Source organism: Jiella sonneratiae (assembly GCF_017353515.1).
Lineage (GTDB): Bacteria > Pseudomonadota > Alphaproteobacteria > Rhizobiales > Rhizobiaceae > Jiella > Jiella sonneratiae.
Genome location: NZ_JAFMPY010000001.1, coordinates 1 through 55,763 on the forward strand (window position 1 = coordinate 1; position 55,763 = coordinate 55,763).

Here is a 55,763-nt window from a genome sequence, read left to right on the forward strand (position 1 = left end):
CCGCACGCAACGGCCTCGTCATCGCTCGCCTACGGCTACGCGATAACGAGGCCGTTGCGCATTCGGCACCCGAAGAGGGGGCCCGTTTGAACGCCGATGAGGGGTCCCGTTCCGAAGCCGTTTGACAAACACCACCACGTCCATGGGGCGCCTGACGCTCAATATCCTGCTCAGCTTCGCGCAGTTCGAGCGCGAGGTCACGGCTGAGCGCATCCGCGACAAGGTCCGCGCCTCCCGCATGAAGGGGATGTGGATGGGCGGCTATGTCCCGCTCGGGTACGATGTGAAGGACCGCAAACTCGTGGTGAACGAGGAAGAGGCCGCCACCGTGCGGGGCATCTTCGAACGGTTCGTCGAGGTCGGCTCAGCGACCGTGCTGGCGCGCGAAATGCGCCGCAAAGGGCTCCGCAACAAGCAGGGCACATTGGTCGACAAGGGATATCTCTACAGGGTGCTGGTGAACCGCGTCTATCGCGGCGACGCCGTCCACAAGGGAAAGGCCTACCCAGGCGAGCATCAGGCCATCATCGACGAGCAGCTGTGGGATCAGGTCCATGCCATCTTGCGGCAGAACCCGCGAAAGCGCGCCAACAACACCCGCGCGCAAGCGCCTGCCTTGCTCAAGGGGCTGATCTTCACGGCCACCGGCGCCGCCATGACCCCGAGCAGCACGAAGAAGGGCGCGCGGCGATACCGGTATTACGTCTCGATGGACGTCATCAAGAATCGCGAACCCAGCGATGAGGGCATCCCGCGCCGTCTTCCTGCCGACCTCGTGGAAGCGGCCGTGGTGACCGAGTTGCGGCGGGTGATGCGCACACCCTCGATCACGGCGCAGGTCGTCGCCCACTTGGCGCGCGAGGGTCACGCCTTCGCCAAGGCCGACGTGATCTCCGCGCTGCAGACGTTCGATGACGTCTGGGGCCAGCTTTTCCCTGCGGAGCAGACGCGGATCGTGCAGTTGCTGGTGCGCCGGGTCACCGTGACGTCCGAGGGGCTGGTGATCGATGTCCGGACCGACGGTGTCTCGGGCGCCATGCGCGACATGATGGCGCCACGAAAGAAGGTGGCGGCGGAATGATGAAACCCGACGAGTCCATCCAGATCTTCGTGCCGCTCAAGGTCCGCAAGCAGAACGGGCGGCCGAAGATCATGCCGCCCGCAACCTATCTGCCGAGCGAAGACCGGACGCAGGATCCGCATATCCTGCGCGCCATTGGCCGGGCGTGGGGCTGGCGGCGGCGCATGGAGGCTGGCGAATTCAACACGGTGACCGATCTGGCGAAAGCCGTGGGGCTCGCCGAACGCCATGTCAGCCGACAGCTGCGGCTAGCCTATCTCGCGCCGGGTGTCCTCAAGCGACTGGTCTACAAGCGCGAGGTGCCCGCCGTGACCCTGTTGAAACTGACCGACGTCGCGGCCCTGCCATGGCACGAACAGCCCGAGAGGGTGTTCGACTGAGGCTCAGTGAAAGCTCGCCTGAAACGTCGTCGCGGTCAGCGAGACATGCGCGTCCAGTGGCGGGTGCAGTTCGAACGCCTTCGGCTCGCGTGAGAAATTCCACAGCCGGAACAGACGCCATTCCGACCGACGCTCCTCGGCCACGGCCAGTTCGTTGCGGGTGATGTGGAAGGGCGTGCGCTCCCATCCGTTCGTCGTCTTGACCTCGATCAGCCGTGCCCGGCCGTCCAGCCCGAAACTCGCGATGTCGTAGCCCGCGCCGTCGCCATCCTCCTCCGACACCCAGCGCACCTTGCGCGCCAGATCGTCTCGTCCCGCAGTCCGCAAGGCCGCGCGCTCATGCGCCAGCACGCACTCCTCGCCCGCGCGGCCGAGGGCCCGGTTGCGGTCGTCCCGGCCCGCCACGTCGAACTTGCGGGCGATGTGCAGCATCTGCTCCAATTCCTGCGGAGGCGGCTGGTTTGACAGCGTGGGCGGTGGCCCGATCCAGATCTGCGCTGCCTCGCGCAAACCGCCTGCGGATTGCAGGCCAGGTTGGCGCCCGAGCCAGGCCGGGTTCAGCGCCAACCACCGTACCACGGCATCCACCAGGGTCATCTGGAAGTTGAACGCGGGCTTGTAACCGGGGATCCAGTCCTCGCCGAGCCCCTTCAGCACCGCGCTGATGTTCTGGTGCTTGAACTCGACGGACCCTTCGGACCGGTCGTTCAGCAGCGGGAGGAGTGCGCGGCGATGCTCGGCCTTGCTGTAGCGGCGCCCGGAAATGTCGTCGGCCAGCATCGCGAAGTAATCCGCGACGATCAGGTCGTTCTCTTCATCCGTCCAGGGCCCGTTCGACATTCCGCCAGGCTACGGGCGCGAAGTCTGTTTGTCATCAGAGACTTCCGGCAGGCTCCAGGCTAGCTTCGAACGCTGCCGGCGGACTTGGGGATCGGCCTCCACGGAGCCGTCCTTCTGACCGTCCTGCGCCTTCGTGTCGGTCTCCGTCACCGGATTATTTCGCGAACGGGGCGAACCCATGAACGCGGCAACCCATTGGAAATACAAGACTGTTTTACGCCGTCCCGTGGCCGTCGAGGGGCGCTCGAAGAGAGACACGGGCCATTCGGAGACCCATTCTGCGTCAACCGCTGGGTCTCCGAAGGGCGGATGGCCCTGCCAACGCCCTTTAAAACAAAAAGAAAAAAGGCCCCAATTGGGGCCCTTGGACGGATTCAGTATCTGAATGTGGCGGATGGGGTGGGATTCGAACCCACGAGACGGTCTCCCGCCTGCCGGTTTTCAAGACCGGTGCCTTCAACCGCTCGGCCACCCATCCTTGCCGTGAGATCGTCAGCTTTTTCGGATCTCGGCAAAGGCCGGAAACGGCTCTTGCCACCGAATTGCTGCCGAACGGCGACGCGGCAGGCTTTAGCGCCCGCCGGATCGCGGCGTCAACTCTCGGGCGTCAGCGCCGGCGGGCGAGGCGTTTCATGACGGTCCTGACCCGTTCGGACGCGCGCGCGCGAATGCCGCTCAAGGCCGGGCGCGGGGCGGCTCGAGGCTCCCCCTCGTCGCTGTGCAGGAGGGAGAGGAGCGCCACGAGCTCCGCCTTGATTTCCCGATGCTGGCGTTCGTCGACCAGCGCCGGGCCCTTGCTCTCCAGCGTCTTGCGGAAGGCCCGCATCTGCCCAAGCACCCGGATCGCGCCGAGGAGTTCCGTCTCATTGCTCTTCAGCGTGTCGATCAGCGCGATCACGTGGCGGGCGACGTCCTTCGCATTCGCCGGATCGGCCAGGATCGGCCGCAGGCGGCCTGCGATTTCCTTCGAGACGGGTTCGTTGTTCCCGGGCGACTGCGGATCCGCGACGCCCCGGTCGGCGGCGAAGCTGCGCAGGACCCAGCTGCTGGTCGCATGCGGCTTGGGCGCAGTGAAGGGATAATAGTGGTCGACCGGCCGATCCAGCGCCTCGCGCGTCGCAAGCATGGCAAAGCCCGCGAGCGTCCACAGATCCCGCAGATGCGCGACCTGCAGCACCTGCAGCTCGGCGTGAAAGTTCAGGAAATATTCTTCAAGCTCGACGACGCGAGAAAATTCCCCGGGGGCGCCGAGATAGGCGAGATAGGATTCCGCCAGGGCCAGTTCCGCCAGTTCGGTGTCGATCTCGCCGGCATCCTTCAGCCGGTAGGCGTCGACGATGAGGTCGCGCGGCAGGTCGGCGGCGTGCTCGCGCAGCTTCAGGCGACGGTTGATCCAGCTGTAGCCGAGCTTCAGATCCGGCGCCATCTGCAGATTGGCTTCGATGAACTCGATGGTCTCATGCGAGAAGCTGTCGGGCATGACGGCGCAGGCGACCGTCTTGAAGCCGGCATATTTCTCCGGGTCGCGCGCCAGAAGTTCGCGCATGCTGGCAAGCCGCCGGTTGCCGTTCACCACCAGTCCCCGGCGGGTGACCAGGAGCGGCTCCGTCTGCAAAGCATGCTGTTCCAGCTCGGCGAAGATCGGAGAGTTCTCGTCCATCGCCTTTTCGAGCAGCAGGCGGTGGAGGATGGACTGGACGCGGCGGTCGCCTTCGACGATACGTCCCTCTGCGTCCGTCGCGCCTTCTGCCCGGCACGCGAGCCGCACTTCCGAGAGGATGCGGCCGTTGTCTGCCCTGTAGATCAGTCGCGCGGCGTCGACCGCGACGATCGGCAGTTTCACATATCCATCCTGCGTGCGCACATACTGGGTGGCCTGGGGATTGCCGGTGTCCAGCCCGTCGGCCAGATCTTCCGCGGACGCTGCGGCCCGTACGACGCCGTCGGGGGAGGTCAACATGGCGATGTCCTTTCACTGCAGTCGGTTCGGCCAGCCCTCGGGGCGGCCGGCATCGAGGGGCAAACGGCCGAGGCGGCGAGGCGATCCCGCAAAGGTTCGCCAGGCGAACAGGCGACGGGTGCTTTGTAACAATTCGTGATGACAGCTTCGGTCAAGTTCGGGGCGCGCCTGATTGAGGCAAAAACATGGCAATCGCCTCTTTCACGCCATTTTTTGCGGGGGCCCGGGGACGGCCGGGAATGATCCGCTGCGGCGTCCCGCCGGCGCCGGTGTTCCGAAAATCAATATGTTGTGCGTGAACGATCAAGCCGCCCCGCCGGGCCCGGGGAATCTTAGGCCAGAACCGTCACTGTCACCGGCACGCCACAGTCAATATGGGACGCCCATGCGGCGCATCAAAGGGTTAACGGCGCCGAGATTGCCTGCGGCGAGGTTCTGTTACATCTTCGTTTCGCAATGGTGACGGGGCCGGGACGATGGCGTGGGGACGCCACGATCCGGCCGCGAAGAAAACAAAACAAAGAACGAAAAATGGCGGGGGTGTCATGGTCAGGAGAGGGGGCGTCGGCCGACAATCGGCCGGCAGGGTGATCGGCGTGATCGGCGTCGTCGCTGGAATGCTGTCGTTTGCGGGTTGCCAGGGAACGGATTCCGATGCCGGCTCGCCGCTCGAGCAGCTCGCCGATCTGTCAACGACGGTGAAGTTCGACAGCCGCACCTACGGCGTGCCGGCAAGTCCCCGCGTCACCGCGCTGAAGCGCGTGCCGAAGGGCGGCGGCCGCGACCAGATCGGCAAGCCCTACAAGGTCCGGGGCAAGTGGTACTATCCCAAGGACCAGCCCGGCTACGTCAGGACAGGCAAGGCCTCCTGGTACGGGCCGAACTTCCACGGGCGGCTGACCGCCAACGGCGAAGTCTACGACATGCACGGCCTGTCGGCGGCCCACAAGACCTTCCCGCTGCCGTCCTATGCGATGGTCACCAATCTGAAGAACGGCAGCAAGGTGATGGTCCGGGTCAACGACCGGGGACCCTTCGCCGCCGGCCGCGAGATCGACGTCTCGGCCGAGACCGCCGAACTCCTCGGCTTCAAGTCGGCCGGAACCGCCGACGTCAAGGTCGAATATGTCGGCCGCGCGCCGCTCGACGGCGACGACACCAAGATGCTGATGGCGAGCTTTAGGCCGGGCGACGGCGGCGCCGTGCCGCAGGCGACGCCGGACAGCGTCATGGTGGCAGCGGCCGAGACCCGGCGACCGGCGACCGCCGGCGGCGTCGCGGCTGCCGCCTATGGCGAGGACCTTTCCGACGCCGGCCTGCCGGGCGTCCGGGCGCCGGGCGCGCCGGTTCCGGGGGCACGGCCCGCGACGGCCGGGCAGAGCTTCGCCGCCTCGCTGTTCCGCAACTCCTTCGCCGAAGAGACCGCCGCAGGTGGCGCCGCGGCGGCGTTGCGGGGGCTGGCCGGATCTGCCGGGCCGGGCGCGTCGGCTGCCGCCGAGACCATCGCGCTCGGCGAGATCGACCCGCGGATTCTCGAACGGGTCAGGGCCGTCGCGACGGGCGAGGGGGCGCTCAGCGTCGAGAGGGACGGCGGCATCGAGACGGCGCGGATCGCCGTGTCGCGCGGCGCCGATGCCGACCGGCTGCTGAAGCGGCTCTGGCAGGTCGGCGCGACCGACGCCTTCGTCGTCCGCGACTGAGCGCATGGCCGGCGCGCGGCGCGGATCCCCGCGCCCGCGGCATCGCGTTCGCGTGAGACGATGTCGCACCGCTTGCGGGTCGCGGCCATGAGACGATAACTGGGGCCATGACGAAGCGCGACGTTGCCAGCCCCGAAAGTTGCGGCCGCGCCCCGGCCCGCCCGCCGCTCGGCGCGTGGCGCGGCGGGGCGCTGGCCTTTGCCGCCATTTCGGTTCTTTTCGCCGCGCCGCATTTCGCCGCGGCCGAGGACGTGGCGCCGCCGACGATCGAGACGAAGGCGAGGGAGGCGCTTCTCGTCGACGGCGAGACCGGCACGATCCTCCTCCAGAAGAACCCCGACAAGCCGTTTCCGCCGGCCTCGCTCGCCAAGATGATGACCATGGAGGTGGTCTTCGAGGCGATCGATTCCGGCCAGCTGGCGCGCGACACGGAATTTCCGATCTCCGTCCATGCGTGGCGGACGGGCGGGGCGCCCTCGGGCACCTCGACGATGTTCGCCGACGTGAAGTCCTCCGTCTCGGTCGAAAACCTCGTGCGCGGCGCCATCATCGATTCCGCCAACGACGCCTGCATCGCGCTCGCCGAAGGCATGGCAGGATCGGACGAGGCTTTCGCCGAGACGATGAACCGGCGGGCGGAGGAGCTCGGCCTCACCGGTTCGCACTTCGTCAATCCGACCGGCCTTCCCGCCGAGGGCCAGCACGTCACGGCGCGCGACCTCGTCACCCTGGCACGGCACATCCGTACGGAACATCCGGAACTCTACAAGGTCTATGCCGAGCCGGACTTCAAGTGGAACAACATCTTCCAGCGCAACCGCAACCCGCTGCTGAAGATCGACGTCGGGGCCGACGGGATGGAGACCGGCTACACCGAGGCCTCGGGCTATGCGCTGCTCGGCGTGACGGATCGCGGCGGCCGCGTCACCTACCTCGCCATGAGCGGCCTCGCCACCGCGAAGGAGCGCTCGGAGGAGGCGCGCCGGCTGCTCGACTGGTCGAACGACAGCTTCGAACTGCGGCCGCTCTTCGCCGAGGGGGCCGTCGTCGGCGCGGCCGACGTGTTCGGCGGCGAGACGGGCAGCGTTCCCCTGGTCGCGCCGAAGGCCATCGCCGCGCTGCTGCCGCGCGATGCCGACGAGCGCGTCTCGGCGGCGATCCGCTACGACGGCCCGCTCGCCGCGCCGGTCGCAGCCGGGGCGAATGTCGCGCATCTCGACATCATGGTCGACGGCGCAAGGGTGCTGAGCGAACCGCTGGCGGCCGCAAGGAGCGTCGGCAACGGCAGCTTTTCCGACCGGGCGATGGGCGCCGTGAGCGAACTCGCCTTCGGCTGGCTGCGGCAATTCTGACGAGAGGATCCGGGAAAGGCGTGACGGGATATCTGGTGACGTTCGAAGGCGGGGAGGGCAGCGGCAAGTCCACCCAGATCGCCCGCCTCGCCGCCCATCTGCGCGAGGCCGGCCGCGACGTGGTGATCACCCGCGAGCCGGGCGGCTCGCCCGGCGCCGAGGCGGTGCGCCACATCATCCTGTCGGGCATGGCCGAGGGTCTCGGTCCCGACTGGGAGGCGGTGCTCTTCGCCGCCGCCCGGGCCGACCACGTTTCCGAGCTGATCCGCCCGGCGCTCGAGCGTGGCGACGTCGTCCTGTGCGACCGGTTCCACGATTCGACCAGGGTCTACCAGTTCGCCGGGCGCGCCGGCGACCGCAGCCTGATGCAGCGGCTGGAGCGCGCGGCGCTCGCCGGCACCTATCCCGACCTCACCATCGTCCTCGACGTGCCGGCCGACATCGGCAGCGAGCGGGCCCGCCGGCGCCGCGGCAACGCCAGCGCGGACCGCTTCGAGAAGGACGACGCCCGCATCCAGGACGAACGGCGCCGGGCCTTCCTCGCCATCGCCGCCGAAGAGCCGGAACGCTGCGTCGTCGTCGATGGCGACCGGCCCGTCGACACCGTCGCCGCCGAGATCCGCGGCCTCGTCGACGACCGGCTCGAGGCCCGGCGGTTCGAGACGATCGAACGCTCGCTGAAGCTCGGAAAGGGACGATGAGCGCGGCCCCGGGGGCGGCGTCGATCGAGGCCTACGCGACCCACGACGAAATCGACGGCGTGCCGCAGCCCTTCGTCACGCCGCAGCTCTTCGGTCACGGCCAAGCCTTCGGCGAGATGCTGGAGGCGCGGCGCTCCGGGCGGATGCACCACGCCTGGCTGCTGCAGGGCCCGGCGGGGATCGGCAAGGCGACTGCCGCCTTCTGCTTCGCGCGGCTGCTTTCCGGGGCGGCGACGCGGGAAGAGCCGGAAGCGACGATCGGCTTTCGCAGCGACGATCCGGTGTTCCGCCAGATCGCCATCGGCTCGCTGCCGGGGCTGATCCACGTCACCCGGCCGCCGGTCGAGCGCGGCACCGGCTTTCGCACCCAGATCACCGTCGAGGAGGTGCGCCGGCTCGGCCGCTTCTTCCACGCGACGGCGTCCGGCGAGGGCTGGCGGATCGCCATCGTCGATCCGGCCGACGACCTCAACCGCTCGGCCGCCAACGCGCTTCTGAAGCTTCTCGAAGAGCCGCCGGCGCGCTCGCTCTTCCTCCTCGTCAACCACACGCCGGGCAGGCTCCTGCCGACCATCCGCTCGCGCTGCCGGCTCGCCCGTTTCGAAGAGCTCTCCGGCGACGAGCTGACGCGGGTGCTCGCCGCCTTCGGCCATCCGCTCGACCCGGACGATGCGGGAACCATCGTCCGCGCCGCCGAGGGCAGCGTGCGCCGCGCGCTGATGCTCGCCGCCAATGGCGGCGTCGAGATCGGCCGGACGCTGGAAACGCTGCTGTCCGCCGGCGAACTCGACGTCAACGGCCTGCAGGCGCTGCTCGACCAGCTGACGGGGCGGGGGCGCGAAGCCTCCTTCGAGCTGTTCCTGTCGCTGCTGCTCGACCGCGTCGCCAGGGAGAGCCATCGCCGGCTCGAGGGGGCCGACATCGGCGCGGCAGCCGCCTTCGCCGAACTCTGGCAGGCCGAGAGCCGGCGCCTCGGCGAGGGAGCCGCCTTCAACCTCGACCGCAAGCAGATGGCGATGACGACGGCGAGCCGGTATTTCGCCCTGAAGGCGGCGCTGGAGCGCCGCCGCAGCCGCGACGAGGCACTGGCGCTCGGCGATTGATTGAGCCGTCCGGGCAAATGCACTATCTGCCTCCAAGACAGACGACGTCTCGCCCCGCCCGGCGAGCGGAGCGCCGCGCACCCCTCAAGCAACCGATATCTGCGAAAGCACCATGGCCGAACGCTATTACCTGACCACCGCGATCTCCTATCCGAATGGTCGTCCGCACATCGGCCACGCCTACGAGTTCATCGCCACCGACGCGCTGGCACGGTTCAAGCGGCTCGACGGCTACGACGTGTTCTTCCTGACCGGCACGGACGAACACGGCATCAAGATGCTGCAGACCGCCCGCAGGGAGGGTCTCGAACCGCGCGCCTTCGCGGATGCCAACTCGGCCGAGTTCAAAAGGATGACGGCGGCGCTCGGCGGCTCGAACGACGACTTCATCCGCACCTCCGAAGAGCGGCACTACGAGTCCTGCCGGGCGATCTGGCAGCGCATGGCCGAAGCCGGGGACATCTACAAGGACAGCTATTCCGGCTGGTACTCGGTGCGCGACGAAGCCTATTACGGCGAGGACGAGATCACCCTGAAGGAGGACGGCCAGCGCTACGGCCCGCAGGGGACGCCCGTCGAATGGGTCGAGGAGGAGAGCTACTTCTTCAGGCTCTCCGCCTATCAGGACCGGCTCCTCGAACTCTACGAGCAGAACCCCGACTTCATCGGCCCGGCCGAGCGGCGCAACGAGGTGGTCTCCTTCGTCAGGTCCGGCCTGCGCGATCTCTCCGTCTCGCGCACCACCTTCGACTGGGGCATTCCGGTCCCCGGCGACGAAAAGCACGTGATGTATGTCTGGGTCGACGCGCTCACCAACTATCTGACCGCGACCGGCTTTCCGGGCGAGGGGGACCGCTCGGCCTTCTGGCCGGCGGACCTCCACGTCATCGGCAAGGACATCGTGCGCTTCCACACGGTCTACTGGCCGGCCTTCCTGATGTCGGCGGGGCTGCCGCTGCCGAAGCGCGTCTTCGCCCACGGCTTCCTGTTCAATCGCGGGGAGAAGATGTCGAAGTCGGTCGGCAACGTCATCGACCCCTTTGCGCTGATCGACGCCTACGGCCTTGACCGGCTGCGCTATTTCCTGATGCGCGAGGTGCCGTTCGGCCAGGACGGCAACTACTCGCACGACGCCATCGTCAACCGCACGAATTCCGAGCTCGCCAACGACATCGGCAATCTCGCCCAGCGGTCGCTGTCGATGATCGCCAAGCATTGCAATGCCAAGGTTCCGACGCCAGGCGCGCTGACCAATGCCGACGAGGCGATCCTCGCCGAGGCGCGACGCCTCCTCGTCGGCGCGCGGGAGGCGATCGACCGGCAGGAGATCCATGCCGTGCTCGCCGCGATCGTCGCCCTCGTCTCGGCGACCAACCGCTATTTCGCCGGCGAGGAGCCCTGGGCGCTGAGGAAGACCGATCCCGAGCGCATGGGAACGGTGCTCTACGTGACCGCCGAGGTGGTGCGGCGCGTGGCGATCCTGCTGCAGCCCTTCGTGCCGGAGAGCGCGGGCAAGCTTCTCGACGTCCTCGGCGTCGCCCCGGACCGGCGCAGCTTCTCGGAACTTGCGCCGGAGCGGGCGCTGGCGCCCGGCAGCGACCTCCCGGCGCCGCAGCCCGTGTTCCCGCGCTTCGTCGATCCGCTCGCCGAAGAAGGCGCGAAGGGCGGTGCGAAGGGCGGCGGCCGATGAGCCTTTTCCTCGTCGACAGCCACTGCCACCTCGATTTTCCGGATTTCGAGGGCGAGCGGGCGGATCTCGTCGCCCGCGCCAGGGAACAGGGGGTCCGGCGCTTTGTGACGATCTCGACCTTCGTTTCGAAGTTCGAGCGGCTGATGGCGATCACCCGGGAGTTCGACGAGGTCTATGCCTCGGTCGGCACGCATCCGCACAATGCAGCGGAGGAGCCTGACGTGACGGTGGCACAGCTCGTCGACCTCTCCGGCCGCGACAAGGTGGTCGCGATCGGCGAGGCCGGGCTCGACTATCATTACGACAAGAGCCCCCGCGACGTTCAGGCCAAGGTTTTTCGCACCCATATCGAAGCGGCGCGCGAGACGCAGCTGCCGCTGGTCATCCATGCGCGGCAGGCCGACGAGGACGTGATCCGGATCCTCGAAGAGGAGAGCGGGAAGGGGGCCTTCCCCTTCATTCTCCACTGCTTCTCGTCGGGCCGCGCGCTGGCGGAGGCCGGCCTCGCACTCGGCGGTTACGTGTCGTTCTCCGGCATCCTGACCTTCAGGAATTCGGCCGACATCCGCGAGATCGCCGCCGAGGTTCCGATGGATCGCCTGCTCGTCGAGACCGACGCGCCCTATCTCGCGCCGCCGCCGCACCGGGGAAAACGCAACGAGCCGGCCTTCGTGCGCCACACCGCCGCGGTGCTGGCCGAGGTCAAGGGCGTCGACCTCGACAGCATCGCGCGCCAGACCACGGACAATTTCTTCCGGTTGTTCGGGCGCATCGCCGATCCGCGCCCGGCCGGCTGACCGCCGCCCCGGACCACGTCGCAAGAGCTCATCCCGGAAGACTGTGAAGACATGACAGACCGGCTGCGCCTCACCATCCTCGGCTGCTCGTCGTCTCCGGGCGTGCCGCGCATCAACGGCGACTGGGGCGCCTGCGACCCGGCAAATCCGAGGAACCGTCGGCTGCGCGCCGCGGCGCTCATCGAGCGCCTCGGCCCGGACGGCGTGACCACCGTTGCGATCGACTGCGGCCCGGATTTTCGCGAGCAGATGCTGGCCGCGAAGGTGACGCGGCTCGACGCGGTGCTGCTCACCCATCCGCATGCCGACCATTTTCACGGCGTCGACGACCTGCGCGGCTTCATGCTCGCCCAGAAGACGCGGATCGCCGTCTATTCCGACGACGCCACCCATGAGCGGGTCCACGAGGCGTTCCGCTACTGCTTCGAGACCCCGCGGGGCAGCAACTATCCGCCGATCATCCGCCGCCTCGCGATCGAGCCCGGCCGGGGCTTCGCGGTCGACGGACCGGGCGGCCCGATCGACGTCGAGCCGTTCCTGCAGATCCACGGATCGATCCATTCGCTCGGCTTCCGCTTCGGCCCGATGGTCTATGCGACGGATGTCTCGGACTTTCCCGACGCGGCCGTCGCGGCGATCCGCGGCGCCGAGCACATCGTCATCGACTGCCTGCAATACCGGCCGCATCCGAGCCATCTCAGCGTCGAACAGGCGCTCGCATGGATCGAGCGGCTCGGCGTGCCGCAGGCGACGTTCACCCACATGCACACGCCGCTCGACTACGCGACGCTCTGCCGCGAGCTGCCGCAGAACGTCCGGCCGGGTTACGACGGCCTCGTCGTCGAACTGCCGCTGTGACCGGGCCTGCGCGCGAGCCGGAACCGGAGGCCCCGCCATCCGGCACCGCCGAGGCTCCGATCGCGCGTGAAAACCCGTTGAGACGGATGAAGCGCGCCGCGCGGCGGCTCCGGCGCGACGTGCTGGTCCTCTGGCTCGCCGCGCGCGACCCGCAGACGCCGGTCTTCGCCAAACTCGTCGCCGGAGCCGTCGCCGCCTATGCGCTGTCGCCGATCGATCTCGTGCCGGACTTCGTGCCGGTGCTCGGTCTTCTCGACGATCTGCTGATCGTGCCGCTCGGCATCATGCTCGCGGTCAGGCTGATCCCGCCCGACCGGCTCGAAGCGCTGCGGCGCGCGGCCGACCGCCGTCTCGACCGGCCGACGAGCGTCGCGGGCGCCGTCATCGTCGCGGCGATCTGGCTCGGCCTCAGCGGACTTGCCGCCGCGCTCGTCCTCGACCGGCCGGGCGTCGGCTGGCCCGGTATGGACTGACTCGACATGGACTGACTCGACATGGACCGGCTCGGCAGAGGTTCTGGCCGGCAGCGGCGCCGGGACGTTGGGGCGTTGAGGCCTGGTTGACCATGTCGCGAAGTCGGCGTCGCAAATCGCCGCTCGGTCTGGCACGGTCCGGGTTTCGTCGCCAGGATGAACCGTCCGGTGAAAGCACGCGCCGTCGCGCTGGTGTCGCGTTGCACTGGGGCCGCGGTCGCTCGCATCGTCGTGCGCTCGAACGACGCCGGGATCGGGCCACGGGCTTGCCGTACGGCTCTGACATTTCAGTTCCATAATCTATCTTATGCCACTTGGCTGTCGTGGTGATCGTGACGTCATGCGCTGCCGTGCGGCTGAGGCTTCGTCCTCAGCCCTCCTGAGACGGCTCTCCCCGCCGCGCGGAGCGCCGGCTGTCCCGCTCAGGACCGAAAATCGGCCGCGTCCTCCCGGTCGCGCAAATAGCGGCGCAGATGCGGAAACGGCGGAAGCCAGGTTTCCCGGCGGATCGTCCACAGTTCGTAGCTCGGCGCGAACTGGTCCGGCGCGTCCAGCGCGCCGAGATGCACCTCGATCTCGCCCGGGCTGGTCGAGAACACCGACGAGCCGCAACGCGGACAGAAATGCCGCCCGGCATAGGCCGCCGTCTCACCTTCGATCGCGACCGCGCTCTCGGCGAAAATGGCGGAGGCGTGAAACGGCGCGCCGTGATGCTTGCGGCAGTCGAGGCAGTGGCAGAGGCCGACGCGGTCGGGCCGGCCCGACGCCACCAGCCGCACGGCACCGCAGAGACATCCGCCGGTGAAATGGTCCATGGCTCGGCTCCCTGGCGATTTCGTCGCAGAACGTCGTCGGTCGGCATGCATCGGGCGGTGATGCGCCCCGGTCCGCCGCCCTGCGACGCAGATTGCGGCAGAATGCCGGAACCGTGCGTCGCCGCGAAGCCTCACGCCGATCGACGGCGCGGTTTTTCCCGTCGTCGAACGCTGGAGCGTGCGGGCGGACGAAGACGGACACCGCCCGACGTCCCGCACTCTCCCTCTCCCTCTCCCTCTCTCTCTCTCTCTCTGTCTCTGTCTGTTTTCGCGTGCGCATAATCCGTTGCGAAAACCGGTTCGCACGTCTGAAGATCATGCTCTAGAAGCCGCATCGGACCATCCATGTTCACCGCGCCGGTCCGCCCGCGTCTCATCCGTCTGGAGCATGCCCCATGGAACACTCCCGTGACATCGCCCGTCTCGTCGAGATCATGGCCGCGCTGCGCCATCCCGAGACCGGCTGCCCGTGGGACGTCGAACAGGATTTTTCGACGATCGCGCCATACACCGTCGAGGAGGCTTACGAGGTCGCCGACGCCATCGAGCGCGACGACGCGGTCGACCTCAAGGAGGAACTCGGCGACCTCTTGCTGCAGGTCGTCTATCACGCGCGGATCGCCGAGGAGCGCGGCCTCTTCGGCTTCGGCGACGTCGTCGAGGCGATCACCCGGAAGATGATCCGCCGCCATCCGCACGTCTTCGGCGACGCCGAGGCCCGCTCGGCGCGAAGCGCCAAGGGACAGTGGGAGCGGATCAAGGCCGAGGAGAAGGCCGAGCGCCGGGCGGCGCGCGCAACCGCTCCGACGGTGCGGCTTTCGGAGGCGGCCTCGCCGGCGCGGCTCGCAGAGTCGGCTTCACCGGCGCGCGTCTCGCAGGCGGCTTCGCCGGCCGGGGCGACCGTCGCCGAGGACGATCTGCCCGGCCATCTCGACACGGTGCCGGCCGCCCTGCCCGCTCTGACGCTGGCCTTCAAGGTTCAGGCGCGGGCCGCCGCCGTCGGCTTCGACTGGGACCGGCCGGAGCCGATCCTCGCAAAGCTCGACGAGGAGATCGGCGAACTCGCGGAGGTGGTCGCAGCAAGCGACACCGACGCCGTCGAAGCGGAGATGGGCGACGTGATCTTCTCGGTCGTCAATCTGGCGCGCTGCCACGGCGTCGACCCGGAAAAGGCGCTGCGGCGCTGCGTCCGCAAGTTCCGCGACCGCTTCGGCTTCATCGAGCGGGGGCTTGCGGCGTCGGGCCGGACGCTCGACGAGGCGAGCCTCGACGAGATGGAAGCGCTGTGGGTCGCGGCCAAGGCAAACGGCGTCGGGGCGCAAGGCTGAGCGGCATGCCGCGGGTCGGGCCGGGCCGGCGGATCGAGCCCCGGCGGAAAGGATCACGGCAGCCCATCGAAAGCGGATTTCCGCAAGAAACCGCTGCGGCTCAGCGGGCCAGCCAGCCGCCGTCGACCGGCAGGATCGCCCCGTGGACGTAGCGGGCCGCGTCCGAGGCGAGAAACACCGCCGCGCCGCCGATGTCCGACGGCGCGCCCCAGCGCCCGGCCGGAATGCGGCCGAGAATCGCCGCCGACCGGTCCTCGTCGGCCCGCAGCGCCGCCGTGTTGTTGGTGACGATGTAGCCCGGAGCGATGGCGTTGACGTTGACGTCCTTGGCCGCCCATTCGCAGGCGAGCAGCCTGGTGATGCCGGCCATGCCGTGCTTCGACGCGGTGTAGCTCGCCACCCGGATGCCGCCCTGAAAGGTCAGGACCGAGGCGATGTTGACGATGGCGCCGTGGCGGTCGTCGGCGATCGCCGCGCTGCCGAAGGCCTTGGACAGGAAGAACGCCGTCTTGAGGTTGACGTCGATGACGTCGTCCCAGTCGGATTCGGAAAAGTCGACGGCGTCGGCGCGGCGGATGATGCCGGCATTGTTGACGAGGATGTCGAACGGGCCCTTGTCCTTCGCTGCCGCCTCGAACGCCGCGACGGCCGCGTCCATGTCCGCAAGGTCGACGCGGTGCTCGCTGGACACCCCGCCCGATCCGGCGATCATCGCCCGCGTCGCCGCCATGGAGGAGCGGCCGACGCAGGCGACCTGCGCCCCGGCCTCGGCGAGCGCCACGGCGATCCCCTGCCCGATGCCGGTGTTGGCGCCGGTGACGAAGGCGCGCTTGCCCGAAAGGTCGAAGGGCGAGGTCACTTGAGGTCTCCCATCTGCACCATGTCGACGTCCTTGTAGTCGACGTTGTCGCCGGCCATCGCCCAGATGAAGGTGTAGGAGGCGGTGCCGGCGCCGCAGTGGATCGACCAGGGGGGCGACAGGATGCCCTCCTCGTTCTTCACGACGAGATGCCGCGTCTCCCCCGGCTCGCCCATCATGTGGAAGACCCGGGCATCCTCCGGCAGGCCGATATAGAGATAGGCCTCCGAGCGGCGATCGTGGACATGCGCCGGCATCGTGTTCCAGACCGAGCCGCCGTGCAGCGTCGTCATGCCGACGACGAGTTGGCAGCTCTCCATCACGTCGGGATGCACGAACTGGAAGATCGAGCGGTCGTTGGAGGTCTCGGCGGCGCCGAGGTCGACCCGCTTGGCGGCGTCGATCGTCACCAGCCGCGTCTCGAGGCTGCGATGGGCGGGCGCCGACAGGACGTAGAACTTCGCACCGGTTCCGGAAAAGCCGAGCGGCCCGTCGCCCATGCCGACATAAAGCATGTCGCGGTGGCCGAGCGCGTGGCTGCCCGAGCCGGTGGTGACCGTTCCGGCCTCGCCGATATTGACGACCACCGCCTCGCGCCGGTCGAGGAAGCCCGGCGTCCCGGTCTCCTTGGCCGAGGCGAGTTCGAGCGTGCCTGCCGCAGGCACCGCGCCGCCGACGATCAGGCGGTCATAATGGCTGTAGACGAGGCTGACCTCGCCGGGACGGAACAGGCCCTCCATCAGGAACTCGGCCCTCAGGGCCGCGGTGTCGAAGGTCTTGGCATGGCGCGGGTCGATCGCCTGGCGGGTTTCGATTGTCATCGCTTCGGTCCCCTTGTTTCGATGTCGTCGGTTTCTGTGTCGTCTCGGGCCATGGCTTCGCCGACCGGCCGATGGCGGCCTGCGGGTCGGCTTCGGACCGGTGAGGCGGCCGGTCAGGCCGGCAGGAAGTCCTCGCGGGCCGGGGTGAACACGTCGATCAGGCTGCCGCCGGTCGCCGTCTCGGCGGAATGGCAGGCATTCGAGGGCACCACGACCCCCTCGCCTTCGCTGATCGTCCTGGCGACGCCGGCGATGGTGTAGGTGAAGCTGCCGGACTTCACGTAGGAAGACTGAAGATGCGGATGCGCATGTTCGGCGCCCACCCCGCCCGGCTGGAACTCCACCTCGACGACCATCATCTCGGGCGTATGGGCGAGGATGCGCCGACGCGTCGAGGCGTCGACGGTCACCCATGCGCCCGCGGTGTCGGCATCGCTCGCCATGGCGTCTTCCTTTCGTTCCTGATCGTTCCGCGCCTTTCCGGCGCCATGCGAATGCTGCGAATGCCGGCCGGGTCGCTGGCTCACCCGGCAAACGCTTCGACGCTGCGCGCCGCGCCGGCTTCGTAGAGGGCTTCGAGCGCCCGGGTCACCGGGCCGGCAAAGGCCGGGTCGTTTCCGAGATCCCGGCCGAACACCTCGCCGACGCCGAGATAGGCTTCTGCCAGGCGGCCGGGATCGCGGCCGGCCGCGTCGGCGATCGCCTTCAGACGCCCGGCGAGCGGGTCCTTCACCTCGATGGGCGCGCCCTTCTCGTCGGTGCCGGTGACGTAGCGCATCCAGCCGGCGATCCCGAGGGCCAGCCGATCGATCGGGGCGCCGGCGGCGAGCCTGTCGCGCACCGTGCCGAGGAAGCGCTGCGGCAGCTTCTGGGAGCCGTCCATGGCGATCTGCCAGGTGCGGTGCCGCAGCGCCGGATTGTGGAAGCGGGCGATCAGCGCGTCGCGGTATCCGGTAAGGTCGGTCCCCGGCATCTTCAGCGTCGGCATGATCTCGTCCGTCATCATGCGGCGGACGAGGCGCTCGAAGGCGGGATCGGCCATTGTCTCGGATACCGTCTGGTATCCGGCAAGATAGCCGAGATAGGCCAGCGTCGAATGCGAGCCGTTGAGCATCCTCAGCTTCATGCGCTCGAAGGGCTCGACGTCGGCGACCATCTCGGCGCCGACCGTCTCGAAGGCGGGGCGCCCGGTCGGAAACCGGTCCTCGATCACCCATTGGGTGAAGGGCTCGGTGACCACCGGCCAGGCGTCCGACAGCCCGAGCGCCGCGGTGATTTCCGCCGTGTCGGCGTCGGTCGTCGCCGGCACGATGCGGTCGACCATGGTGCCGGCGACGGCGACGTCCCGTTCGACGAAGCGGGCGAGATCTCCGTCGAGGAGCCCGGCATACTGCGTCATGATCCGGTGCACCGTCGGCCCGTTGGCCGGCAGGTTGTCGCAGGGCATCACCGTGAACGGCACGACGTTCGCCGCCCGCCGGCGGCGCAGCGCCTCGACGAGGAGGCCGGGCGCCGAGGTGGGCGCCTGCGGGTTATCGAGATCGGCCTTTACGTCGGGATGGTCCGGATTGAGGTCGCCGGTCGCCGGATCGTGGCAGTAGCCCTTCTCGGTGACGGTCAGCGAGACGATGCGGATCGCCGGGTCGCACATCGCGGCGAGCAGCGCTTGCGGATCCTCCGGCGCGACGAGGATCTGGCGGATCGAGCCGACGACGCGCAGCGACGTGCCCTCGCCCGAGCGGACCGCGACGGTGAAGAGGTCGTCCTGCGGCTGCAGCGCGTCGCGCATGTCGGCCCGCCGCAGCGAGGCGCCGACGATGCCCCATTGCGGATCGCCGGCCAGGAGGTCGTCGAGATAGACCGCCTGATGCGCCCGGTGGAAGGCGCCGACGCCGAGATGGACGATGCCGGGCGTCACCCGCCGCGGGTCGTAGGCCGGCCTCGCGGCGGTGGCGGGAAGCGCGTCGAGGGTCTGAAGGGACAGGCGTCTGTCGGTCATTTGAACACGCTCGGCAGCCAGAGGGAGATCGCCGGAACGTAGGTCACCAGCATCAGCACGACGAAGGCGGCGAAGTAGAACGGCCAGATCGTCCGGATCGCCTGCACCACCCTGATCCGTGCCACGGCGCAGCCGACGAACAGCACCGCCCCGACCGGCGGCGTGCACAGGCCGATGCCGAGATTGAGGACGAGGATGACGCCGAAATGCACCGGGTCCATGCCGAACGCCTTGACCACCGGCAGGAAGATCGGCGTCGTGATGATGATCAGCGGCGACATGTCCATGAAGGTGCCGAGGAAGAGCAGCAACACGTTGAGCAGCAGGAAGATCACCACCGGCGAATCGGTCAGCGACTGCATGAAGGCGATCATCTGGGCGGGGACGCGCAGATAGGCGAGCAGCCAGCCGAAGGCCGCCGCCGCGCCGATGATCAGAAGCACCATCGCCGTCGTCCTGACGGCGCCGAGCGTCGCGGCGACGAAGTCGCTCCAGCCCATCGACTTGTAGACGAAGACGGTGACGAGCAGCGCGTAGACGATGGCGATGCACGAGCTTTCCGTCGCCGTGAAGACGCCGGACCGCACGCCGCCGAAGATGATGCCGATGAGGATGATGCCGGGAATGGCGTTCAGAGCCCTGCGCCCGATGTTGCCCCAGCCCTCGAAGGCGGTGACCGGATAGCCGCGGCTGTTGGCGACGTACCAGGCGGCCGCGGCGAGGCCCATGGCCAGCAGGAAGCCCGGCAGGATGCCGGCGGTGAAGAGGTCGGCGATCGAGATCTGGCCGCCGCCTGAGATCGAATAGATGATCATGTTGTGGGACGGCGGGATCATCAGGGCGATGATCGACGAGGTGACCGTGACGTTGACCGCGTAGTCGACGTCGTAGCCGCGCTCCTTCATCTGCGGGATCATCAGGCCGCCGATCGCCGAGGCGTCGGCGACGGCCGAGCCGGAGATGCCGCCGAACAGCGTAGAGGCGGCGATGTTGACCTGGCCGAGGCCGCCGCGGAAGTGGCCGACGAGGCTCGCGGCGAGCGCCACCAGCCGGGCGGCGATGTCGCCGCGCACCATCAGGTCGCCGGCATAGATGAAGAACGGGATCGCCATCAGCGCGAAGACCGAGATGCCGGCATTCATCTGCTGGAACACGATCAGCGGCGGAATGCCGAGATAGGCGACCGTCAGGAAGGAGGCGATGCCGAGGCAGAAGGCGATCGGCGTGCCGATGAGCAGCAGCACGACGAAGCTGCCGAAGAGAATGGAAAGAGCCATGTCAGGCGACCGAATCCGCAGGTTCCGCTTCGAGATGCGGCTCTTCCAGCCCGGCGAGCCGGCGCAGGATCCGCTCGAGCGAGAACAGGACGATGAGGATGCCGCCGACGATCAGCGGCGTGTAGCTGATCCCGACCGGGATCTTCAGTGCCGGCGAGATGTTGTTCCAGGTGCCCGCGGCGAGCAGGAAGCCGTACCAGGCCATCGCCGCGCCGAAACCGGTGACGGCGACGTCGCTGATCGTCACCAGGACCTTGCGCGGCCCCTCGGGCAGGACGACGATCAGGATGTCGAAGCCGAGGTGATAGCCCTCGCGCACGCCGACCGCGGAACCGAGCAGGATGAACCAGCCCATCATCAGGACCGAGCCCGGCTCCGTCCAGCTCGGCGAATCGTTGAGGACGAAGCGGCCCCAGACCTGCCAGGCGGTGAAGGCGGTCATCAGCACGAGGCCGACGCCCGAGAGCCAGAGAGCGCCGGTCGCCAGGCGGCCGAACCAGATCGCGACGGTGCGCACGAAATTCCCTTCCCGTAGAAGAGCGTCGAAAGGCGGCCCGCCCGCCGCACGAGGCGCGGGCGGGCCGCCGCGGCTAAAGCCGGTTACTTCTGCGTGTCGCGGACGCGCTTGACGAGCTCCTTCAGCTCCGGCGTGTCGGCGTATTTCTCGTAGATCGGGTCCATCGCCTTGATGAACGGCTTGACGTCGACCTCGTTGATCTCGACGCCGGCATCCTCGACGATCTTGCGGGACTTCGCCTCCTGGGCGTCCCAGAGCTCGCGCATCTTGGTGACCGACTTCTTGGCCGCCTCGCGCACCGCCTTCTGGTCTTCCGGCGACAGCTTGTCCCAGGAGATCTTCGACATCATCAAGACCTCGGGGCACTGCGAGTGCTGGTCGAGCGAATAGTATTTCGCGACCTCGTAGTGCTTGGAGGATTCGTAGCTCGGCCAGTTGTTCTCGGCGCCGTCGATCAGCCCGGTCTGCAGGCCGGAATAGACCTCGCCATAGGCCATCGGCGTGGCGTTGGCGCCGAGCGCGTTGACCATGTCGACGAAGAGGTCCGACTGGATGACGCGGAACTTCAGGCCCTTCAGGTCGTCCAGCGTCTTGATCGGATGCTTGGAATTATAGAAGGACCGCGCGCCGGAATCATAGACCGCGAGGCCGACATAGCCCGCCGGTTCGAACGCCTTCAGGATGTCCTCGCCGATCGGTCCGTCCATCACCTCGCGCATGTTTTCCTTCGAGGTGAAGATGTAGGGCATGCAGGGGACGATCGTCGCCGGCACGATGCCGTTCATCGGCGCGAAGTTGACGCGGTCGAGGTCGATGACGCCGAACTTGGTCTGCTCGATCGTCTCCTTCTCCTCGCCGAGCTGGTGGGAATCGAACACCTGGATGGAGATCCGGCCGTCGGTCGACTGCTTCAGGACGTCGCTCATGTACTTGACCGCCTCGACGGTCGGATAGCCGTCCGGATGGGTGTCGGCGGATCGCAGCACGATCTCCTGGGCCGCCGCCGCGAGCGTTCCGCCCGCGAGCGCGGTGGCGACGGCGAGCGCCGTGGCAAATGCTTTCGTCATACGCATGTCTTCCTCCCAGAAAATGGCGGCGATGCCGCCGGTCAGAGCCTGTAGGCCTCTTTGGCCAGGCGGTAGGTGAGGTCGTGGGCCACCTCGAAGGCCTCGTCCTCGTCGAGGCGGCCGGTCGTCACCAGCCCGGCGAGATAGGCGCAGTCCACCCGCCGCGCGACGTCGTGGCGGGCGGGGATCGAACAGAAGGCGCGGGTGTCGTCGTTGAAGCCGACGGTGTTGTAGAAGCCGGCGGTCTCGGTCGCGGTCTGGCGAAAGCGCATCATCCCCTCGGCGCTGTCGAAGAACCACCAGGGCGGGCCGAGCCTCAGGCACGGATAGACGCCGGCGAGCGGCGCGAGCTCGCGCGAATAGACAGTCTCGTCCAGCGTGAAGAGAATGAGCGTGAAGCCCTTCTCCAGCCCGGCAACGTCGAGCAGCGGCTTCAGCGCCGCGACGTAGTTGGTCGGCTGCGGGATGTCGAAGCCCTTGTCGCGGCCGAAGCGCGCGAAGATGCCGTCCGAATGATTGCGGAACGAGCCGGCATGGATCTGCATGACCATGCCGTCCTCGACGGAGAGCTTCGCCATTTCCGTCAGCATCTGGGCGCGGAACAGCTCGCGATCCTCGGGAGAGGCGCCGCCCGCCTTCACCCTGTCGTAGAGCGCCGCGGCCTCTGCCGGCGCAAGATTCGCCGTGCGGGCGGTCGGATGTCCGTGGTCGGTCGCCGTCGCGCCGTGCTCGCGGAAGAAGGCGCGGCGCCTGCGATGGGCCTCGATGTAGCCGGCAAAGCCTAAGGTGTCGCAGCCGGTGATCTCGCCCAGCTTCCGCAGATTGTCGGTGAAACCGGCGAAGTCGGGATCGACCACCGCGTCCGGCCGGTAGGTGGTGACCACCCTCCCCGACCAGCCGCTGTCGCGGATCGCCCGGTGATGTTTCAGGTCGTCGAGCGCGCTCTCCGTCGTCGCGATCACCTCGACGCCGAACCGCTCGTAGAGCGCCCGCGGGCGGAATTCGTCGCGGGAGAGCTTCTCGGCGATATGGTCGTAGGAGCGGTCCGCCGTCTCGGCCGACAGCCGGACGTCGAGCCCGAACAGCTTCTCGAAGGTGTGGTCGAGCCAGAGCCGGGTCGGCGTGCCGCGGAACAGGTGATAGTGCTCGGCAAAGCGCCGCCAGATCTTGCGGCCGTCGGTCTCGACCGGCGACCCGTCGACCGACGGCACGCCCAGTTCGGCGAGCCCCACCCCCTGCGAAACCAGCATGCGGAAGATGTAATGGTCCGGCACGACGATGAGATGCGCCGGGTCGGGAAACGGCTCGTTCTGTGCGAACCAGCGCGGCTCGGTGTGACCGTGGGGCGAGACGATCGGCAGCGCCTTCACCGTTTCGTAGAGCGCCGCTGCGACCTTTCGTCCCGCCTCGTCCGCTGGAAACAGCCGGTCTTCTCTGAGAAGCGCCACGATCGTCCTCCCGCCTCGTTGCCAAAGGTCTGGTATGGTAGTATCCGAAAGCTGTCAAGAGGAGCGCCCATGAGCGTCGAGATGGCCCTGTCGCCGCCCCCCGCCCCGGTCCGCGCCACCATGGCGGACGCCGTCTATCAGGATCTGCGCCGCGCGATCCTCGAGCTGCGGCTGAAGCCCGGCATGCGGATCTCCGAGGCGGAGATCGCCCGCCAGATGGGGGTGTCGCGCCAGCCGGTGCGCGAGGCCTTCATCCGCCTCGCCCGCATCGGCTACCTCAACGTCCAGCCGCAGCGCCGCACCGAGATCGTCAAGATCTCGGTCGAAGAGGTGCTGCATGCCAGGTTCATCCGCGAGGCGCTCGAGGTCGCGGTGGTGCGTCAGGCCTGCGGGGCCGGCAACGCCGCCCTCATCGACGAGCTGACCGACAATCTCGCCCGCCAGCGCGCCGCGCAGGAGGCGGACGACCGGCGCGAGTTCCACCGGCTCGACGACATGTTCCACCGGCTGATCGCCGAGGGCGCGGGCTGCGGCTTCGCCTGGGCGCTGATCGACGATCAGAAGGCGCAGCTCGACCGGATGCGCTTCCTCACCCTCTCCTACGGACAGCCGGCGGTCTACGACGACCACTTCGCAATCTTCGAGGCGCTGCGCCTTGGCGACGCGGCCGGCGCCGAAGCGGCGATGCGGCTGCATCTCGGCCGCATCATCAAGCATCTGGAGAGGCTGAAGAGCGAATTCGCGGAATATTTCGAGGACGGCGACCGGGCTGCCGAGAAGCCATGACGCGGCTTCTCATGCGCCGATTCGCGCGACGGCGCGCCGCCGGTCGGGCGCGACGCCTCGGGGCAAGTGTGCCCGTCGCCCGCGGCGGCCGCGGGTCTCGCTTCGGTCAGCGGCCGGCGGCGCTGCGCATCCGGCCGAGCGCATCGCGCAGCGCCGCATGGCCGCAGGCGTAGGAGATGCGCACGAAGCCTTCGCCGCGATCGAGGTCGAAGTCGATGCCCGGCGTCATCGCGACGTGGCACTCGGCGAGGATCCTGCGGCAGAACTCCGAGGCGCTCGCCTCGCCCTCCGGGATCCCGGCATAGGCGTAGAAGGCGCCGTCGATCGGCGCGATGTCGCGAAAGCCGAGGGTCGGCAGTTCGTGCATCAGGAGGTCGCGGTTGCGGACATAGGTCTCGCGCACCCGGTCGAGCTCCTCGGTCGCGTCGAAGACCGCCGCGGCCGCGACCTGCGAGAGTTCCGGCGGCGAGATGTAGAGGCTCTGGGCGATCCGCTCGGCGACCCGCACCATCTCCGGCGGCAGCACGATCCAGCCGACCCGCCAGCCGGTCATGCAGTAGTATTTCGAGAAGGAGTTCACCACGAAGGGCGCGTCGGAGAAGGACAGCGCCGTCGCTTCGCCGCCGGCATAGGCGAGGCGGTGATAGATCTCGTCGGAGATGAAGCGGATCTTCGCGTCCTCGCAGAAGCCGATCAGCCGCTGCAGCTCCGCCGGCGGCGTCACCGTCCCGGTCGGATTGGCCGGGCTCGCGACGAGGACGCCGTCGACCGGCGCCTGCCGGTGCGCCGCTGCGAGGCGCTCCGCCGTCAGGAGGTAGCCGGTCGAGACGTCGACGGGGATTTCGACGGGCACGAGCCCGAGCACCCGCAGGATGTTGCGATAGGCCGGATAGCCGGGGGCCGCGAGCGCGATCCGCGCGCCGGGGTCGAAGGCGGCGAGGAAGGCGAGGTTGAAGCCGGCGGACGAGCCGGTGGTGACGACGATGCGCGACGCTTCGACCTCGACGCCGTAGGCCTCGCCGTAATGGCGGGCGATTCGCCGCCGCAGCCCGGAAAGCCCCGAGGCGTCGGTATAGGCGATGCGGCCGCGTTCGAGATGCCGGCGCGCCGCCTCGAGAGCCGCGGCCGGCGTCGGCGCGTCCGGCTGGCCGACGGCGAGCGAGATCACCGGTTCGCCGCGGGCGAGACGGAGATTGGCCTCGGCGAGGACGTCCATCGCCCGGAACGGCAGGACGTCGGAGCGGCGGGAGGCGAAGGCTTCGGTCATGAACGGTTCGTCGGCAGCTGGCGTTGGAAACGGATCGTGTCGGAACGTCCACGCCGCGGAAACGATGCGGCGGCGCTGACGAAAGAGTGAAGCGGTGCGCTTGATACACGCCCGCGTTCGGGTCCACTAGCGCAGGTGGACAAGGGACGGAACATGCGACGTTTTCTCGACCAGATCGCCGGCCGGATGACCAGCCTCGTCGTCGCCGCGAGCCTCGTGGCGACCAGCCTCGGCTTCGCGCCGTCCGCCGCCGCGGCCGGGCGTGACAAGTCGAACCTGCCGGTGACCCGCGACGCCGAGATCGAGAGCCTGATCTCCGACTATGCGACGCCGCTCCTCAAGGCGGCGGGCCTGTCGCGCTCGGGGATCGAGATCGTGCTGGTCAACTCCCGCGACTTCAACGCCTTCGTGCTCGGGCGGCGGATCTTCGTCAACACCGGCGCGGTGGCCTTCGCCGAGACGCCGAACCAGCTGATCGGCATCCTCGCCCACGAGATCGGGCATCTCGCCGGCGGCCACCAGCATCGGCTGCGCGAGCGGCTGGAGGGGGCGAAGGTGATGGCCGTCGTCGCCGCGCTGCTCGGCGCCGGCGTTGCCGTCGGCGGCACGGCGGCCGGCGCCAACGGCGCGGTCAGCGCCGGCGCCGGCATCTTCGCCAGCGGCGGCGCCGCGGCGCAGCGCTCGGTGCTCACCTACATGCAGGGCGAGGAGACGATCGCCGACCGTTCCGCGATCGGCTATCTCGCCAAGACCGGCCAGTCCGGCAAGGGCCTCGTCGAGACCTTCGAACGGCTGGAGCGGGGCAGCCTGTTCGACACCTCTCCCGGCCGCAACTATCTCTCCTCGCACCCGGCCCCGCGCGACCGGATCGCCGCGATCACCGACGCGGCCGAGCGGCTGACCCCCTACGGCAGGGCCGACCCCGCCGCGCTCGCCGAGCGGCACGATCTCGCCCGGGCGAAGATCGCCGCCTATGCCGGCGGAATGAGCGACGTCAGGCGGCTGTTCGCCAAGGATCCGCGCGGCATCGCGGCGCGCTATGGCGACGCCATCGCCACGTTTCTCACCGGCTACACCGACAGCGCCCTGACCAAGATGGACGCGCTGATCGCCGAGCGGCCGAAGAATCCCTGGTTCCAGGAGATGCGCGGCGAGATCCTCCTCGAGGCGGGCCGCGGCCAGGAGGCGTCGGCGGCCTTCGCGCGGGCGGCCAAGCTCGACCGCTCCGGCTCCGGGCTGCTGCAGGCCGAGATCGGCCAGGCGATGGTCGTCTCCGGCAGGCCTGCCGATCTGCCGCGCGCCGTCCAGCTGATCCAGGCCGGCCTGCAGAGCGATCCGATGAACGCCGCCGGCTACCGCTATCTCGCCATGGCCTACAGCCGCATGGGCGACGTCGGGCGGGCGGAACTCGCGACGGCGGAAGGCTACTGGAACATGGGTTCGCTGACCGAGGCGAAGGTCTTCGCCGCGCGGGCGCAGGGCAAGCTCCAGCCCGGAACGCCCGCCTGGCGCCGCGCCAAGGACATCATCGAGGTCAAGTCCCGATGAGCGGCCGTGGACGAGGATGCGCGGGGCCCGCCAAAATGCCACAATCGACCCCGCTCCTGCCCGCGGTTTCCACTTGCCGCTGAACGACCACGCGAAGGATCTTCCCCGATGGCCCCAAGACGCCCCGCTCGCGCCACGCTCGCGGCCCTGATGATCACCGGGGCCCTCGCCGCCCCTGCCGCGGCGGCGGACGCGACGAGCTTCGACGCAGGCCAGACGAAGGAGATCGAGACGATCGTCCGGAACTATCTGGTCTCGCACCCCGAGGTCCTGGTCGAGGCGATCAACGCCCTCGAGGCCAAGCGCACGGCCGAGGCGAGCGCCTCGCAGAAGAAGGCGATTTCCGAAAACTCCGCCGCGATCTTCGCGACGCCCGAAGGCACGGCCCTCGGCAACCCGTCGGGCGACGTCACCGTCGTCGAGTTCTTCGACTACAATTGCGGCTACTGCAAGCATGCGCTGTCGGACATGGACGCGCTGCTGAAGGACGATCCGAAGCTGCGATTCGTCCTCAAGGAGATCCCGGTGCTAGGGCCGCAATCGATCGAGGCGTCGCGGGTCAGCCTCGCCTTCCGCCAGCTGAAGCCTGAGGCCTATGCGGAGTTTCATCGCAAGCTCCTCGCCTCGCGCGGCGTTGCCGACGAGAAGCGGGCACTCGCCGTCGCGGCGGAATTCGGCGTCGACGGCGAAGCGCTCGAAGCGGCGATGGCCTCGCCGCAGATCGAGGCGGACATCGCCCGGGACAAGCAGGTCGCCGAGGCCCTCGGCGTCAACGGCACGCCGAGCTACGTCATCAAGGACGAGGTGCTGCCGGGCGCCGTCGGGCTCGACAATCTGAAGACCGCCATCGCCAACGTCCGGTCCTGCGGCAGCGCCTCCTGCTGACGGGCGTATTTCCGCGTCCCGGACGCCGTTGGCGAGATTTAGCGCTTTGCGAATAGAGCGTGACGCCTTATACGGCGTCGTCAACATCGACGGCCGCATGCCGGGATGTCCCGCAGCGTGAGCGCAGAGCCAACATGCCGATCGCTGCCGACAGCACGTCCTTTCTGCTGCAACCGGGGCATTCGCCATCGCCGTCGCATAGTGGCGGCGGGCCGGATCGGATGTGCGTGCCCGTGCGTCGAGAGACTGAACACCGCGGGAGAGCGCCGGTTTCGTGCCGATCGCCGCGCGGCGGCCCTGAAAGACGCCGCGCAGCTCCCCGCGAATCCGCAACGGTGCAAGGAATCCCATGCCCAAGGAAGACATGACGGTCGATCCGCGTTTCGTGCGTGAAATCGCGGCGATCCTGAAAGAGACCGACCTGACCGAGATCGAGGTCGAGAACGGCTCGATGAAGGTCCGAGTGACGCGCAAGGTCGAACAGGCGCCGCAGCCGGCGCCGGTCTACTACCAGCAGCAGGGCCCGGTGGCCCATGCGGCGCCGGGCGCCGCCGCGACCCCCGCCCCGGCGACGGCTGCGGCGAGCGGTCCGGAGCCCGGCAGCGTGCCGTCGCCGATGGTCGGCACCGTCTATCTCGCCGCCGCCCCCGGCGCCAAGCCCTTCATCGAGATCGGCCAGAGCGTCGCCGAAGGCGAGACGCTTTTGATCATCGAGGCGATGAAGACGATGAACCAGATCCCGGCCCCGCGCGCCGGCAAGGTCACCAAGATCCTGGTCGAGAACGCCCAACCGGTCGAGTACGGCGAAGCCCTCGTCGTCATCGCGTAAAGAGGCGGGCTTCATGGTCAAGAAGGTCCTCATCGCCAATCGCGGCGAGATCGCGCTGCGGGTGCTGCGCGCCTGCAAGGAACTCGGCATCTCCACCGTCGCGGTCCATTCCACCGCCGACAATGCGGCGATGCACGTGCGCCTCGCCGACGAGAGCGTCTGCATCGGCCCGCCGCCCTCGCGCGAGAGCTATCTCAACATTCCCTCGATCGTCGCGGCCTGCGAGATCTCCGGTGCCGACGCGGTCCATCCGGGCTACGGCTTCCTGTCGGAGAACGCCCGCTTCGCCGAGATCCTCGACGCTCACGGCATCACCTTCATCGGTCCGCGGGCCGAGCACATCCGGGTGATGGGCGACAAGATCGAGGCCAAGCGGACGGCGAAACGGCTCGGCATCCCGGTGGTCCCCGGTTCGGCCGGCGCGGTGACGGACGACGGCGAGGCGCTGAAGATCGCCGACGAGATCGGCTTTCCGGTTCTCGTCAAGGCGTCCGCCGGCGGCGGCGGCCGCGGCATGAAGGTGGCGCGGTCGCGGGACGACCTCTCCGTCGCGCTGCAGACCGCCCGGGCCGAGGCGGGCGCCGCCTTCGGCGACGACGCGGTCTATATCGAGAAATATCTCGAAAAGCCGCGGCACATCGAGGTCCAGGTGTTCGGCGACGGCGAGGGCAACGCCATCCATCTCGGCGAACGCGACTGTTCGCTGCAGCGCCGGCACCAGAAGGTCTGGGAGGAGGCGAACTCCCCGGCGCTCTCGCAGGAGCAGCGCGACCGCATCGGCAGGATCTGCGCCGAAGCCATGTCGGACCTGCGCTATCGCGGCGCCGGCACGATCGAGTTTCTCTACGAGAACGGCGAGTTCTACTTCATCGAAATGAACACCCGCCTGCAGGTCGAGCACCCGGTGACCGAGGCGATCACCGGCATGGACCTCGTCCACGAGCAGATCCGCGTCGCTAGCGGCGAGGGTCTCTCGGTCACCCAGGACGAGGTCGTCTTCGCCGGCCATGCGATCGAGTGCCGGATCAACGCCGAGGACGCGCGCACCTTCGCCCCCTCGCCCGGCACGATCACCTACTATCATGCCCCGGGCGGTCTCGGCGTGCGCGTCGATTCCGGCGTCTATCAGGGCTATGCCATCCCGCCCTTCTACGATAGCCTGATCGGCAAGCTCATCGTGCACGGCCGCAACCGCACCGAATGCATGATGCGTCTGCGGCGCGCGCTGGACGAGATCGTCGTCGACGGCGTCAAGACGACGCTGCCTCTGTTCCGGGATCTCGTCGACAATGCCGACATCGGCGCCGGCAACTACGACATTCACTGGCTGGAGAAGTATCTCGCCGGCGGCAAGGCCTGACTGCCGCCGCTGCGATTCCGGCCGCCCGGCGGCCGGCGTGACGTCGCGGGGATTGCGCCGATCGTCTCCCCGCGGGGGCGACCGGTGCGGCACCCGTCGGCCGGGACGCTGAGGCGAAGATGGCGGGACGCGGCGCAAGGACCCCCGGAATCACGCCGGAGCTTCTCCTCAAGGCCTATGCCGCGGGCATCTTCCCGATGGCGGAAGCCGCCGACGACCCGCAGATCTTCTGGGTGGATCCGACCGAGCGGGGCATCCTGCCGCTCGACGGTCTGCACCTGCCACGCAGCCTGAAGAAGGCGATCCGCAGGCAGCGTTTTTCGGTGACGGTCGACAGCGCCTTCGTCGCCGTCGTCGACGGCTGCGCCGAGCCTGCTCCGGGGCGCGAGAAGACCTGGATCAACCGGCAGATCCGCGACCTCTATCTCGCGCTGCATCGGGAAGGCTTCGCGCATTCCGTCGAATGCTGGGAAGACGGGCGCCTCGTCGGGGGCCTCTACGGCGTCTCGATCAACGGCGCCTTCTTCGGCGAGAGCATGTTCTCGCGGGCGACCGACGCCTCGAAGGTCGCCCTCGCCTTCCTGTGCGAACGGCTGGTGCGTGGCGGCTACCTGCTCCTCGACACGCAGTTCCTCACCGCCCATCTCGAGCGCTTCGGCGCGGTGGAAATCGACCGCGACGCCTATCAGGCGATGCTGCAGGACGCGCTGTCGGTCGGCGCCACCTTCTATCCGGCCGGGGCGGGAACGTCCGATTCGGTTTTGCAGCTCTTCAGCCAGACGTCGTAGACCGGATGCTCGACGGCGTTGAGGCCGGGCGAATCGGCGAACATCCAGCCGGAGAAGATCCGCTGGATCTTGCGGTCGAGGGTGATCTCGTCGACCTGGACGAAGGCGTCGGTCTTCTCCGCCTCGCCCTCCGCACTGGTGAGGCACACCCGCGGCGTCACCTGCAGGGCGCCGAACTGCACGGTCTCGTCGATATAGACGTCGAAGGTGGTGATCCGGCCGGTGATCTTGTCGAGGCCGGAAAAAACCGCGACGGGATTCTTGATGCGCGCCTTCGGCTTGGCGAATTCCGCCGGCGGGCTGTCGTCCTCGGCCTGGGCATTGGCCGGGGAAACGCCCGGCAGGACAAGCGCCGCCAGGATGGCGGCCAGGGCGTGTGCCATGAACATCCGGGAAAGTCTCGGGCGGGCTGGGATCTGGATCATGCTCGAATCGAAAGCCGGAAGGTCGCGTTGGCGGGGATGAGCCCGGCCTGCGGCGTCGGGGCGACGGGCTCAAGGTCGGCAGTCCCGCGCCTGCCCGCACCCGCCCGACTGTGCTCTAGGCCGAGAGGCGACCGTCGAGGGTCGGGAGCCTGCCGCCGCGCGCCGGAGAGATCGCCCGGCGAACCGGCATGGAGGCGGTAGTCTTCCCGCCGCCCGATCCCGCCCGGCAGCCGCTCACGGGGTCCAGGCGTCGTATTCGCCGGTGACGCGCGGCCGCTCCATGCCCGGCCGCAGCAGCGAGCCGGACGGGCGATAGGCCTTGGCCGTGCCGGTATGGTTCGGCTCGAAGGCCTTCTGCCATTCCCGCGGTTCGTAGGTCTCCTCGCTCGGCGCGGCGTCCACCCGGTGGTGCATCCAGCCGTGCCAGCCGCTCGGGATCCGGGAAGCCTCGGCCGGGCCGTTGTAGATCACCCAGCGGCGCGAGCCGTCGGCATTGGTGTAGTAGACGTTGCCGAACTCGTCCTCGCCGACCTTCTTGCCGAAGCGCCAGGTGTGGAAGCGGGTGCCGACCGTCTGGCCCTGCCACCAGGTGAAGATCTCTAGAAGCCATTCCTTCATGGGGATTCCGATCCGTCGAAGTTCGGCCCCTTATGCGGCGGGTGGCACCAAATGTCCACCCGATCGGGCGGCGGGCCCGGCCTCGCCGGTCAGTCCGCCTCCCGCCGGCCCGGCTCGCCGGTGATCGTCGCGGCCTTGCCCTGCTGCTCGCGCCTGTCGACGAAATGCACCATGACGAGCAGCAGGCCGAGCGCCACCATCACACCGGCAAGGCCGGCGAGGAAGGCGCCGGAGGTGTTGTTCACCTCGAGCAGGATCAGCTTGCGCACCACGGCGAGGACGCCGATGACGATCACCGTCTTCACCTGTGCGAGACGGTGGTCGCCGATCGCCATCTGATGGATCGAATGGGCGAGTTCCAGCGCGATGACGACCGCCAGGACCCGGTCGAACAGGGTCTGGAAGGCGTCGTATTCCAGCGGATGGCCGAGATCGAAGAGTGCGAGGCCGGTCGCCCGCAGAAAGCTCCAAAGCGACAGGAGGACGACTCCGACCATGCCGACGAGCAGCATGTGGGCGACGATGCGCTCGAAGCGGAAGTAAAGTTTGACCAGATGCATGGTCGCGCTCCCCCGGGGGGCCGCATGGTGCGGGCGGTCCTCGCGAAGGGCAGTTGGCGCCTTGCGGCGAAACGTCCATCCTGCAGCGCAAACCGGCGGCGTACGCGAAGGATTGGTGTCGGCCGCCTCGGGCGCCTCAGGCGCTTCGAAAAGGCCTCCGCGATTGACGGACGTCGCGCCGGCGCGGCCTTCGGGGCGTAAAGAGCCCGTCTCAGCCGGGCAGCGGCTTTTCGTAGACCGCGGCGGGAATGCCGCTGTCGTCCTTGCCGCAATTGTCGGTGCGGCCGATCTCGGCAAAACCGTGCTTTTCGTAGAAGCGCAGCGCCTTCTCGTTCGCCGTCTCGACCTCGATGCGCATCGTCGACGCATCCGGGAAGGCGTCGACGATCTCCTGCAGGAGATCGCTGCCGATCCCCTGCCCCTGGCATTCCGGGCGGACGTAGAGCTGATGCAGCATCACCAGCTTCTTCTGCGGATCGGAGGAGGCGGCGAAGGCCATGCCGCCGATGGTCTCGCCGTCGTCGGCGACGATGAACTCCGATTCCGGCCGGGTCAGCCGCAGCTCCAGCGCCGCGACCGAGTGCCAGGAGGCGGTGATTTCCGCCACCTTCCGAGGCCCGTAGATGCCGTCATAGGTGTCGTGCCAGGTCTCGCGGAGGAGGATCGAGATCGCCTCGAGATCGTTGCGGCCCGCCGTTCGCACGAAGAAGGTCATTCTCACCCGGTTCCGTTTCTTCCCGCCCGCCCCTCAGTCGCGGCAGTCGAACACCGCCTTCAGCGCCGCATTGCTGCCGGCGAGCGAAAAGCTCTCGACATGGTCCTGTCCGTCGACGACATAGGCGTAGTGGACGACATTGGAATTCATGACGCTGTCGGCGCTGCCCGGTTCGTCGTTGGTCTCGAACAGCATCCGCCAGTCGAAGCCCTCCGGATCGCGGTCCACCGTCATGGCCGTCTGATAATGCACCGGGCGCGGATCGTTGTCGAACCACCAGGCGACGGCGAGCGGCGCGGGCGAGGCGGCCGTTGCGTAGCCGCTGAAGCCGTATGCGGTGTTCTCGAGGTTCGAAACGACGCGCAGGCCCTCTTCGCTGCCGGTCATCTTGATGGCGGAACAATGATCGAGCTTCCGCCCGGCAGGATCGAAGGTGTAGCGGGCCACCTCCCATTCGCCGAGCCTGGCATAGGGAAACCTGTAGCGCTCGCCCACCCTTTCGCCCGCCTGGCGGACAGGCGTCGCTCGCACCGGGTCTGCAGCCCGACGACCGCCCTGTCCCGGACGGGTGCCGAGCGTCCAGGCGCAGATGCGGCCATACTGGTTCTTCCAGCAGGCGCCGTCGCGGTCGACGTCCCCGAGCCGCCACGAGCCGTTCTTGCCGCGGCCGGTCCGGTTCTCGTAGAAGGCAATGCCGGTCGCGGCGCCCGGATCCACCATCACGCTGCCGGTGAGGCCTGCCCCGGAGATTTCGAAGGATCCGTCCTTGTCGGTGCCCTTGAAGTCGCAGCGACCGTCGAAGATCGTCTGGCCCTCCGCCTCGACGAGGCACTCGGCCGGACCGGCGCTCGCGGCAGCCGGCACGAGGAGAGCGGCGCCGCAGAAAAGCGCGAACGAAAGTGACTGCATCGTTTTCAAGATTTCCCCCTTTGGGCCGAAGCCCGATGCAACGCCGGCCGATCCCCCGCGCCGCTTCGTCGGTCGCGAAAGACATGACGCAAAGCCCCCGATCGGCCGACCGGATCGGCGGCGCGGGGCCCTGCGTTCATCTGCCTAACGTAACGTAAGGAAATTGAAAAGAGGGATCGCCGCCCGCCGTCTCACTCCGACATTCGGCATCGTCTCGTGAAGACCGCCCGGCTGCAGCATGATCCCGAAACGTCCGAACCGGTTTTCGGAAAGGATCATGCGGAAACGGGAAGATGGAGCGGGAGGATGAGCGACGCTCATGTCATCCCGCTCCAGTGCCCTCCAGTGCCGGAGGAGCCGCGCCGGCGTCATTCGACGCCGAGCTTCTCCTTCACCAGCGCGTTGACCGCCTGGGGGTTGGCCTTGCCGCCGGTCGCCTTCATCACCTGGCCGACGAACCAGCCGGCCATCGACGGCTTGGCTTTCGCCTGCTCGACCTTGTCCGGGTTGGCGGCGATGACGTCGTCCACGGCCTTCTCGATGGCGCCGGTGTCGGTCACCTGCTTCATGCCGCGGGCCTCGACGAGCTGCTTCGGGTCGCCGCCCTCCGCCCAGACGATCTCGAAGAGATCCTTGGCGATCTTGCCGGAGATCGTGCCCTCGCGGATCAGGTCGAGGATCGCGCCGAGCTGTTCGGCGGAGACCGGCGTCTCGGCGATGTCCTTGCCGGACTTGTTGAGCGCGCCGAGAAGATCGTTGATCACCCAGTTCGCCGCCTGCTTGGCGTCGCGGCCTTTCGCGACCTTCTCGAAATAGTCGGCGATCGCCTTGTCGGAGACGAGGATCGAGGCGTCGTAGGCCGACAGGCCCGCCTCCCCGACGAGCCGCGCCTTCTTGTCGTCCGGCAGCTCCGGCAGCTCCTTCAGGAGCGCGTCGACATAGGCCTGGTCGAATTCGAGCGGCAGGAGATCGGGATCGGGAAAATAGCGGTAGTCGTGCGCGTCCTCCTTGCTGCGCATCGCCCGGGTCTCGCCCTTCACCGGGTCGAACAGCCGCGTCTCCTGGTCGATGACGCCGCCGTCCTCGATGATTGCGATCTGGCGGCGCGCCTCCGATTCGATCGCCTGGCCGACGAAGCGGATGGAATTGACGTTCTTGATCTCGCAGCGCGTGCCGAAGGGCCCGCCCGGCCGGCGCACCGAGACGTTGACGTCGGCGCGCATCGAGCCCTCGTCCATGTTGCCGTCGCAGGTGCCGAGATAGCGCAGGATGGTGCGCAGCTTGGTGAGATAGGCCTTGGCCTCCTCGGAGGAGCGCATGTCGGGCTTCGAGACGATCTCCATCAGCGCGACGCCGGAGCGGTTGAGATCGACGAACGACATGGTCGGATGCTGGTCGTGCATCGACTTGCCGGCATCCTGTTCGAGATGCAGGCGCTCGATGCCGACGGCGATGTCCTCGAATTCGCCCTTCTTGTCCGGGCCGACCGAGACGACCACCGTGCCCTCGCCGACGATCGGGTCCTTGTACTGGGAGATCTGGTAGCCCTGGGGCAGGTCGGGATAGAAGTAGTTCTTGCGGTCGAAGACCGAGCGGTGATTGATCGCCGCCTTGAGGCCGAGCCCGGTGCGGATCGCCTGCTTGACGCATGCCTCGTTGATCACCGGCAACATGCCGGGCATCGCCGCGTCGACCAGGCTGACATGCGAGTTCGGCTCGGCGCCGAAGCCGGTCGAGGCGCCGGAGAACAGCTTCGCCTCGGACTTCACCTGGGCGTGCACCTCCATGCCGATGATCACCTCCCAGTCGCCGGAGGCGCCGGATATGAAGGACTTCGGGTCTGGCGTGCGGGTGTCGACGAGGGTCATGGATCGCATCCGGGTGTTCGGTAGGGTCTCGAAGGGTTTGGCTAGAACAAAGGCTGTGGGCGTTCAAGCGCCCCGCCGCTTCGGCGGGCGATCGCCCGAAGCCCTGCGCGGCCGGTCCGGCTCGCAGACGTGACGCTTCGATCGCCCACGCGCCACCTCAAATATGCTAGTTTAGGCATCGCCTCACCATCAGCGAGGGACGTCGTGATGAGCTCGCTTGCAGAACAGAGGTCGCGTGGCGACCTTCCGACGAACATGTCGGTCGACGAATTCTTCGACTGGCTCGAGACCCACGAGGATCGCTATGAGCTCGACGACGGGACGCCGGTCATGATGCCCTTCGTCAAGCGCGCCCATGCGCGTGTCGTGAGCAATTTCGATCGGTTGTTGCACGCAGCGCTCGATCCTGACGATTACATGGTCACGCAGGGCGACTTCGCGGTCCAGACGGGCCCACGCTCGATCCGCTTCGCCGACGTTCTGGTCGAACCCGCGAGCGACGACCTCGACGGGCGGATCGCCAATGCGATCCTCATCGTCGAGGTCCTGTCGGAATCGACGGCGAAGATCGATTTCGGCGCCAAACGTCTCGAATATCTCGGCCTCGACCATCTTCAGGCCTATGTGATCGCCGCACAGGACGAGGCGCATCTGTGGGTCTGGCAGCGCGCCGGGGCCGGATGGCCGGAAGCGCCGCAGGAGCTCACCAGTGGCGAAGTCGCCATCGCCGCGCTGGGCGTGACCCTGCCGCTGTCGGAACTCTACCGCGGCGTCCGGCGGACCGAGCCCTGAGTCGTCGGCTCTTGTTCGGGCGCGGCCCCGCCGCTGCGGATGCCTCTCCCCTCACCGCAACCGATAACCCATCGCCCCCTCGTAGAGATCGAGGAGCAGGTGGTCGCCGGCGCCGACGAGGAAGTCCGCGGCGGTCGGCAGCAGGTTGCGGCCGGTGATCGTGCCGCTCGCCGCGTCGAGCTCGTAGAGATAGTCCTTCTCGCAGCTGCCGCCGCTCGCCGCATAGACCCGGTCGCCGTTGATCACGACGTTGGTGTCCGAGACGTTGAACGGGCTCACCCAGACGGCGCTCGCGACGTCGGCGTCGGTCTTGACGAGAAGGCCCGCCCGACGCGGCCGGTCGCCGCAGCGCGACGGCGTGTCGACGGTGAGATACACCGCGCCGAGATCGTCCTGGGACGCCGCGAGCACCGCGAGGTTCGCCGATTCGTCGCCGGTTTCGAGTCCCTGGGCGGAGCGCGTCAGCGGCAGCGCGACGGTCGTCTCGATGTTACCGTCGCGGTCGGCGAGGGCGAAGACCAGCGTGAAGTCGCCGTCGCCGAAGCGCGCCGTCCGCGAGACGAGGAGCCGCTCGGCCGGGCCGAAGCGCGAGACGTAGTAATAGGGCTCCGAATGCTCCGCGGGCTCGGCCCCCGCGTCCCGGAGCTTGGCCTTCAGATCCGCCGCCAGCGCCTCGGACAGCCAGCCGCAACGCTCGCTCCAGTCGATCCGGCAGGGCTCGCCGACGCTCCGGTCGTACCAGCCGAGGTCCGGCAGCTGGCCGGCGACCGCCGCAAGATCGGGACCGCTGGCGCGTTTGGCGACGGCGATGTCCCGCTGCGGGCCCGGATTGTTCGCCGGCCGCGGCAGCGTCATGACGGCAATCCCGGCCGCATCGCCCGGCAGGGCGCCGTCGCGGCCCGCCTCGACGAGCAGGCGGTAGCCGTCCGGCCCGCGGCTCGAAGCGGCGCCGCTCGGGGCGGAACGCGGAGCGGAGACGGCCGGGCTGGCCGCCGGCGTCGACTGGGCCTCGACCGCGGTCGCCGCGAAGGCGGTTCCGGCAATCGACGCGAGAAGGGCGAGGATCGGGCGTTGCACGGCAGTATCCCTTGTCTGCGGCCCCGCCTTTTCCTAGCGAAAATGCGCGGCGACCGAAAGGTCGGGTCAAAGAGCGTCAGGCGACGCTGACATAGGAGATGCTGCCGCTGTCGAGCAGGCCTTTCAGGACGGCGAGCGCGCCCGCCAGCGTGTCGCGTTCCTTGACCGCCGAGAGTCCGATCCGCACGCAGTGGTGCTGCCGGTCCGCCCGCACGCTCTGATACTCGTCCTCGCCGTCGATCCGGATCGCGTGGTTGCGCGCGGCGAGCAGGAAGGCCGGCGAGGTCCAGGGCGCCGGCAGCGGCAGCCAGCGATAGGGCACCGCCGCCGCCTGCCCGCCGGTGCGCACCCCGAAGGCCGCGTCGAAGATGGCGCTGCGGGCGGCGATCTCGGCCATCACCTCGGCGCGGATCGCTTCCGCCTCGCCCGACAGGACGAGCCGCGCCGCGACCTCCATGTTGAGATAGGGCCGGCCGCCGGTCATCTGGTTGTGCGCCACCGTGACCCGCACCGCCTGGCCGCGCGGACAGGCCGCCCAGCCCGCCCGGATGCCGGCGGCGACGCTCTTCGACAGGCCGCCGACGAAGAACGTCCGCTCCGGCGCCAGGGAGGCGATCGGCGGAATGGTGGTCGGGGTGATCTTGCCGTAGATATTGTCTTCGATAATCAGCAGATTGTATCGACGCGCAATAGACACAATTTGCTCGCGCCGCTTCAATGACATGCAGGCGCCGGTCGGATTGTTCACCGCCGGCATCAGGAAAATCATCCTCGGATGCTGGCGCGCGGCGCAGCGTTCGAGCTCCTCGGGCAGCATCCCTTCCTCGTCCATGCCGACGGTGAGGGGCAGGCGGCCGATCATCGTCGCGGCGCGGGCGACGGCGGCATAGGACAATTCCTCGAAGACGATCCGGTCGCCCGGATGGGTGGCCGCGGCAATGATCCCCTGGATCGCCGCATTGACGCCGAGCGTCGGCACGACGCTGGCGGGGTCGGGCGTCCAGCCGCCGGTGGCGAGCCAGCGGGCCCCAGCCTCCAGCCAGCCGCCCGGCACGCCGCGGACATAGTCGAGCGCAGCGTCGCCGGCCTCCGCCAGCACCGCCGCGAAAGTGGCGGAAACCACCTTGCCCTGGCCGACATTCGGCGCCGCGGTGGAATCGAGCAGCGCCTCGCCCGGCTCCCGCCCGCCGCTCTCCACCCTCGGCATGTCTTTCGAGAAGGGCTGCGGCATGTCCTGGCGCTTTTCGCTCTCGATCCGGCGGACATAGGTGCCGCGGCCGACCTCGCCGGTCGTCAGGCCGCGCTCGCGGGCGATCTGATAGGCCCGGCCGATGGTGCCGACCGTCACCTTGAGGTCGAAGGCGATGTCGCGCTGGGGGGGCAATTTGTCACCCGGCTGCAGCACGCCGTCGACGATCGCCCGCTCGATGGCATCGGCGAGCCGCAGGTAGAAGGGCGTCGTCTCGTCGGTCGAGATGGCAAATTGTATTGTCACCCTAACACCTCTCTTTGTCACCCGGATGCCTTTGTCATTGTACTGCTTCAACATTGGAATACAAGGGGGCAATACATATTGCGCCGATTTGAAGGAGATGTCACCATGACGACGATCCACGCACGCTTTGCCTCGCGCGACCGGTCCGGACGGACCCCGGCTGCTTCGTGGAACGGCGGCGCCGGTGTCCGCACGGCGCTGGCGACGGCGTTCCGCCGTCTGATCGAAGGGCTTTTCGCACGCTCGGCAGCCGCCCGCGGCCGCAGCCGGATGCGGCGCGACATCGTCTCGCTCGGTCCGGATCAGCTGCGGGACGTCGGGCTGACGCGCGACGAGGCGCTGAGGGCTGCCGACCGGATCAGGTGGCGCAGCGACTGGTCCTGATCGCCGGCCAAGCGGCCCGCCGCCCCGGGCGGAGGGGCGGACGGGCAGGGTCCGATCCTCAGATCCCGGCGCTCCTCCTCGGCGGCGGGATCGTCGCAGCAAAGGCCTTCCCGAACGACGCCCGAACGACGCCCGAGCGATGGTGTCCGGGCGACATCACATGGGCGACGCCACTCCGGCGACACAGGCGCGGCCGAGGCCGGCGTCGCCCGTCAGCAGTCGAGGGAAGACAAAGGAGAGGGGCGACGCTTCGACCCTTTCCCTCTGCGGAGATGATCGGGGGCGACGCCGGAAAGTGCCGCATCGAGACACGCCATGGCCGGGCCGCAGCGCCCAGGGTCAGGCCGCCGGCTTGGCCGGTTTTGCAGGCCGCTTCGCCTTGGCGCCCCTGCCGCCGGCCCGCGGCTTCTGCGCCAGTGCCGCACGGCGCGCGGCGGCATCGGCGACGGCGATCCAGCGTTCGGCCTCTTCGGGATCGTCGAAGGCGGCCTCGGGAAACCGCCAATAGGGCATCGCCACCGGCGCCCTGCCCGGCCGCGCATAGCACCAGCGTTCGAGGCCGGCGGCCGTGTAGGTCGCTTCGCTTTCGCCGTCGCCCTTGAGGTGGAGGACGCCGCCGATTACCAGCGCGACGATGCGGCCCTCGCTGTAGATGCCCTGGCCGCCGAACATGCGCCGGACGGCGACGCCGCCGAGCGAGCCGAAGAGGTCCTGAAGAAACGCCTCGTCCATCCCCTGCCCGTCCGTTCCGTGTCGCGGCGCTCCCGTCTTGTCCGCTCGCCGTCTCGCCCGCCTTGCGGAGTGACGATCGCCGGCGTCAGGCGCCCTGGGCCGCGGCCATCGCCGCGAGATCGGCCTGCTTCAGCTCGACCGATTCGCCGCAGCCGCAGGCCGACGTCTGGTTGGGATTGCGGAAGACGAAGCCGGAGCGCAGCACCGTCGTCTCGTAGTCCATCTCGGTGCCGAGCAGGAACAGCACGGCTTCGGGGGCGACGAACACCCGCGCCCCGTCGCGTTCGACGACGTCCTCGCTGGTCCTGGGCGCGTCGGCGAGGTCGACGGTGTATTCCATGCCGGCGCAGCCGCCCTTCTTGATGCCGACGCGGATGCCGTCGGCGGCGCTCTCGCTGGCGTCGACGATCGACTTGATGCGCTCTGCGGCGGCGCTGGTCATGGTCATCACGGCGAAACGGCTCATCGCGGTTTCCTCTCGTCTGTCTGCCCTTGCGAAATCTCTTTGAAAGATGGGCGTTTTGCGAAGCTTGCGCAAGCCGCAGCGGGGCCGGCGGGGCGGCGGCGGGCGACCTCAGGAGCGCGCCCAGAGCCCGCGCGTCGCCAGTTCGCCGGCATGGCCGTCCGGATCCCTGAAATAGAGGCTGTGACCGCGGCCGTTCGACCAGGCGACCTCGCTCTCGATCGCGATGCCGCAGGCCATGAGATGCGCCCGCCAGGCGTCGAGCGCATCCTCCGCGAGGCCGAGCGCGAAGTGCGCCGGGCCGCTGCCGTCATGCGGCGGGATGGTGCCGCCGGGCGTTTCGACCGGTTCCAGCGTCTCGCCGCGGGCAAAGAGGATCAGCACGCTGGCGTCCGGGAGGCGGAACACGGTGATCCGCTCCTCGCAAAACATCGGCTCGAAGCCCAGCAGGCGCCGATAGAAGCCGCGCGAGCGCGCCATGTCGTCGACATAGAGGCAGGTCTCCAGGAGACCGGTCAGCGGCGGCGCCATCGCCTCGGGCTCAGAACCAGCCGACCGCGACCTGGGCCTCTTCGCTCATGCGTTCCGGCGTCCAGGGCGGATCGAAGACGATGTCGACCTTCACCTGGCCGACGCCGTCGACCGAGCCGACGGCGTTTTCGACCCAGATCGGCATCTCGCCGGCGACCGGGCATCCCGGTGCCGTCAGCGTCATCTCGACGTCGACGTTGCGTTCGTCGTCGATGTCGATCTTGTAGATCAGGCCGAGCTCGTAGATGTCGGCCGGGATCTCGGGATCGTAGACGGTCTTCAGCGCCCCGATGATGTCGTCGGTCAGGCGCGAAAGCTCCTCGGCGGGAATCGCGGAGGCGGCGTCGCCGCCGCCCGCCATGGCGATGTTGGCGGCTGCCGTGTCGTCGGTGGCCGGCCCGCCCCCGCCCGTCCCGGCCGGGGCCGATGCGGACGGGTCAGCGCCGGCGTCGATGGTCTTGATGTCGACTTCCTCGGTCATGTCCGTCGTCTTGTTCGCAAGGTTGCAGGCGCGGCCCCTCGGCCTCAGGCGAAGAACCGCCGCGCCTTTTCGAGGGCGTCCGCCAGACGGTCGACCTCGGCTCGTGTGTTATACATAGCAAAGGACGCCCGGCATGTGGAGGTCGTGCCGAAACGCTTCAAGAGCGGCTGGGCGCAATGGGTGCCGGCCCTGACGGCGACGCCCTCGCGGTCGATGACCAGCGAGACGTCGTGGGCGTGGATGCCCTTCAGGTCGAAGGAGACGATGGCTCCCTTGCCCGGCGCCTCGCCGTAGATCTTCAGCGAATTGATCGCCGTCAGCCGCTCGTGGGCATAGGCGCGGAGTTCTTCCTCGTGGGCGGCGATCGCCTCGCGGCCGACCTGCCTCATGTAGTCGAGCGCCGCGCCGAGGCCGATCGCCTGGACGATCGGCGGGGTTCCGGCCTCGAAGCGGTGCGGCGGGGCGTTGTAGGTGACGCTCTCTTCGGTGACCTCGGCGATCATCTCGCCGCCGCCGTTGAACGGCCGCGTCGCCTCCAGCATCGCCTGCCGGCCGTAGAGGACGCCGATTCCCGTCGGCCCGTAGACCTTGTGGCCGGTGAGGACGTAGAAGTCGCAGCCGATGTCCTGAACGTCGACCGGCAGGTGCACGGCGCCCTGGCTGCCGTCGACGAGCGTCGGAATGCCCCGCGACCTTGCGAGCGCGCAGACCGCCTTGACGTCGACCACAGTGCCGAGGACGTTCGACATGTGGGTGGTCGCGATGAGTCTGGTTCGGGGCGTGATCGCCCGCTCGAAGGCCTCGACGCTGACCGAGCCGTCGTCTTCGACCGGCACGAAGACGAGCTTGGCGCCCTTCCTCTCCCGGATGAAGTGCCAGGGCACGATGTTGGAGTGGTGCTCCATCTGGGTGACGACGATCTCGTCGCCCTCCCCGATCGTTTCCATGCCGAAACCGTAGGCGACGAGATTGATCGCCTCGGTCGCCGAGCGGGTGAAGACGATCTCCTCGGCCGAACCGGCATTGAGGAAGGTCGCGACCTTGGTGCGGGCATCCTCGTAGGCCTCGGTCGAGCGGTTCGACAGATAATGCAGGCCGCGATGGACGTTGGCGTAGTCCTCGGCATAGGCGCGCATGATGGTGTCGAGCACCGGCTTCGGCTTCTGTGCCGAGGCGCCATTGTCGAGATAGGTCAGCGGCTTGCCGTAGATTTCCTTGGCAAGGATCGGAAAGTCGGCGCGGATCCTCTCGACGTCGTAGGCCTGCGCCGGGTGCTGCGTCGCGTCAGCCGTCATAGGATATGAACTCCATCAGCGATCCGTCGGGATCGCGGAAATAGACGCTGCGTCCCTCGCCCAGGGCGCCGAAACGCGCGACCGGCCCGAGTTCGACCGCGATCCGGTGGGCATTCAGATGCGCCACCGCGCCTTCGATCGGGCCGTCCCACCGAAAGCAGAGATCGCTGTTGCCCGGCATCACGGGCGTGAGGGCCACGGGCTCGGCATCGACGCCGGGCCCGTGGCAATTCAGTTGCCGGTCGCCGAAGCGGATGGCGAAGCCGGGCGGCCTGGGGACGATCTCGCCGCCCATCACGTCGCGATAGAACGTCTCGGACCGGTTCCAGTCCGAGACGTGGATCACGCAGTGATCGAAGGACACCCGCGCGGCCATCGGCTCGTCCCTCAGCGGTTCTTCTCCAGCCAGGCGTCGATCTTGCCGGTCAGGGCATCGGCGATCGCCTCGTCGGTCTCGAGCTGCTCGACCATCTCGTCGACGAACGCCTTGACCAGCAGCGCCTTTGCCTGGGGCGCCGGGATGCCGCGCGACATCAGGTAGAACAGGTGGTCGGCATTGATCTCGCCGGCGGTCGCGCCGTGGCCGCACTGGACGTCGTCGGCGAAAATCTCGAGCTCCGGCTTGGCCGAAAAGTCGCCCTCCTCGGACAGGAGCAGCGTGTTGCAGGCCATCTTCGCGTCGGTCTTCTGGGCCTCGCGCGCGACCTTGATCATCCCCTGGAAGACGCCGTGGCCGCCCATCACCACGTTGCGGAAGGTCTCCGTCGCCGTGGTATTGGCATAGGTGTGGCGGAGCGTCGTGGTGACGTCGAGATGCTGGTCGTTCTCGAGGAGATTGACCCCGCGCATGCGGATCTCCGATCCCTCGCCGGTCGTCGTGGCATGCACTTCCTGGCGCACCAGCGCGCCGCCGGCATTGAGGACGAACAGCCGGAAGCTGGCATTCGCCCCAACCGTGACGTTGAGCTGGCCGAGATGGGCGGCGCCCGGCTCCTTCGCCTGGTCGACGATCCACAGGACGTCGGCCTCGTCGCCGATGACGAGATGCGAGACGAGGCTCGACGGGGCCGGCGAACCGCCGCCCTCGACACGCTCGACGAAGACCGCGCGGGCGCCGTCGCCGACCGCGACCTTGGCCGCGGCATGCGACTGGGCGCCGATCCCGCTGCGCAGCTCGATCGGCGCGGCGAGCGCCCTGCCGGCTTCCACCGAAATGGTCGCGGCGCGCGCCCCGAAGGCGGCGTTGACAAGGCGGACGGTGTCGACGCTCCGGTCGAGGTGGTTCGGCGCCTCGTGCCAGTCCGACAGCTCGTCGGTCGCGGCGACGGTGACGCCGGCGGGTGCCGCCGCATGCTCCGGCGTGTCGAGATCGACGACGGTCGATCCGGCGACGAGCGGCGCGAGAACCGTCTCGGCAGGCCCGGCCTTCCTGGCGGCGGCCGCCTCGATCGCCTGGCCCTGGCCGAGCCGGCGGCCCATCAGATTGCGCAGGTCCGTATAGTGCCAAGCCTCGATGCGGCGATGCGGCAGGCCTTCCCGGCGCAGCGCCTCGATGGCGGCGCGCCGCGCGTCCTCGTCGCGGCCGATGGCTTCGGCCAGCGAGACGAGCGCCGTCTCGGCCGGCGTGCGGGGTCTGAGTTCGGTGACGCCCATGATCACGCCGCCTCGCCGATGATCTGGCCGTAGCCCTCGTTCTCGAGCTGGAGCGCGAGGTCCTTGTCGCCGGACTTGATGATCCGGCCCTTGTAGAGGACGTGGACGGTGTCCGGCACGATGTAGTCGAGCAGCCGCTGGTAGTGGGTGATGACCAGGAAGGAACGCTCCGGCGACCTGAGCGCGTTGACGCCGTCGGCGACGATCTTCAACGCGTCGATGTCGAGGCCGGAATCGGTCTCGTCCATGATGCAGAGCTTCGGCTCGAGCAGCGCCATCTGCAGGATCTCGGCGCGCTTCTTCTCGCCGCCGGAAAAGCCGACGTTCAGGGGACGCTTCAGCATCTCGGCGTCGATCTTCAGTTCGCCCGCGGCCGCCTTCACCTTGCGCATGAAGTCCGGCGTCATCAGCTCGGCCTCGCCGCGCGCCTTGCGCTGGGCGTTCAGCGCCGTCTTGAGGAAGGTCATGGTGGCGACGCCGGGGATCTCCAGCGGATACTGGAAGGCGAGGAACAGGCCGGAGGCGGCGCGCTCGTCAGGCTCCATCTCGAGGATCGACTCGCCGTTGTAGAGGATGTCGCCCTCGGTCACCTCGTAGTCGTCGCGACCGGCGAGGATGTAGGAGAGCGTCGACTTGCCGGAGCCGTTCGGCCCCATGATCGCCGCGACCTCGCCGTCCTTCACCGTCAGGTCGACGCCCTTAAGGATCTCGGTGCCCTCGTCGGCGACCCGGGCGTGGAGGTTCTTGATTTCCAGCATGGTTCTTATCGTCTCTAGCTTCGTTCGTGTCGTCGTCGGGCCGTGCCGGGATCGGCGGCCTCTGCGGTCTCAATCTCTTCGAGGAGCCTCTGGCGTTCGGCCTGCAGCGCCTCGATCTCGTCGGCGACAACCGGATCGGTCATCGAACCCTCGGCCGTCGCCACCGCCTCGCGGGCCTGTTCGATCCGGTCCTCGATCTCGCGAAGGCGGGCTTGGCGGGGGTCCCAAAGGTCGTTCGTCATCGGTAACCCCAGAAGCCGTCGTGCGTGAACATCTCTTTACGGTCTACCGCTCCATGCTCCCGAATTGTCATTCCCTCGCCATGCTCCCCCAGGCTGCAGCAATCCAGACACGCTGGTCGGACAGATTTTTCGGCGGCAGTAGATCCTCGGGACAAGCCCGAGGATGACGACACGAATTTTGACCGATGCGTCCCTTCGGGCTCAATGCCTCAACTGAAAATCGCGGCCTCAACTGCAAATCTGAGCCTCATCTCCCAATCTGGTCGCCGCCTCGAACGTCGTGGGCAGCTGCCTGAATGGGCCGTCATCCTCGCCCTCGTGGCGAGGATCTACTGCCGTCTCAATTGTAGTCGTCCCATGCCCGCGTGTTCGGATGCGGACGATAGGCATTGTCGTTCTCGTCAATCCGCTCGAACAGGTCCAACCAGCTCGGATTGAACTCCTCGATCAGATTTTCCTTCCACTGGCGGCGGTAACGTTTCAACGATTTTTCCCGTCGGATCGCCAGGACGATGTTCGGATGCCATTCGTACCAGACGAGATTCTTCAGATTGTATTTCGACGTGAAGCCCTTGGTCGTCTGGTTGCGATGCTCCCACGCGCGGTCCTTCAGATCGCTCGTCACGCCGATGTAGATCACGCCCCGCGGCTTGTCCGACATCATGTAGACGAAGCCGGTCACCTCGACGCGCCGTCGCCGCAAGCATGATGGCAGGTCGACGTCGGAACCACCTTTTCCTTCCGTTCCAGGCCGTCATCCTCGGGCCTGTCCCGGGGATCGGCTGCCGCTGCGGCGATGGACCGTTTCAGGAGCACCTCCTTCGGCGACGCTTCTGGCACACCGGCCTCAGTAGATCCTCGCCACAAGGGCGAGGATGACGAAACCGAGCGGCCCGCGCCTTTCGTCAGCGACACAGCGACGTCATCCCCGTCATTGCCGTCATCCTCGGGCCTGTCCCGAGGATCTACTGCCATCTCAACGCAGAAGCATTTTTATCCCGGCCTGCATCCGTCATCACCCCACACTCCCCTCCAGCGAGATGCCGATCAGCTTCTGCGCCTCGACGGCGAACTCCATCGGCAGCTGCTGGATGACGTCCTTGACGAAGCCGTTGACGATCAGCGCGATCGCCTCCTCCTCGGGGATGCCGCGCTGCATGCAGTAGAACAGCTGGTCGTCGGAGATCTTGGAGGTCGTCGCCTCGTGCTCGAACTGCGCCGTGGCGTTCTTCGCCTCGATGTAAGGCACGGTATGGGCGCCGCAGTCGTTGCCGATGAGCAGCGAATCGCACTGGGTGAAGTTGCGGGCGTTGGCCGCCTTGCGGTTGGCGAGGACCTGGCCGCGATAGGTGTTGTTGGAATTGCCCGCCGAGATGCCCTTGGAGATGATGCGGCTCGTCGTGTTCTTGCCGAGATGCAGCATCTTGGTCCCGGAATCGATCTGCTGGCGGCCGTTCGACACGGCGATCGAGTAGAACTCGCCGCGCGAATTGTCGCCCCTCAGGATGCAGGACGGGTATTTCCAGGTGATCGCCGAGCCGGTCTCGACCTGCGTCCAGGAAATCCGCGAGTTCCTGCCCCGGCAGTCGCCGCGCTTGGTGACGAAGTTGTAGATGCCGCCCTTGCCGTCCTTGTCGCCGGGATACCAGTTCTGGACGGTGGAATATTTGATCTCGGCATCGTCGAGCGCGATCAGTTCGACGACGGCGGCGTGGAGCTGGTTCTCGTCGCGCTGCGGCGCCGTGCAGCCTTCCAGATAGGAGACGTAGGCGCCCGCGTCGGCAATGATCAGCGTGCGCTCGAACTGGCCGGTGTTCTTCTCGTTGATGCGGAAATAGGTGGAGAGCTCCATCGGGCAGCGCACGCCCTTCGGCACGTAGACGAAGGAGCCGTCGGTGAAGACCGCCGAATTCAGCGTCGCGAAGAAGTTGTCGGAGGTCGGGACCACTGAGCCGAGATACTTCCTGACGAGCTCGGGATGCTCGCGGATCGCCTCGGAGATCGGCATGAAGATCACGCCGGCCTTCTGCAGCTCCTTCTTGAAGGTGGTCGCCACCGAGACCGAATCGAACACCGCGTCGACGGCGACGCGCCCGCTCGGCGCCGGCAGGCGGTCGTCGCCGTCATCGGTGACGTCTTCCTGCGGCTTGACGACGCCGGCGAGGATCTCCTGCTCGCGGAGCGGGATGCCGAGCTTCTCGTAGGTGCGCAGGATCTCCGGATCGACCTCGTCGAGGGATTTCGGACCCGACATCGACTTCGGCGCGGCGTAGTAGTGGATGTCCTGATAGTCGATCGGCGGATAGTCGACGCGCGCCCAGTCCGGGCTTTCCATCGTCTTCCAGCGCTCGAAGGCCTCCAGACGCCAGGCCAGCATCCATTCGGGCTCGCCCTTCTTTGCCGAGATCAGCCGGATGATGTCCTCGTTCAGCCCCTTCGGGGCGACGTCCATCTCGATCAGCGTCTCGAAGCCGTATTTGTACTGGTCGACGTCGATCCGGCGGACCTGGTCGATGGTCTCCTGGACTGCAGGCATGCGTCTCGCTCCATACTCGCCGGATTCAAGGTCCGGTGGTCGGGTGGTACGATCTGGAAAACTTGCTCCCGACCGTCAAGATAAGTCTCGGATGGCCGCGTTTTTAGTGCCATTCCAAATAATCGCAAGCGCTCAGGCGGCGATCGTCGCGCCGACCCTGCTCGCTGCGCGCAGCGCGAGTTTTTCATACTCGCAAACGAAGCGCTCGAAAGCCCCTTCCTTGGTTTCGGCTCCGAAACTGACGCGGATCGCGCCGAGGCCCGGATCGACGGCAAGCCCGGCCCCCGCCATGGCGGCGACGACATGGCTCGGACCGACCTTGCCGGAGGCGCAGGCCGAGCCCGCCGAAACTGCGATGCCGGCGAGATCGAGGGCGATCTGCGCCGTCTCCGCCTTGACGCCCGGATGGGCGACGGCGACGGTGTTGGGCAGGCGCTCGGCGGCGCCGCCGAGGATCAGCGCCTGCGGCAGCCGCGCGGTCAGCGCGGCTTCGAGGCCGCGCCGCATCGCCGCCAGCCGGTCGCACCTTACTGCAACGTCGGGGGCCAGCGCCGCCGCGGCGGCGCCGAAGCTCGCGATCGCCGGCAGCGCCTCCGTTCCCGCGCGCATGCCGCGCTCCTGGCCGCCGCCGCGCAGCAGGGCGAAGGGCCGTGTCGAGACGTCCTTGAGGGCGATGGCGCCGACGCCCTTCGCCGCCCCCATCTTGTGGCCGGAGAGGATGAGCGCGTCGGCGCCCGTCGCCACGAGGTCGACGGCGAGCCGCCCGGCGACCTGCGCGGCATCGAGGACGAGGAGGATCCGGCCCGCGCCGCGCCGTGCGTCCAGAATCGCGCGGATCGCCTCCAGCGGCTGCAGGACGCCGGTCTCGGAATTCGCCCAGGACAGCGCCAGCATCGCCGTTCCGCCGGCGCCGGCGCGCTCGGCCCAGGCTGCGAGCGCGCCCTCGTCGACGACGCCGTGCCGGTCGACGGGCAGCCGCGTCAGGAAGGCGGGATCGAAGCGGCCGCCCTCGCGGGTCGCCGGATGGTCGGTCTCGAGCACCGCGAGGGCGCCGATCGTCGCGGCCTGACCGCCGAGCAGCCATCGGGGAGAAAGAAGCTGCGTCGCCGCCTCGGTGGCGCCGCTGGTGAAGACGACGTTTTCCGCCGGAACGTTCCCCTCCGCGCCGCCGACGAGGCGCGCCACGCCAGCCCGGGCGGCTTCGACCGCCGCCCGCGCGGCGCGGCCTTCGCGATGGGTCGAGGACGGATTGGCGAGGTCGAGCGCCGCCATCGCGGCGTCGCGCGCTTCATCCAGCAGCGGCGCCGTGGCGTTGTGGTCCAGATAGATCCGCTCGTTGCGACCGCTCATGTCACCTCGGAGAGACTGTCTCGGATCGCCGACGCAAATTCCTTGAATTTTCGCCTGCGAAGGGACTAGAAAGCGCGCTCAAGCCGCAGAGCTAGTTTTGAATTCTTCCAAACTGGAACTTACGGAGCCGACCCGGCTTCGTCAACCGTCGCCAAGGCGGCGGCTCCGCCCGCGATGAGAGAGTATCCACATGCCCGAAGTGATCTTCAATGGCCCGGCCGGCCGTCTCGAAGGCCGATACCAGGCGGCCAAGGAGAAGAACGCGCCGATCGCCATCGTGCTGCACCCGCATCCGCGCTTCGGCGGCACGATGAACAACCAGATCGTCTACCAGCTGTTCTACATGTTCGTGGAACGGGGCTTCACGACGCTGAGGTTCAATTTCCGCGGCATCGGTCGCAGCCAGGGCGAGTTCGACCACGGCACCGGCGAGCTCTCCGATGCGGCATCGGCGCTCGACTGGGTGCAGAGCCTGCATCCCGATTCCAAGCAGACCTGGGTCGCCGGCTATTCCTTCGGCTCGTGGATCGGCATGCAGCTCCTGATGCGCCGGCCCGAGATCGAGGGCTTCCTGTCGATCGCGCCGCAGCCGAATTCCTACGACTTCTCCTTCCTCGCCCCCTGCCCCTCTTCCGGCCTGATCATCCATGGCGGGCGCGACAAGGTGGCCCCGCCGCGGGAAGTCCAGGGCCTGGTGGACAAGCTGAAGGCCCAGAAGGGCATCGTCATCACCCAGAAGACGATGGATGAGGCCAACCACTTCTTCACCGACCGCACCGACGAGCTGATCGGCGAATGCGCCGACTATCTCGACCGCCGGCTCGCCGGCGAGCTCTCCGACCCGCGCCCGAAGCGGCTGCGCTGACGGGGCCGGCGAGGCGGGCGGCACCGCGCGGCAGGACGCTCAGCGCCGCGCCTCGATCACTGCGAGGTCGACGCGGCCGCCGCCGCCGAGTGCCAGCCCGTGCACCGCGCCGAGGTCGCGGACCGTCAGTCCGGCAGCCCGGGCTCGGTCCTGCGCTTGCGCGACGTCCCTCGCCAGCAGGACGGCGATGGCGCAGGGGGCGGCTGCCAGCAGATGGTCGAGCGCGCCGCGAAGGTCGGTGAGCTGCGTCTTTCGGCCGAGGGCGAAGACGAGGCTCGGCTCGTGATAGCCCGCCGCCGCCACGGCGTCGTCCCGGCAGCCGGCGTCGGCCGCGACGAGCGCGGCGATCGACCGGCTCGGCCACAGCGGCGTCAGCGCCGGGGCGTACCATCCGAAGAAGAGACCGAAGGCGAGAGCCGCGGCGAGGGCCGCTCCGCCGACACGCCGGAGCTGCGGGCGAAGGCCCGTCGACAGGCCGCAAGCGCCGGCGACGAGGACCAGCGCCGCGATCGCCACGGCGACGGCCGGAAACGGCACGCCGAGATAGAACGGTGCGCCGAGCACGGCGCCGGCGAGGGCGAGGCTGACGAGGCCACTGCCGCAGGCCGCGAGCCGCCACAGCCAGCGCTGCCAGCCGGCGAGCGCGTCGAAACGCGGCACGTCGCCGGCGCCCGCCGCCCAGCCGAGCAGCAGCGCCAGCCCCGGATAGGCCGGCAGGACATAATGCGGCAGCTTGGTGGCGATCGCCTCGAAGACCAGCCAGAACGGCAGATACCAGGCGAGGCAGAAGCGCAGGGACGGCGAACTGCGCCAGCTCCGGATCGCCGCGAGGCCGGCGCCGGTGGCCATCGCCCCGAACGGCCAGAAGAACAGACTGAAGGTGAGGACGTAATAGCCGGGCGGCGCGCCGTGGGACTCCTGCCCGGCGGATACCTTGCCGACGAGATCGTGGCCGAGGGCCTCGCGGAAGAAGGAAAGGCCCGTCCGCTCGAGGATCATGATCGGCCAGGGCAGCACGGCGAGGAGCAGGAGCGGCAGGCCGAGCGCCGGCCGCAGCCCCCGCGTCCAGCGCCAGTCGCGCTCGACGAAGGACAGCGTGCCGATGGTCAGAAGGCTCGCGAGCGGCGCGATCGGCCCCTTGACGAGGATCGCCGCCGCCTGCGCCAGCCAGAACGTCAGGGCGGGCGCGAGGTGCGGCGCACGGCCGGCCCGCTGGGCGCGGTGGATCACCCCGAGCGCTCCCTGCGCGAGCACCGTCATCGCCAGAAGCGTCGCGTCGGTCTTGCCGATGTGTCCCTCGAAGCCGACGGCGACGATCGACGCGAGGACGAGGCCGGCGACGAAGCCGGCCTCGGCGCCGAAGAAAAGCGTTCCGACGACGGAGAGCCCGAGCACGGCGACCAGCACCGCGGCCACCGAGACGGCGCGGTAGGCAGCGATCGGCGCCTCGGGCCCCGCGCCGCTCGCGACGAGCGCGAGGTTCTGCAGCCAGTAGATCCCGACCGGCTTGGCGTAGCGGTGTTCCTCCTGGAAGCGGATGTCGACATAGTCGCCGGTCTCGGCCATCTGCCGCGAGGCGACGAGGAAGCGGGCCTCGTCGCGATCGAGCGCCGGCAGGGCGGCAAGGCCCGGAAGCAGCGCGGCGAGCGTCACGAAGACGAGGACGGCGGCGCGCACGAGCTGGCCCGCCATCACCGCCGGGAGGGCCCACCGGCCCCGATCGCCGGTCGCCTCTTCGCTGGTCATGGGACGCCCGCTCCCGACACGCCTTTCGCCACAGTCGGCCGCGTCATGCGCCCGAGCGGCGCATCTGTCGAGGCGCGGCCCCGGCAAAATGCGGCCGATCTCTGGAATTCCTCGCCGACGCTGCTAAACAGCCGCGATCACGCGATGGCGGCGGCGCGCCCCGCCGGAACCTTGCAGGACTCCTCCCATGACCGGTTTCAAGTCCGAGTTCCTCAACATCCTTTCCGAGCGTGGCTTCATCCACCAGGTCTCGGACGAGACGGGCCTCGACGCGTTGTTCTCGACGGAAACGGTGACCGCCTATGTCGGCTACGACGCCACCGCGACGAGCCTCCACATCGGCAACCTGATCTCCGCCACCATGCTCTACTGGCTGCAGGAGACCGGTCACCGGCCGATCGCGCTGATGGGCGGCGGCACCTCGATGGTCGGCGATCCGTCTTTCCGAGACGATCAGCGCAAGCTGCTGACGCGCGAGACGATCGCGGAGAACATCGCGGGCATCAAGAAGATCTTCGCGCGGATCCTGCGCTTCGGCGACGGGCCGAGCGACGCCTTCATGGTCGACAATGCCGACTGGCTGCTGAAGCTGAACTATGTCGAGTTCCTGCGCGACGTCGGCCGGCACTTCTCGGTCAACCGCATGCTGTCCTTCGATTCGGTGAAGCTCAGGCTCGACCGGGAGCAGTCGCTGTCCTTCCTCGAATTCAACTACATGATCATGCAGGGCTACGACTTCGTCGAGCTCAGCCGGCGCTACGGCTGCCGGCTGCAGATGGGCGGCTCCGACCAGTGGGGCAACATCATCAACGGCGTCGATCTCGGCCACCGGATGGGCACGCCGCAGCTCTACGCCCTGACGACGCCGCTGCTCACCACCTCGTCCGGCGCCAAGATGGGCAAGACGGCGTCGGGCGCCGTCTGGCTCAACGAGGACGTCTTCAGCGCCTACGACTTCTGGCAATACTGGCGCAACACCGAGGACGCCGACGTCGGCCGCTTCCTGAGGATCTTCACCCGCCTGCCGCTCGCCGAGATCGCGAGGCTCGAAGCGCTCGGCGGCTCGGAGATCAACGAGGCGAAGAAGATCCTCGCCACCGAGGCGACGGCGATCGTGCACGGGCGCGAGGCGGCCGAGGCGGCGGCGGAGACCGCCCGCAAGACCTTCGAGGAGGGCGCCCTCGCCGACACGCTGCCGACGATCGCCATCGCGCGCTCCGACCTTTCCGGCGGCGCCGGCCTCCTCAACCTCCTCGTCGCGGCGGGACTTGCCGCCTCGAACGGCGAAGCCCGCCGGCACGTCCAGGGCGGCGCCGTGCGGGTCAACGACGAGCCGGTGTCCGACCCGCGGGCCAGCGTTTCCGATGCCGATCTCAGGGAGGGCGTCGTCAAGCTGTCGGTTGGCCGCAAGAAGCACGTGCTGGTGCGCCCCGAATAGGCGTCGACCGCGCGGGCGGCGCCCTGCGCCTGACGTCGCAGACGACGTCGAACGGTCGGACGCTCACGGCCCAGCCTCGTCATCCCGGCCCCCGAGCCGGGATCATTCCTCTGTGCTGGATTTCACCCTCGACGGCGGCGGCCACATCGTCTTGCAACGCTGTCGCAGCTTCGGCGATTTGGAATGCGACGCTCACGGCCCAGCCTCGTCATCCCGGCCCCCGAGCCGGGATCCATTCCTCTGTGCTGGATTTCACCCTCGACGGCGGCGGCCACATGCTCTTGCAACGCTGTCGCAGCTTCGGCGATTTGGAATGGATCCCGGGTCAAGCCCGGGATGACGAAACTTCCATCGCCGCGCTTGTTCTGATCCGAGAGCGTCGACGTCCGGCTCAGCTCGAAATCTGCGCCGGGTCGGTCCGAGCCCACATCCCTCAATATTCGAAGATCCGGCGGAAGATGCCGGGCGCGATCAGCGAGATCGGATTGACGATCAGCGTCGGGTCGGCGAGCTTGCCCTCGAGCCGGTAGGTGATGCCGATCAGGCCGCCCTCGCCGCCATTGCCGAGGACCCCGCCGACGAAGGGCAGCGCGCCGAACAGCCGGTTGACGCCATAGGCCGGCATGAAGGAGCCGGCCATGTCGACTGCGCCGGAGGGGTCGACCAGCGTGCCGGAAAAGCTCGACCCGAAGACCGGGCCGCGCACGATGCCGTTGTCGATCTCCAGCGTGCCGGACTGCCAGAGCAGCGTCGCCCGGGCGGTGTCGAAATAGGCGTTCGCGACCGGCAATTCCTTGCCGAGCCGCGCCGCGAGGCCATCGGCGTTCTGGCGGGCCGTGCCGACCAGCCGGCGCAGACGCTCCTCGTCGACCAGCGTGAAATCGGTGAGGAGGACGCGGCCGGCATAGGCGCCGCCGCGCGTGCCGAGGCTGACGCTGAGCCGCCCGTCCCGCATCTTGTCGTAGATCCCGGAAAACCGCAGCAGCGCCCCGGCGTCGCCGGCCTCCAGCCTGAGCGCCGGCGTCTCCCGCGCCGAAGGGGCGAAGTCCAGCGAAACCTGCTTGCCGCGGATCGTCGCGCCGAGCACGGCCTGCCGGACATGGCTGCCGGCGGCCTCGTAGCGCAGGCTCGCGGCTTCGAGCGTCTCGCCGCCGAAGCCGATCAGCCGGTCCGCCGCAAGCTCGACGACGAGCCGGTCCGCCGCCTCCGCCGCGCCGCTCTTGCCGGAGCCCTTGTCCTCGATCGCCGCGAGGATCGGACGGACGTCGATGCTGTTCGCCGCGACGCTGACGCCGAGGCCGCCCTCGATCCGCGTCACCCGCGCCGACACCGAATCGTCGCGGTTGAGCGCGAGCGAGGTGAGCACCATCGACTTCAGGCCCTTCTCGTCGAGCTCGGCCGATCCCGTCGCGGAAAACCCGTCGCCCTTCAGCACCGCGTCCCGGATCGTCGTCACCGCGCCGTTCTGGGCGAGCTTGAAGGTCAGCTGCCCGGGAATGCCGCCGCTCTTCGCCCAGCCGATCGCCGGCGCGCGCAGCGTCGCGGCGGAAAGGTCGAGCGATGCCGAAAAGCCGTTCGCCTCGCGGGTCAACTCGGCGTCGACCGGGCCTTTGACGAAGGTGGAGAGAGCCGGGGCGAGACGCGCGATCGCGGCATCGTCCAGCCTGGCCGAAATCTTCAGCGAGGATTCGCCGACGGGATGTTCTCCCATCGGCTGCGCGAAGGCTATCTTCGCCGGCAGGGCGTCGATCTTGCCGGCGAAGTCGCCCATCGCGCTGCCCTCGGCGATCAGCGCGGTCCCCGAGAGGTCGGTGAGCCGGCGCCCGTCGATCGGCTTCTTGACGTCGACGCCCTCGAGCTCGGCGACCACGGTCCATTTCACCTGGCCGATCTCGGGGGGCGTCGCGGCGTCGCGTCGATGGGCGATGTGAAACGCCACCCCGACGCCGACGCGCGACGTGCCGGAGAGATCGCCCGGCGTGATGTCGTTCGCCGCGCCGGCCATCGCCTTCTGGCGCTCCGCGAGCGCCAGAAGGTCGCCCGCCGGCCCCTCGACATTCAGCGACACGGCGGCGTCGGTCCCGTCGCCGGCATGCTGGAAGTCCAGCGAGGACGGTTGGACGGCGATGTCCGCCATGCCGTCGACGGCGGCGGTCTCGAGCGCCACCGTCGCATGGTCGCCCTTGTGCCGGATCGTGCCGGACGCCCCCCGCAGCTCCGGCATGCCGTCGATCGTGCGGAACGCCCCGTCGGCGAAGGCGAGCTGCAGTTCGAATTCGTCGCCGCGCAGCGGGACGTCCG

General features: G+C 68.4%; 55 protein-coding genes and 1 tRNA gene (1 of these 56 running past the window's edge). 21 read left to right on the plus strand and 35 right to left on the minus strand.

What is annotated here, in order from left to right:
* Positions 1-121 precede the first annotated feature (121 nt).
* Both J1C47_RS00005 and J1C47_RS00010 read left to right on the plus strand, forming a co-directional pair.
* The gene (locus tag J1C47_RS00005; RefSeq protein WP_207348666.1) at positions 122-1,081 is read left to right on the plus strand and encodes a recombinase family protein; all 960 of its coding nucleotides are present in this window, start codon (positions 122-124) and stop codon (positions 1,079-1,081) included.
* The gene (locus J1C47_RS00010) at positions 1,078-1,461 is read left to right on the plus strand and encodes a hypothetical protein (RefSeq protein ID WP_100929109.1); all 384 of its coding nucleotides are present in this window, start codon (positions 1,078-1,080) and stop codon (positions 1,459-1,461) included. The genes J1C47_RS00005 and J1C47_RS00010 overlap by 4 nt, the downstream gene beginning before the upstream one ends.
* A 3-nt stretch (positions 1,462-1,464) precedes the next feature.
* Here the strand turns inward: J1C47_RS00010 and J1C47_RS00015 are convergent, their stop codons facing one another.
* From J1C47_RS00015 to J1C47_RS00025, 3 genes are all read right to left on the minus strand, one after another.
* Positions 1,465-2,301 carry a protein NO VEIN domain-containing protein gene (locus J1C47_RS00015; protein ID WP_207348667.1) on the minus strand — a complete coding sequence of 279 codons (837 nt, stop codon included), beginning with the start codon at positions 2,299-2,301 and terminating at the stop codon, positions 1,465-1,467.
* Positions 2,302-2,689: 388 nt separating this feature from the next.
* A tRNA-Ser gene (locus J1C47_RS00020) sits at positions 2,690-2,779 on the minus strand.
* A 129-nt stretch (positions 2,780-2,908) separates the two neighbouring features.
* On the minus strand, positions 2,909-4,261 hold the full coding sequence (locus tag J1C47_RS00025) for a hypothetical protein (RefSeq protein ID WP_207348668.1): 1,353 nt from the start codon (positions 4,259-4,261) through the stop codon (positions 2,909-2,911).
* 545 nt (positions 4,262-4,806) lie between these two features.
* Here J1C47_RS00025 and J1C47_RS23950 point away from each other — a divergent pair.
* The 8 genes from J1C47_RS23950 (at position 4,807) to J1C47_RS00065 (ending at position 12,935) form a co-directional block, all read left to right on the plus strand.
* Positions 4,807-5,961 carry a septal ring lytic transglycosylase RlpA family protein gene (locus J1C47_RS23950; RefSeq protein ID WP_281065442.1) on the plus strand — a complete coding sequence of 385 codons (1,155 nt, stop codon included), beginning with the start codon at positions 4,807-4,809 and terminating at the stop codon, positions 5,959-5,961.
* A 107-nt stretch (positions 5,962-6,068) separates the two neighbouring features.
* A complete protein-coding gene (locus tag J1C47_RS00035) occupies positions 6,069-7,313 on the plus strand; it encodes a D-alanyl-D-alanine carboxypeptidase family protein (RefSeq protein WP_207348669.1) in 1,245 nt (414 codons plus the stop codon).
* A 20-nt stretch (positions 7,314-7,333) separates the two neighbouring features.
* A complete protein-coding gene (tmk, locus tag J1C47_RS00040) occupies positions 7,334-8,014 on the plus strand; it encodes a dTMP kinase (RefSeq protein ID WP_207348670.1) in 681 nt (226 codons plus the stop codon).
* Positions 8,011-9,117, plus strand: coding sequence for a DNA polymerase III subunit delta' (locus tag J1C47_RS00045; RefSeq protein ID WP_207348671.1), 1,107 nt, complete (start codon positions 8,011-8,013; stop codon positions 9,115-9,117). The genes tmk and J1C47_RS00045 overlap by 4 nt, the downstream gene beginning before the upstream one ends.
* Before the next feature lie 112 nt (positions 9,118-9,229).
* Complete coding sequence (gene metG / locus J1C47_RS00050) at positions 9,230-10,807, plus strand: methionine--tRNA ligase (protein WP_207348672.1); 1,578 nt, start codon at positions 9,230-9,232, stop codon at positions 10,805-10,807.
* A complete protein-coding gene (locus J1C47_RS00055) occupies positions 10,804-11,604 on the plus strand; it encodes a TatD family hydrolase (RefSeq protein ID WP_207348673.1) in 801 nt (266 codons plus the stop codon). The genes metG and J1C47_RS00055 overlap by 4 nt, the downstream gene beginning before the upstream one ends.
* 51 nt (positions 11,605-11,655) lie before the next feature.
* Positions 11,656-12,462 carry an MBL fold metallo-hydrolase gene (locus J1C47_RS00060; RefSeq protein WP_207348674.1) on the plus strand — a complete coding sequence of 269 codons (807 nt, stop codon included), beginning with the start codon at positions 11,656-11,658 and terminating at the stop codon, positions 12,460-12,462.
* Between the two features lie 86 nt (positions 12,463-12,548).
* Positions 12,549-12,935 carry a YkvA family protein gene (locus J1C47_RS00065; protein ID WP_207349062.1) on the plus strand — a complete coding sequence of 129 codons (387 nt, stop codon included), beginning with the start codon at positions 12,549-12,551 and terminating at the stop codon, positions 12,933-12,935.
* Between the two features lie 422 nt (positions 12,936-13,357).
* Here the strand turns inward: J1C47_RS00065 and J1C47_RS00070 are convergent, their stop codons facing one another.
* On the minus strand, positions 13,358-13,750 hold the full coding sequence (locus J1C47_RS00070) for a GFA family protein (RefSeq protein WP_207348675.1): 393 nt from the start codon (positions 13,748-13,750) through the stop codon (positions 13,358-13,360).
* A 395-nt stretch (positions 13,751-14,145) separates the two neighbouring features.
* Between J1C47_RS00070 and mazG the strand changes: the two genes are divergently transcribed.
* Complete coding sequence (gene mazG, locus J1C47_RS00075) at positions 14,146-15,078, plus strand: nucleoside triphosphate pyrophosphohydrolase (RefSeq protein ID WP_207348676.1); 933 nt, start codon at positions 14,146-14,148, stop codon at positions 15,076-15,078.
* Positions 15,079-15,178: 100 nt separating this feature from the next.
* Here mazG and kduD read toward each other — a convergent pair whose 3' ends face one another.
* The 8 genes from kduD to uxaC form a co-directional block, all read right to left on the minus strand.
* Positions 15,179-15,937 (minus strand): 2-dehydro-3-deoxy-D-gluconate 5-dehydrogenase KduD, encoded by a 759-nt coding sequence (kduD, locus tag J1C47_RS00080; RefSeq protein ID WP_207348677.1) that lies wholly within the window; start codon positions 15,935-15,937, stop codon positions 15,179-15,181.
* Entirely contained in the window at positions 15,934-16,758 is an 825-nt protein-coding gene (kduI, locus tag J1C47_RS00085) for a 5-dehydro-4-deoxy-D-glucuronate isomerase (protein ID WP_207348678.1), read from the minus strand. Before kduI ends, kduD begins: the two co-directional genes overlap by 4 nt.
* A 113-nt stretch (positions 16,759-16,871) precedes the next feature.
* Positions 16,872-17,201 carry a cupin domain-containing protein gene (locus J1C47_RS00090; protein ID WP_207348679.1) on the minus strand — a complete coding sequence of 110 codons (330 nt, stop codon included), beginning with the start codon at positions 17,199-17,201 and terminating at the stop codon, positions 16,872-16,874.
* Between the two features lie 80 nt (positions 17,202-17,281).
* Positions 17,282-18,757: a mannitol dehydrogenase family protein gene (locus tag J1C47_RS00095; protein ID WP_207348680.1), complete on the minus strand. Its 1,476-nt coding sequence runs from the start codon at positions 18,755-18,757 to the stop codon at positions 17,282-17,284.
* Positions 18,754-20,034, minus strand: coding sequence for a TRAP transporter large permease (locus J1C47_RS00100; protein ID WP_207348681.1), 1,281 nt, complete (start codon positions 20,032-20,034; stop codon positions 18,754-18,756). The genes J1C47_RS00095 and J1C47_RS00100 overlap by 4 nt, the downstream gene beginning before the upstream one ends.
* A gap of 1 nt (position 20,035) precedes the next feature.
* Entirely contained in the window at positions 20,036-20,551 is a 516-nt protein-coding gene (locus J1C47_RS00105; protein ID WP_342591898.1) for a TRAP transporter small permease, read from the minus strand.
* A gap of 83 nt (positions 20,552-20,634) precedes the next feature.
* A complete protein-coding gene (locus J1C47_RS00110; RefSeq protein WP_425354524.1) occupies positions 20,635-21,624 on the minus strand; it encodes a TRAP transporter substrate-binding protein in 990 nt (329 codons plus the stop codon).
* Between the two features lie 35 nt (positions 21,625-21,659).
* Complete coding sequence (gene uxaC, locus J1C47_RS00115) at positions 21,660-23,066, minus strand: glucuronate isomerase (protein WP_425354525.1); 1,407 nt, start codon at positions 23,064-23,066, stop codon at positions 21,660-21,662.
* Between the two features lie 69 nt (positions 23,067-23,135).
* Between uxaC and J1C47_RS00120 the strand changes: the two genes are divergently transcribed.
* On the plus strand, positions 23,136-23,852 hold the full coding sequence (locus J1C47_RS00120; RefSeq protein ID WP_207348683.1) for a GntR family transcriptional regulator: 717 nt from the start codon (positions 23,136-23,138) through the stop codon (positions 23,850-23,852).
* Positions 23,853-23,958: 106 nt separating this feature from the next.
* On the opposite strand, the gene J1C47_RS00125 is transcribed toward J1C47_RS00120, so the two are convergent.
* Complete coding sequence (locus J1C47_RS00125) at positions 23,959-25,119, minus strand: pyridoxal phosphate-dependent aminotransferase (RefSeq protein ID WP_207348684.1); 1,161 nt, start codon at positions 25,117-25,119, stop codon at positions 23,959-23,961.
* 153 nt (positions 25,120-25,272) lie between these two features.
* On the opposite strand from J1C47_RS00125, the gene J1C47_RS00130 reads away from it, so the two are divergent.
* The 5 genes from J1C47_RS00130 (at position 25,273) to aat (ending at position 30,529) form a co-directional block, all read left to right on the plus strand.
* Entirely contained in the window at positions 25,273-26,667 is a 1,395-nt protein-coding gene (locus tag J1C47_RS00130; RefSeq protein WP_245396274.1) for a M48 family metalloprotease, read from the plus strand.
* Between the two features lie 108 nt (positions 26,668-26,775).
* Entirely contained in the window at positions 26,776-27,552 is a 777-nt protein-coding gene (locus tag J1C47_RS00135) for a DsbA family protein (RefSeq protein WP_207348685.1), read from the plus strand.
* Between the two features lie 349 nt (positions 27,553-27,901).
* The gene (gene accB / locus J1C47_RS00140) at positions 27,902-28,381 is read left to right on the plus strand and encodes an acetyl-CoA carboxylase biotin carboxyl carrier protein (RefSeq protein WP_207348686.1); all 480 of its coding nucleotides are present in this window, start codon (positions 27,902-27,904) and stop codon (positions 28,379-28,381) included.
* A 13-nt stretch (positions 28,382-28,394) separates the two neighbouring features.
* Positions 28,395-29,741: an acetyl-CoA carboxylase biotin carboxylase subunit gene (gene accC / locus J1C47_RS00145; RefSeq protein WP_207348687.1), complete on the plus strand. Its 1,347-nt coding sequence runs from the start codon at positions 28,395-28,397 to the stop codon at positions 29,739-29,741.
* 119 nt (positions 29,742-29,860) lie between these two features.
* Complete coding sequence (aat, locus tag J1C47_RS00150; RefSeq protein WP_207348688.1) at positions 29,861-30,529, plus strand: leucyl/phenylalanyl-tRNA--protein transferase; 669 nt, start codon at positions 29,861-29,863, stop codon at positions 30,527-30,529.
* On the opposite strand, the gene J1C47_RS00155 is transcribed toward aat, so the two are convergent.
* From J1C47_RS00155 to gatB, 6 genes are all read right to left on the minus strand, one after another.
* Positions 30,469-30,912 (minus strand): DUF2155 domain-containing protein, encoded by a 444-nt coding sequence (locus J1C47_RS00155; protein ID WP_245396275.1) that lies wholly within the window; start codon positions 30,910-30,912, stop codon positions 30,469-30,471. The two genes, aat and J1C47_RS00155, sit on opposite strands and share 61 nt — an antisense overlap.
* 276 nt (positions 30,913-31,188) lie before the next feature.
* A complete protein-coding gene (locus J1C47_RS00160; protein ID WP_207348690.1) occupies positions 31,189-31,572 on the minus strand; it encodes an NADH:ubiquinone oxidoreductase subunit NDUFA12 in 384 nt (127 codons plus the stop codon).
* An 89-nt stretch (positions 31,573-31,661) separates the two neighbouring features.
* Positions 31,662-32,132 carry a phosphate-starvation-inducible PsiE family protein gene (locus J1C47_RS00165; RefSeq protein ID WP_207348691.1) on the minus strand — a complete coding sequence of 157 codons (471 nt, stop codon included), beginning with the start codon at positions 32,130-32,132 and terminating at the stop codon, positions 31,662-31,664.
* A 211-nt stretch (positions 32,133-32,343) separates the two neighbouring features.
* Positions 32,344-32,847: a GNAT family N-acetyltransferase gene (locus J1C47_RS00170; RefSeq protein WP_207348692.1), complete on the minus strand. Its 504-nt coding sequence runs from the start codon at positions 32,845-32,847 to the stop codon at positions 32,344-32,346.
* A gap of 33 nt (positions 32,848-32,880) precedes the next feature.
* The gene (locus tag J1C47_RS00175) at positions 32,881-33,756 is read right to left on the minus strand and encodes a hypothetical protein (protein ID WP_207348693.1); all 876 of its coding nucleotides are present in this window, start codon (positions 33,754-33,756) and stop codon (positions 32,881-32,883) included.
* A 368-nt stretch (positions 33,757-34,124) separates the two neighbouring features.
* Positions 34,125-35,624, minus strand: a complete 1,500-nt coding sequence (gene gatB / locus J1C47_RS00180; protein WP_207348694.1) for an Asp-tRNA(Asn)/Glu-tRNA(Gln) amidotransferase subunit GatB — start codon at positions 35,622-35,624, stop codon at positions 34,125-34,127.
* A 207-nt stretch (positions 35,625-35,831) separates the two neighbouring features.
* On the opposite strand from gatB, the gene J1C47_RS00185 reads away from it, so the two are divergent.
* Positions 35,832-36,416, plus strand: a complete 585-nt coding sequence (locus J1C47_RS00185; protein ID WP_207348695.1) for a Uma2 family endonuclease — start codon at positions 35,832-35,834, stop codon at positions 36,414-36,416.
* A gap of 51 nt (positions 36,417-36,467) precedes the next feature.
* On the opposite strand, the gene J1C47_RS00190 is transcribed toward J1C47_RS00185, so the two are convergent.
* Together J1C47_RS00190 and J1C47_RS00195 are read right to left on the minus strand one after the other, a co-directional pair.
* Complete coding sequence (locus tag J1C47_RS00190; protein ID WP_207348696.1) at positions 36,468-37,493, minus strand: alpha/beta hydrolase family protein; 1,026 nt, start codon at positions 37,491-37,493, stop codon at positions 36,468-36,470.
* Positions 37,494-37,569: 76 nt separating this feature from the next.
* The gene (locus J1C47_RS00195) at positions 37,570-38,988 is read right to left on the minus strand and encodes an aminotransferase-like domain-containing protein (RefSeq protein WP_342591899.1); all 1,419 of its coding nucleotides are present in this window, start codon (positions 38,986-38,988) and stop codon (positions 37,570-37,572) included.
* 105 nt (positions 38,989-39,093) lie between these two features.
* Here J1C47_RS00195 and J1C47_RS00200 point away from each other — a divergent pair, with 105 nt between their 5' ends.
* On the plus strand, positions 39,094-39,372 hold the full coding sequence (locus J1C47_RS00200; RefSeq protein ID WP_207348698.1) for a DUF1127 domain-containing protein: 279 nt from the start codon (positions 39,094-39,096) through the stop codon (positions 39,370-39,372).
* A 339-nt stretch (positions 39,373-39,711) separates the two neighbouring features.
* Here J1C47_RS00200 and J1C47_RS00205 read toward each other — a convergent pair whose 3' ends face one another.
* From J1C47_RS00205 to J1C47_RS00260, 12 genes are all read right to left on the minus strand, one after another.
* Positions 39,712-40,104 carry a TfoX/Sxy family protein gene (locus tag J1C47_RS00205; RefSeq protein ID WP_207348699.1) on the minus strand — a complete coding sequence of 131 codons (393 nt, stop codon included), beginning with the start codon at positions 40,102-40,104 and terminating at the stop codon, positions 39,712-39,714.
* An 85-nt stretch (positions 40,105-40,189) separates the two neighbouring features.
* Positions 40,190-40,570 (minus strand): Fe-S cluster assembly scaffold SufA, encoded by a 381-nt coding sequence (sufA, locus tag J1C47_RS00210; RefSeq protein ID WP_207348700.1) that lies wholly within the window; start codon positions 40,568-40,570, stop codon positions 40,190-40,192.
* 108 nt (positions 40,571-40,678) lie between these two features.
* Entirely contained in the window at positions 40,679-41,098 is a 420-nt protein-coding gene (locus J1C47_RS00215; protein WP_207348701.1) for a VOC family protein, read from the minus strand.
* Positions 41,099-41,108: 10 nt separating this feature from the next.
* Entirely contained in the window at positions 41,109-41,459 is a 351-nt protein-coding gene (locus J1C47_RS00220; RefSeq protein WP_207349066.1) for an SUF system Fe-S cluster assembly protein, read from the minus strand.
* A gap of 164 nt (positions 41,460-41,623) precedes the next feature.
* Positions 41,624-42,874: a cysteine desulfurase gene (locus J1C47_RS00225; RefSeq protein ID WP_207348702.1), complete on the minus strand. Its 1,251-nt coding sequence runs from the start codon at positions 42,872-42,874 to the stop codon at positions 41,624-41,626.
* Positions 42,864-43,250: a VOC family protein gene (locus J1C47_RS00230; RefSeq protein ID WP_207348703.1), complete on the minus strand. Its 387-nt coding sequence runs from the start codon at positions 43,248-43,250 to the stop codon at positions 42,864-42,866. The genes J1C47_RS00225 and J1C47_RS00230 overlap by 11 nt, the downstream gene beginning before the upstream one ends.
* Before the next feature lie 11 nt (positions 43,251-43,261).
* Positions 43,262-44,527, minus strand: a complete 1,266-nt coding sequence (gene sufD / locus J1C47_RS00235) for a Fe-S cluster assembly protein SufD (RefSeq protein WP_207348704.1) — start codon at positions 44,525-44,527, stop codon at positions 43,262-43,264.
* A 2-nt stretch (positions 44,528-44,529) separates the two neighbouring features.
* Positions 44,530-45,285: a Fe-S cluster assembly ATPase SufC gene (gene sufC / locus J1C47_RS00240; protein ID WP_207348705.1), complete on the minus strand. Its 756-nt coding sequence runs from the start codon at positions 45,283-45,285 to the stop codon at positions 44,530-44,532.
* 14 nt (positions 45,286-45,299) lie between these two features.
* Complete coding sequence (locus J1C47_RS00245) at positions 45,300-45,527, minus strand: hypothetical protein (protein WP_207348706.1); 228 nt, start codon at positions 45,525-45,527, stop codon at positions 45,300-45,302.
* Positions 45,528-45,867: 340 nt separating this feature from the next.
* The gene (locus tag J1C47_RS00250; RefSeq protein WP_207348707.1) at positions 45,868-46,209 is read right to left on the minus strand and encodes a GIY-YIG nuclease family protein; all 342 of its coding nucleotides are present in this window, start codon (positions 46,207-46,209) and stop codon (positions 45,868-45,870) included.
* A 333-nt stretch (positions 46,210-46,542) separates the two neighbouring features.
* Entirely contained in the window at positions 46,543-48,063 is a 1,521-nt protein-coding gene (gene sufB / locus J1C47_RS00255) for a Fe-S cluster assembly protein SufB (protein ID WP_207348708.1), read from the minus strand.
* A 132-nt stretch (positions 48,064-48,195) separates the two neighbouring features.
* Positions 48,196-49,413 carry a cysteine desulfurase family protein gene (locus J1C47_RS00260; protein WP_207348709.1) on the minus strand — a complete coding sequence of 406 codons (1,218 nt, stop codon included), beginning with the start codon at positions 49,411-49,413 and terminating at the stop codon, positions 48,196-48,198.
* A 190-nt stretch (positions 49,414-49,603) separates the two neighbouring features.
* Between J1C47_RS00260 and J1C47_RS00265 the strand changes: the two genes are divergently transcribed.
* Positions 49,604-50,278 carry an alpha/beta hydrolase gene (locus J1C47_RS00265; protein WP_207348710.1) on the plus strand — a complete coding sequence of 225 codons (675 nt, stop codon included), beginning with the start codon at positions 49,604-49,606 and terminating at the stop codon, positions 50,276-50,278.
* Positions 50,279-50,317: 39 nt separating this feature from the next.
* Here the strand turns inward: J1C47_RS00265 and J1C47_RS00270 are convergent, their stop codons facing one another.
* Complete coding sequence (locus tag J1C47_RS00270) at positions 50,318-52,024, minus strand: ArnT family glycosyltransferase (protein ID WP_207348711.1); 1,707 nt, start codon at positions 52,022-52,024, stop codon at positions 50,318-50,320.
* A 187-nt stretch (positions 52,025-52,211) separates the two neighbouring features.
* On the opposite strand from J1C47_RS00270, the gene tyrS reads away from it, so the two are divergent.
* Positions 52,212-53,462, plus strand: a complete 1,251-nt coding sequence (tyrS, locus tag J1C47_RS00275; RefSeq protein ID WP_207348712.1) for a tyrosine--tRNA ligase — start codon at positions 52,212-52,214, stop codon at positions 53,460-53,462.
* Between the two features lie 433 nt (positions 53,463-53,895).
* Here tyrS and J1C47_RS00280 read toward each other — a convergent pair whose 3' ends face one another.
* Positions 53,896-55,763, minus strand: the 3' portion of a protein-coding gene (locus tag J1C47_RS00280) for a hypothetical protein (RefSeq protein WP_207348713.1). It continues 1,333 nt past the right edge of the window; the window shows 1,868 of its 3,201 coding nt (coding positions 1,334-3,201); its start codon lies beyond the right edge, outside the window — the gene reads right to left on this strand; its stop codon occupies positions 53,896-53,898.

Bases quoted from the DNA above. Each gene is read 5' to 3' on its own strand.
- J1C47_RS00010 (WP_100929109.1), top strand. From the start codon at position 1,078: ATGATGAAACCCGACGAGTCCATCCAGATCTTCGTGCCGCTCAAGGTC.
- J1C47_RS00015 (WP_207348667.1), bottom strand. From the start codon at position 2,301: ATGTCGAACGGGCCCTGGACGGATGAAGAGAACGACCTGATCGTCGCG.
- J1C47_RS00025 (WP_207348668.1), bottom strand. From the start codon at position 4,261: ATGTTGACCTCCCCCGACGGCGTCGTACGGGCCGCAGCGTCCGCGGAA.
- J1C47_RS23950 (WP_281065442.1), top strand. From the start codon at position 4,807: ATGGTCAGGAGAGGGGGCGTCGGCCGACAATCGGCCGGCAGGGTGATC.
- J1C47_RS00035 (WP_207348669.1), top strand. From the start codon at position 6,069: ATGACGAAGCGCGACGTTGCCAGCCCCGAAAGTTGCGGCCGCGCCCCG.
- J1C47_RS00045 (WP_207348671.1), top strand. From the start codon at position 8,011: ATGAGCGCGGCCCCGGGGGCGGCGTCGATCGAGGCCTACGCGACCCAC.
- metG (WP_207348672.1), top strand. From the start codon at position 9,230: ATGGCCGAACGCTATTACCTGACCACCGCGATCTCCTATCCGAATGGT.
- J1C47_RS00055 (WP_207348673.1), top strand. From the start codon at position 10,804: ATGAGCCTTTTCCTCGTCGACAGCCACTGCCACCTCGATTTTCCGGAT.
- J1C47_RS00060 (WP_207348674.1), top strand. From the start codon at position 11,656: ATGACAGACCGGCTGCGCCTCACCATCCTCGGCTGCTCGTCGTCTCCG.
- J1C47_RS00065 (WP_207349062.1), top strand. From the start codon at position 12,549: ATGAAGCGCGCCGCGCGGCGGCTCCGGCGCGACGTGCTGGTCCTCTGG.
- J1C47_RS00070 (WP_207348675.1), bottom strand. From the start codon at position 13,750: ATGGACCATTTCACCGGCGGATGTCTCTGCGGTGCCGTGCGGCTGGTG.
- mazG (WP_207348676.1), top strand. From the start codon at position 14,146: ATGGAACACTCCCGTGACATCGCCCGTCTCGTCGAGATCATGGCCGCG.
- kduI (WP_207348678.1), bottom strand. From the start codon at position 16,758: ATGACAATCGAAACCCGCCAGGCGATCGACCCGCGCCATGCCAAGACC.
- J1C47_RS00090 (WP_207348679.1), bottom strand. From the start codon at position 17,201: ATGGCGAGCGATGCCGACACCGCGGGCGCATGGGTGACCGTCGACGCC.
- J1C47_RS00095 (WP_207348680.1), bottom strand. From the start codon at position 18,757: ATGACCGACAGACGCCTGTCCCTTCAGACCCTCGACGCGCTTCCCGCC.
- J1C47_RS00100 (WP_207348681.1), bottom strand. From the start codon at position 20,034: ATGGCTCTTTCCATTCTCTTCGGCAGCTTCGTCGTGCTGCTGCTCATC.
- J1C47_RS00110 (WP_425354524.1), bottom strand. From the start codon at position 21,624: ATGCGTATGACGAAAGCATTTGCCACGGCGCTCGCCGTCGCCACCGCG.
- J1C47_RS00120 (WP_207348683.1), top strand. From the start codon at position 23,136: ATGAGCGTCGAGATGGCCCTGTCGCCGCCCCCCGCCCCGGTCCGCGCC.
- J1C47_RS00125 (WP_207348684.1), bottom strand. From the start codon at position 25,119: ATGACCGAAGCCTTCGCCTCCCGCCGCTCCGACGTCCTGCCGTTCCGG.
- J1C47_RS00130 (WP_245396274.1), top strand. From the start codon at position 25,273: ATGCGACGTTTTCTCGACCAGATCGCCGGCCGGATGACCAGCCTCGTC.
- J1C47_RS00135 (WP_207348685.1), top strand. From the start codon at position 26,776: ATGGCCCCAAGACGCCCCGCTCGCGCCACGCTCGCGGCCCTGATGATC.
- accB (WP_207348686.1), top strand. From the start codon at position 27,902: ATGCCCAAGGAAGACATGACGGTCGATCCGCGTTTCGTGCGTGAAATC.
- accC (WP_207348687.1), top strand. From the start codon at position 28,395: ATGGTCAAGAAGGTCCTCATCGCCAATCGCGGCGAGATCGCGCTGCGG.
- aat (WP_207348688.1), top strand. From the start codon at position 29,861: ATGGCGGGACGCGGCGCAAGGACCCCCGGAATCACGCCGGAGCTTCTC.
- J1C47_RS00155 (WP_245396275.1), bottom strand. From the start codon at position 30,912: ATGGCACACGCCCTGGCCGCCATCCTGGCGGCGCTTGTCCTGCCGGGC.
- J1C47_RS00160 (WP_207348690.1), bottom strand. From the start codon at position 31,572: ATGAAGGAATGGCTTCTAGAGATCTTCACCTGGTGGCAGGGCCAGACG.
- J1C47_RS00165 (WP_207348691.1), bottom strand. From the start codon at position 32,132: ATGCATCTGGTCAAACTTTACTTCCGCTTCGAGCGCATCGTCGCCCAC.
- J1C47_RS00170 (WP_207348692.1), bottom strand. From the start codon at position 32,847: ATGACCTTCTTCGTGCGAACGGCGGGCCGCAACGATCTCGAGGCGATC.
- J1C47_RS00175 (WP_207348693.1), bottom strand. From the start codon at position 33,756: ATGCAGTCACTTTCGTTCGCGCTTTTCTGCGGCGCCGCTCTCCTCGTG.
- gatB (WP_207348694.1), bottom strand. From the start codon at position 35,624: ATGACCCTCGTCGACACCCGCACGCCAGACCCGAAGTCCTTCATATCC.
- J1C47_RS00185 (WP_207348695.1), top strand. From the start codon at position 35,832: ATGAGCTCGCTTGCAGAACAGAGGTCGCGTGGCGACCTTCCGACGAAC.
- J1C47_RS00200 (WP_207348698.1), top strand. From the start codon at position 39,094: ATGACGACGATCCACGCACGCTTTGCCTCGCGCGACCGGTCCGGACGG.
- J1C47_RS00205 (WP_207348699.1), bottom strand. From the start codon at position 40,104: ATGGACGAGGCGTTTCTTCAGGACCTCTTCGGCTCGCTCGGCGGCGTC.
- sufA (WP_207348700.1), bottom strand. From the start codon at position 40,570: ATGAGCCGTTTCGCCGTGATGACCATGACCAGCGCCGCCGCAGAGCGC.
- J1C47_RS00215 (WP_207348701.1), bottom strand. From the start codon at position 41,098: ATGGCGCCGCCGCTGACCGGTCTCCTGGAGACCTGCCTCTATGTCGAC.
- J1C47_RS00220 (WP_207349066.1), bottom strand. From the start codon at position 41,459: ATGGCGGGCGGCGGCGACGCCGCCTCCGCGATTCCCGCCGAGGAGCTT.
- J1C47_RS00225 (WP_207348702.1), bottom strand. From the start codon at position 42,874: ATGACGGCTGACGCGACGCAGCACCCGGCGCAGGCCTACGACGTCGAG.
- J1C47_RS00230 (WP_207348703.1), bottom strand. From the start codon at position 43,250: ATGGCCGCGCGGGTGTCCTTCGATCACTGCGTGATCCACGTCTCGGAC.
- sufD (WP_207348704.1), bottom strand. From the start codon at position 44,527: ATGGGCGTCACCGAACTCAGACCCCGCACGCCGGCCGAGACGGCGCTC.
- sufC (WP_207348705.1), bottom strand. From the start codon at position 45,285: ATGCTGGAAATCAAGAACCTCCACGCCCGGGTCGCCGACGAGGGCACC.
- J1C47_RS00245 (WP_207348706.1), bottom strand. From the start codon at position 45,527: ATGACGAACGACCTTTGGGACCCCCGCCAAGCCCGCCTTCGCGAGATC.
- sufB (WP_207348708.1), bottom strand. From the start codon at position 48,063: ATGCCTGCAGTCCAGGAGACCATCGACCAGGTCCGCCGGATCGACGTC.
- J1C47_RS00260 (WP_207348709.1), bottom strand. From the start codon at position 49,413: ATGAGCGGTCGCAACGAGCGGATCTATCTGGACCACAACGCCACGGCG.
- J1C47_RS00265 (WP_207348710.1), top strand. From the start codon at position 49,604: ATGCCCGAAGTGATCTTCAATGGCCCGGCCGGCCGTCTCGAAGGCCGA.
- J1C47_RS00270 (WP_207348711.1), bottom strand. From the start codon at position 52,024: ATGACCAGCGAAGAGGCGACCGGCGATCGGGGCCGGTGGGCCCTCCCG.
- tyrS (WP_207348712.1), top strand. From the start codon at position 52,212: ATGACCGGTTTCAAGTCCGAGTTCCTCAACATCCTTTCCGAGCGTGGC.